We start from the raw sequence: 42451 nt of genomic DNA on the forward strand, positions 1-42451 counted from the left end.
CTCTGGTCGACTATACCCGCTCGATAATCCGGTGAAAAAAATTTCAAAAACTTAAATTGCTTCTGTACGAAACTCCCACTTCTGTTCCAAGCTCCGACACAGCTGTTTCTTAATTCGTTCAGCAAAGGTTTTTTGAATCTGATACAACCACATGGAAAATGCGGCCTGAACCGCAATGTGGATCATCTCGCCACGAGAGCAATGCTTCGTACTTTGAATTCGTCACAAGCAAATTAACATTGACAACCGACATAAGGGTCGATGCAAACATAAACAAGTCTTGCCCCAATCCGTTTTCCGATTGGATGACCTCTGATTCCATTTCCACTTTTACATTGCCAATTTGCTCTTTCAAGCTCATACCTGTTCTCCATAAAGAAAAACTGATATTTCTCTGTCCATGCAAGCTCCCACATCTCCACCGGAAATCCAGAACTTGCTCCATTCGACCACCATCTCAATGGCAGTATCCAGATTCCAATGTGGCTTCCAGCCGAAAGTTGCCTTCAGCTTGGAGCAATCCAGCTTCAGGAAGTTCGCCTCATGCGGGCCCCCATCATAACGGTCAATCCACTTCATTCCATCGCCCCACTTGCTTACAAACAAGTCAACCAACGCACCAGTCTGTAAGCAGTCCACGTCATCAGGACCAACATTGTAGTAACCAGCGAACTTACCATTCTCATATTGCATTTTTGCAATCATTAGATAAGCATACAGTGGCTCCAGAACATGCTGATATGGACGCGTAGAAAATGGATTTCTAACAATAATGTCCTCATGCTTCATAGCTGCACGAATGCAATCGGGAATAATGCGGTCATTTGCGAAATCACCGCCACCAATAACATTACCTGCTCTGGCTGTAGAAATAGCCACATGACCTTCTCCGAAGAAACTGTACTTATAGGAATTTGTAACAAGCTCAGAACAGGACTTAGAATTAGAGTACGGGTCATAACCATCCAGTTCCTCATTCTCACGATAACCCCATGCCCACTCTTTGTTGAGATAGACCTTATCGGTCGTGACATTCAAAAAAGACTTTACGCAGGTGCTATTGCGAACACACTCTAAAATGTTGACCGTACCCATAACATTGGTTTCATATGTATATGCAGGGTCTTTGTAGCTGTCACGCACGATTGGCTGTGCTGCCAAATGCAGGACAATTTCAGGCTGTGCTTCATCAAATGCCTTTTTCAGTGAAGCATAGTCACGGATGTCACCAATGACAGAGTGAATATCAGCCGCAATCCCGGCAATCTCAAACAGAGAAGGTGTAGTCGGCGGATTAAGGGAGTAACCTGTGACTTCTGCACCAGCATTTACCAGAACTTTAGAAAGCCAAGATCCCTTGAAACCTGTATGACCAGTTACGAATACTTTCTTTCCTTTATAAAACCCTAAATCAAAAGCCATCAGTCTTCCCACACTTTCCAAGGTGCTATGCCGGAAGCCCACAGTTCCTCCAGCTTATCCTTCTCTCTCTTGGTATCCATACACTGCCAGAAGCCTTCATGATAGAAACTCTTAAGTTCACCTGCTGACGCAAGTCTTCTCATAGGCAACTGCTCCAACACTGTGCGATCATCTTCCAAATAATCAAAAATTCCTGGATTGCAGACCATGAAACCACCATTAATTAGCGTACCGTCCTCATCGTCTTTCTCTCTGAAAGCAATGATGGTGTTCTGGCTATCAATGTCCAACACACCTTTCTGCTGTGCAATGCTGACGGTTGTGAGAGTCACACATTTACCATGCTTCTGATGGAACTTTGTCAGTTCCACAATGTTCACATTTGCGACTGCATCACCATAGGTGAGATAGAATGGTTCTTCGCAAACATACTTCTGAATCCGCTTTACACGACCACCGGTCATAGTGTTGAGGCCAGTATCCACTACGGTAACCTTCCAATGCTCTGCATGCTTATCGTGGACAATGACTTCATTGTCTTTTGTGAAGTCAAAAGTAATGTCCGAAGTATGAAGGAAATAGTCAGCAAACCATTCCTTAATAACATGCTGCTTATAGCCAGCACAAATGACAAACTCATTGACTCCATAAACAGAATAGCCCTTCATGATATACCAAAGAATTGGCATTTCGCCAATTTCAATCATTGGCTTAGGCTTAAACTGTGACTCCTCAGAAATACGTGTACCGAATCCCCCGGCAAGAATAACAGCTTTCATATGATTCCTCCATCAATCTCAATTTTAATCTCTCTGGAAGATGTCTCTTGTGTACACCTTAATCTTTACATCATCCAAACAAGCATCATAACGGTTTGCAATAATCGCATTGCAACGCTTCTTAAACTCATTCAAGTCATTGACGACTACGCTGCCGAAGAAGGTGGTACCATCTTCCAGAGTTGGCTCGTAGATAATCACAGTCGCGCCTTTAGCTTTGATACGCTTCATAACACCCTGAATGGAGCTCTGGCGGAAGTTATCGGAATTAGACTTCATGGTCAGACGGAAAACACCGATGACCACAGATTTTTCCTTGCTCTGGTCATAGAGGTTATCCTCGTCATATCCATAATACCCAGCCATCTGAAGAACACGATCTGCAATGAAATCTTTTCTCGTTCTGTTGCTCTCCACAATGGCTTCAATAAGATTCTCCGGCACATCAGCGTAATTGGCCATAAGCTGTTTCGTATCTTTCGGCAAACAGTAACCGCCATATCCGAAGGACGGATTGTTGTAGTGACTGCCGATACGAGGATCAAGGCACACCATTGATGATCTGCTGAGAGTTCAAACCTTTCAGTTCGGCATAAGTATCCAGCTCATTGAAGTAAGAAACACGCAAAGCCAGAAATGTATTAGCAAATAGTTTGACAGCCTCGGCTTCGGTGAAGCCCATGAACAGCGTGTCGATGTTTTCTTTGATGGCACCTTCCTGCAGGAGAGCTGCGAACACATAAGTGGCCTCAACCAGGCGTTCGTCATCCATGTCAGTACCGACGATAATACGAGAAGGATACAGGTTGTCATACAGAGCCTTGCTCTCACGGAGAAATTCCGGGCTAAAGATAATATTCTTGCTACCAGCCTTCTCACGAATAGAAGCGGTGAAGCCAACCGGAATCGTGGACTTGATAACCATAATTGCATCCGGGTTATATCTCATAACTAGCTTGATAACAGCTTCGACCGCAGAGGTATCAAAATGCTGCGTGGTGCTATCGTAATTTGTGGGGGCTGCTATGACTACAAAGTCCGCAGAACTATACGCCTCTTTTGCATATAATGTTGCGGTCAAATTCAATTCCTTTGTTGCCAAGTATTCTTCAATCTCCTTATCAACGATAGGAGATTTTCTTTCGTTGATGAGGTTTACCTTTTCTTCAAAAATATCAACGGCCCAAACCTCATTGTGCTGTGCCAATAAAACCGAAATTGACAATCCAACATAGCCAGTACCGGCAACTGCAATTTTCAGATTCCCTTTTTTCATTCTGAAGCTCCTCATACTCTCTATAATCATTAGCAACGTTTGATTTTTGACATTTTCAATTTTTCCTATCTCAAAACACACAAACAGCGGGTAGATTTACATCCATCCGCTGCGGCATACCCGTCCTCCTATAGTCGACCAAATGCCCATATTTACGGGCTTCTTGCCTCTTTTTCGGGTAAGAAAATATGAACTTCAGTTACGAGCCTTATCGTCACTCATAAATTTGTTCTTATTATGCCGCATTCATTTACTCTTTCTTCTTAGGTCCATTTTTTTATACCAATTCTGTAATTCTTGGCTATCTTCTGCAAACTTAGATTTTTTAGTTTCATCCCCATAGGCAATGAAAATGGCTCTAGAATTATATATATGTTTCATTTTGGAGTTCTCCTTACTGCTTTGCTCATATTCGAAAGCGATTTAACGGTCGTAATTGCATTTCAAAAAAAATTGGAGTAAGCTGTGAGGATTAAAAAATTTCAACTATCTTATTACAAGCTCAGGCTCTTAACTCGCACCCTTCTTCAACAACACCACTGGCACTGTCTTCGCTAAAATCCCCAAATCCATCCACAACGACCACCGCTCCACATACTCGGCATCCATTTCCATCCACTCTTCAAAGTCCACTTCATTCCTGCCGCTAATCTGCCATATACACGTAATCCCCGGCTTCACCGCCAACCGCTTCCGGTGTTTAGGATCATACAGGTTTACCTCACTCGGCAATGGCGGGCGTGGCCCGACTAAACTCATCGACCCTAGAAATACATTCCATAACTGCGGCAACTCATCCAAACTAGTTTTACGTAGAAATCTCCCGACCGACGTCACCCGCGGATCATTGGTAATCTTAAACACTGGCCCACTCATCTCATTAAGATGAGCTAACTTGGACTTAAGTTCTTCCGCATCCACAACCATCGATCTGAATTTATACATCTTAAAAATTCGTCCATTGACTCCAACCCGTTCTTGTCCAAATAAAACCGGACCCTCAGACGATACCTTTATTGCAATCGTAATCAATAATAGAATTGGACTGATAACGATAAGACCTATACCCGTTACAACAACATCCATGACTCTCTTAGCTATTTCATGCCCAGGCAGCCTAGGATGGCCATCATAGGCAACCATCGGTAACCCACCAAAATCAATTGGTCTGCTCCGAGCTACTTTAGCTACTGTCTCATCAAGCAAAATTGTTACTGTTTTCCCCATGACGTCCAGTAACTCCAAGCAGTCCTTCACCCGTTCATCTGACAAGGGTGCCGTGATAACCGTAAGATCTACTATTTTCATACCCATAACGGTTTGGAGATTGGAATAATCACCTAAGTATTGGATCTCCAAACCATTGCGTTCAGGGGCTAGGTAGCCGACCACTTTGTAACCCAATTGAGGATTTTTATTCACTTTATCTAAATAAGAGTGAGCAGCTTGACCGCTACCAAGGATTAGCACATAACGTGTATTTCTTCCTATCGAACGGTATGCTTGCAACAAGAATCGAACGATTAAATGTACACCTAACGTGAGGCACAGCGCTACAGCCTCAAAGTAAAATACAAACCGGTTATGTATTAGTGTAGGTTTGTACAACGTAACGGTCGTAATCGTTATGGCGAAGGTAGCTACATGCGCTTTAATGAGCTGTTTGATTTCCAGACCAACGGACATAAACCGCCTGGACTGGTAAACCTGATTAACGTTAGAGCTAATCATCCAACATAAGATATAAACTAAAAATATAATAAAGTGTTGTTCCCAAGCACTTCCAGCCAATGCATGCTTATATCGATAAAGCTCCACAGTAAAGAAAAATCCTAAACCAAGGACAATTAAATCGACTATCTGTGAAATGTCGTCTAAAATAGCCCCGTATTCTCTTAACACGCTTTTCCTCCTCCCCTTGGAGATGAACCTTCTTCTCTCTAATTAACCCACAGTTCTATTTACGATCTAATGTCACCTAGGTGAAAAAAAGAACAATTATAAATCCGAATTCCTACATAGCACTAACGAAGGTTCTAAACTTTTCATGTCACATTAGAATTACACGATAAACCCATATTTTTCTGAAGGATAGGTGGATGTGACCCCCACAAGAGCCAAGTCCGCCTTCGTATTAATAAGTACGTATTCTAACTCTTTAAGCCGCTGGAAGAACCGCTCGTCGACAAAGGAATCAACCGGGAGAACGACAACCGCTTCATTAGGGTCAACACGTTCAACCTAAGATAATAGGCAGCAAACGGCCACAGCCGTTTCCCCGACCCACCGGAAAGTAAGATTAGTCTTATTGGCAAGTCCCCTTCTTTTCTATAGCAAAATCCTATTAAGTTTGTCCTAGGATCGTAGACCTAACTGCATTAGATCTACGATCCTAGGACAAATGTCCTTAACGTATTCTAAATTCGGCATAAAACCAGAAAAACCTTTTTTGAACTTACATATTTTTCTAGACAATTAGTGCCTGAAATAGATGTAATGTTTGATTAACCGACAAATTAACTTCTAAACCTTGCCCAGAATCCTTTTCTCTTCCTTTTCTCCTTAGTCTTCATTAAAACCAGTTCTTTCTGGGAATACTCTCCCCCACTCTGCACAGCATCCCCATCGAGAACCCTTTGCGGGTTCGTCACCGTCAGATCCCGGAACTTACCCTCACCAACGATCTCCTGCACGCTCTGGAGTGCCTCCCGATTACTTCCTTCCCTGCGAGATACCCGATGGGCATCCGATCCGACAAAGTGAATTAAATCACTTCGGAGCAAGGTTTCTGCCAGCTCCTTAGACTTAGGTCCATATTTGCCACTTAGACTCATATAGTCTAACTGAAAGAGAACTCCCTTTTTGGCCCATTCGAGGAGACGTTCCGGCTCATCGATGAGCCCTTTATACCGTTCCGGATGAGCCAGAATCGGAGTCACCCTCTCAACCTGGAGCTCGAAAAAGACTTGATCGGTATAGTGCGGTATTTCGAACAGTGGGAGCTCTAGGAGCAAATACTTTCCGGTGTTTCCTAGCGTCATTAATTTCTCCGCGCGTACCCATTTTGCCATGTCTGGGAAGATATAGTTCTCCGCACCTGGCAAGATTTCTACGGGAATTCCCTCTTCGGCTACTGCTTGGCGCACTAGCTCAGTCGCAGCCAGAATTTCTGCAGGGCTCAAATAACTGGCCCCTTCCAGGACGTGCGGGGTGGCGATCAACGTCTTAAATCCTGCTTCGTGCAACTGGCGCACGATTCCCAGCGTTTCATCTATATTTTTTGAACCATCATCCACTCCTGGCAAAATGTGGCTATGAGTATCAATCATGTAAACTCTCCTAAACTTCACTATACCTCTAATTTTGAGTTATTTAACAGATTATCTAAACTAACCTAACATAGTTCTGTTATACTATAGGTTCGTCATCCATCGATATTTTCCTCCCTAAAGCCTCTTGTAAAAGTTTACACCCTGCAAGTTTTAAGTTTTCTTTGTTATCTCCTCAAAGAATGCTACAATTTAATTTAAGTACACGCTTGAAACTGTCAAGAGAGGAGTTAACGATGTTTAAACTTAAGCTACGACACATCCTAACAGCCCTGGGCGTTATAGTAGTAGTGATCGGCGGTTATGTGGGGTGGCAAGTATATCAAGGGCAGCAGATGGCTAATCAGTATGCGTCAGATGCTCAACAATCAGCCCAAACGCCCGGTTCTCAGGGGACCACATCGGGCACATCACCCGATTCGACATCCCCATCGTCCTCTATTCCCAACTCAACTGATCCTACCTCCACCTCTTCTGCCCAGACTCCTTCCTCCTCTAGTTCCTCAGGGAATTCAAGCACTCCTTCATCCCCCTCGGCAACATCGTCTTCCGGAGATTACAAACACTTAATGTCCCAACCTTATCAGCAAACCATGCAGACCATGAAGAATGTAAAAGCAAATACCCTCGCCTTACAAGGCAATAAGCTCTCACTTGCTGCGTATCGGGCCAGCATTCTTCAGTCTCAAGCAACCTTTACCACTGCAGAAGAGTTTGTGAAAGCAAATCCTCCGACAGAAGAAAAGCTAAACCCCTCCTACCAGAAGTTTTTGGCAGGAATCAGCTTAGCTAAAGAGTCTATGGATGTCGTCTTAAAGGGGATTTCTTCTTTCAGCCCCTCAAAACTCTATGCCGCTCGTGAGATGGGTAAACAGGCTCAACAACAAGTGATCGATGGATACTCCCATTTTTAAGCAAAAACCGAACTATTATACTTCACTCTCTCCCTTTTTTCATCCTTTTCTTTCCAATCCCACTTTGAGGTTAAAAAAGCGGCCCTTTCCGATTTGGAAGAGGGCTGCTTTTACATTAGCGTCCTTTCTGGCGCTTAGGCTTCTTCTTAGCATCATCTGAACCGTGATAGTAGTAGTAATAGTAGTATTCGCTGGTTTTCATGTCTACTTTATTGAGAACTGCACCCAGGATCTTGGCGCCTACTTTATCCAGTTGTTCTTTGGCTCTTTGCGCAAAGTCCTTGTTTACTTCACCTGCAGCTAAGACCAAAATGACTCCATCGACTTCCTGGGCTATAATCGCGGCATCCGTCACCGCAATAATGGGAGGGGTATCGATGAGGACCATGTCAAATTGCAGACTGAATTCCTCGATCAAACGCTTCATCCGTTTGGAGCCGACAAGCTCGGCAGGGTTTGGGGGGATGGGGCCGCCCGTGATAACCATTACGCCGGGCACAGCTGTTTCCTGGATGTATTGGCGATAGTCTTGATCCTGAACTAAGGCCACGGATAACCCTTGCCCATTATCCAGGCCAAATAGTTTATGCTGAGTCGGATTGCGCAGGTCAGCATCGACGACAAGCACAGACTTCCCCGCTTGAGCCATGCTAACTGCCAGATTGGCGACGGTGGAGGATTTGCCTTCCCGAGGGCCGGAACTGGTGATCATAATTTTCTTAGTTTCCGAGTCGACACTCGTAAACTGAACATTTGTCCTGAGCGTCCGGTACGCCTCTGAGATTGGAGATTTTGATTGCTCTAGGGTGATTAATGAATATGCCAATAAAATCTACTCCTCTTACCCTTGTTTGCCTATTTGATAGTTCGGAATAACGCCCAGTACGGGAATTCCTAATAGCTTCTCGACATCCTCTGAGGTCTTGACGGTATTATCCAAGTACTCCAGCAAGAAGGCCAAGCCAACCGCAGCCATCAAGCCCACAACAAAAGCAATCAGTATGTTCAGGGTTTTATTAGGCTTAACAGGCTTATCCGGGGTCACTGCAGTGTCCACGATACTAACACTGTCCACCTTTTTAATTTCAATGACGGCTTTAGAAAACTCTTGCGCCATGGTGTTGGCAATCGAAGCGGCTAGCTTAGGGTCTGTATTGCTAACCTGAATTTCTAAGATTTCTGTAGTCTTCACAGGATTTATGGAAATCAGTTTATCAAGTTCTTCAACTGTGAGCGACAGGTTTAAGTCATTAAGCACACTTTGCTCCACGGTACGGCTTTGAGCAATCGTAGCATAGGTTTTAGCAAGTTGTTGGTTGGCGAGCAGCACACTATTATCCAGCATTTGGTTTGCCGCTTGACCCTCCTCGGCAGCTTTTTTCCCGACAATCAGCGTTGTAGAGGCTTGATAAACCGGCTTAATGATATAAAAACTAATAATTCCGCTGGTCAGTGCTGCGATCAGGGGGAGCACTACCACGATCATCCAACGTTTTCGCAGCATATCCCAATACTGCCGTAATTCGATTTCCTCTTCCATTTTGACCTCCCAAATAGTTCTGCGAAACTTGTTCGACTTTACTTAATTCGCCTAAAATCTCTTATTTCCTTCAGATCCGCAAACTAAATGTTGCAAAACTTGCTGTTGCAATGAAAAGGCCGTATCGAGAATACGGCCGTAGATTGATTACTGCTTAAACGTTCCTTATTTTAAGATCAAATTGACCTTTAAGGTCCCAACGGATTTCCCATCAATCAAAAGCTTGCCCTGTAGGGTTTTAGTCGTACCGTAAGCAAATCTTAAATCACCCATATCTACCGTGGTTGAAATGCTGTTACCAAGATCCCCGATCGTGATGACTTGTTCTTGACCCGCTGTTAAGGAGATATTCTGGGCATTACCGAGAACCGTAATTTGCAGGATACAATCCTGATCTGCCGTCACGGCAAACCCAAGAACGTTAACCTTCTCATCGAGTCCGGAGAGATTAATTTCTGCACCATTCTTATAGGGTCCCAAAGAATTGGCCGGATCTGTGATCACCCGCAGATTGCTGAGGGTTACTGAGGTCGGCACAGTGGGCGTTGTGGGCGTGGTGGGTGTTGTCGGGTCCTCAACGGGCGAAGTGCCTGTTGACCCACCTGAGGTAGAGGCAATCGGGCTACTGACCGGAATAGCCTTTGCTCCACTTCCGGTGATTACGACTTTATTGCCTCTGTTATCAAAATTTGATACTTTTGCTCCTAGATCAATCAAAAGAGCGGCTTTTACGTTAGTTATTAGATTTTTAAGGACAGCCGTGGAACTTAGATGAAGCTGAGCTTCTTCATTATCGATTACAACCGGCTGAGTGAAGGTCCCTCTCAACTCGATTAGCGGGCTATTGCCAGGTGTACTCATGATGGTTACTCCACCCACGGAACCACCTATTACGTCAAGAATTACCGAAGAGCGTACCAGCGTATTGGCGATTGCCGTAGTCCCTGTCGACTCAACCCGAACTTCACTGCTGCTGTCCACCTTGAGAACATCCGCTGTTGTGTTCTTTAAGTGAATACTGTCTTTCCCTCCGGAGAGAATCACAATATTAGCAGCGGTCACACCGTCTAATGTTGCCGAACCAGTGTCGCCGGGATCTACAAAGACCGTCCCCTTGACGTTCAGCTTACTCAAGGTGATGTTATCGCCCTTTACAAAGACACTGTAGTCGGCTTTAGCGTTTGTCAGGGTTACGTTATTACCTGTAATCTGGACGTTATCCGTTAGCTCGACGGGTGTAGTGGCGTCCGTTGATCCTACGGTGGTGTTATCGGTTCCATAAGCAACAACAGAGTTCAAGGCATTCAGGGCTGCGGAAGGGACTACAGCCTCGCCACCTAAAGCAACTATGTCAGCCGTTGGCATTGACAATTTCACAAAGTCCTTCGTGGCCTGCTCCAATTGTTGATTGACAAGCACAACAGGTGCTCCGTTTGCTGCGGCCAGAGGTACGCCAGCCAATGCATCGACCAAGGTTTCCCCATTGGCCACATACACCTTATCCGTCTTATATTCTTGCGCCAAGCCCTTCAGGATTTGGACGTTGGTGTCATACTTCGTCAGGCCTGAGTATCGGCTGACTGTACCAGGCAATTGGGCTTTAACGGCATCGGAGACGACTGCTGTTCCACCAACCACATAGGAATCGGTCACCTTAGCTTGGACGCTGGCCAGATAAGCTTTAACGGAAGCAGGAAGCTGGCCCTGAGGCGTTGTTAAGATTGGTATTCCCTGTGCTGCGGCAATCGGCGCTATGGACAGGGCATCTGCCGGACTTAACCAACCGGCAGCTAAGATAACTCGCGAAATCGTGGCGCCTTGCTTGGTTAACTCGTGAGCAATATTCACAGAGGTCTCATATTGATCATAACCACCAAGTTGAACCGGCGTAATTCCCAGTGCTTTGATTTCGTCAATAGCCGAGGGCTTAATCACCGCCGTACCGCTGGTTATGTAGACCGTTTTAGGTTTAAGACGTTGTAATTCAGCTTTGGCGTAGGAATTCAGATGCTCCCCACCATCCGTTAAGAGAATAGGAGCCTTTAATTTGGCGGCTAATGGGCCTGCTGCCAAGGCATCCACAAGGGAATAGTTCATTCCGGCTGAGAGCACGACATTATCCGTTGTCCCAGTCCATCCTTTTTGCGCCATCAGGGCAGCTGTGGCATACTGGTCAACTCCACCGACCCGAGTAAAGGTATTCGGAACACTTGTTGGAGCGGCGTTCACCACTATAGGGGTCAGAGTTGAAGACAACACAACAAGTGCTGCCATAAAACCATTTAGCAGCTTTTGTTTTGCTTTTTTGCGCATGATTCGTCCTCCTAATTTTACTTTGACCTTAGGGTTTTGGTTGTTGTCGTATTCATCGTAATCATTTCTACATAGTTCTATTTATTCCTGCAAGATATTCATATACTTATGCTCTTCTACTCAATTTAAAAGTATAACTAAGCGACTGGTTACTAAACTGCAGGAATTAAAGATGGAAATGGACCAGCCTTTCCAAGCTGGCCCAAATAGATTTTCAAACCTATTCGCTAATTATGAAGGTGTACGTACTTGTTTGTGAATCAGCATCAGTTAAGGTAACGGTTGCCGTCACATCGCCACTAGGTTCGCACAGGTTTCTAAGGATTTGGAAGAGCGCATCCTTTTTGTCCGCTCCATATACTAAGGCATCTAACAGTTCGGGGCGTGAAATAATACTTGAAGCGTTAATGACATCCATTGTACCGAAGATATTCTGGTAAATCTGGTCTTTCTGAGCTTCATCCGCTGACTTGATCGCGTTAAAGAGATCCGTAAAGTTGATAGTTTCAAACATAGTTGCTCTAGTCTCAGGAGTTAGATCATTCATCATTGCTGCGAAAAGAGCTGTATAATCCATATTGGTAAAGAGGAAGTCTTTTTGATCGACTGTAAGCGCAAGATCGTTGAATAACTTTGTTATGTCAGTGTCCTGATTGATATAGAAATCATAGATCACCACTTTTTGAGCGGCGCTTAACGATGGGATCGCTTCTACTACATTTTTCATGATACCTTCTACGTCAGACCTAAAGACCGTATTATTTGAGTTTAGGGATACACTGATAACATTCATCATGTTGTTAAAAATCTTTTCTTTCAAATCGGGACTTGCATTCCTAATTGCCGCATAGAAGTCTTCAAAGCCGATTTGCGCGAATACAGCATTTTGCGTTGTTGAATCTGTTTGCTGGACGAGTTCTAAGACTTTGGCAAAGTCAACCGTGTTTAAGACTGCTGCTTTATCCACTGCATCTAAATCTTTAATTGCGTTAAAGATTGCGGTCATATTGGCCTGAGATAAATCAAGATCTCCGTTAGTAGCTATGGGGGTGTTTAAGATGCTATTTGAGCCTGCTTTTAGGTTAAAGTCTCCGATCGTCCCTGAATTACCGATGCTAAAGGATAATTTGGCGTCTTTAGAGACTGTAATCGCGGAATCTTTTTTCAGATCGGCAAAGGAGAATGATAAGGTATTGCTGGTTATTGCTGCACCAAATGTGGTAGCCGTAATTTGAGGTGCGTTCAAGTCTATTACTGCCGGAGCCACGATTACGGTTCTGGTTACTTCAGCAGCCGCATTGCCTGCTGCATCACTTACGTTGTAATGGACTAGATAAGTTCCGGCTACAAACGTATTGATTGACCCAACTGAACTACCATCTTTTGTATAGGAAACGGTTACTGTCAATCCAGTGTCTTTGTTGTCGGTTACTGTTGCTCCAGCATCGATGTAGGTAGCCCCGTTTGCTACGTTGACAGTAGCAGCTCCATTTAAGGTGATCACTGGCGCTGTTTTATCACGATTGGTGCTGCCGCCACCGCCTCCTCCACCGCCGCCGCCGCCACTGCTAGGATTACTAGGTTCGCTTGGTTGAGTAGGAACTTTATCGGCTACCCCTGAACGTACAGCTTCAGGAACAACTGCGATCCCCCCTAAAGCGGTGATAATACTGCCAATGGAAAGCCTACCAGCCACATAGGTCGTAGCCTCATTAGCTGTTCCGTTGGTGAGAACGATACCGGCATTGTACAGTGCAGCAAGTGGCGCTCCGGCCAAGGCATCAATAGCTGTTTGGCCGTTTGCTAGGAAGATATGATCATACTTCAGAATGCTTTCAAATGCTTTAAGTACGGCAAGATTCGTATCATAAGCTGTGTTACCGAACAGGCGTGTTGCATTAGGAAACTGAGCTTTAACTCTCTCACTGATGACCCCTGTGCCGCCAATCACGTGTGATGCCGTTACACCACGGTTTGCGGCTAAGAATGCTATTACGCTTTCCGGAATTTTATCTTTGTCGGTTAAGAGAATGGGCTCTGTCTGAGCGGCTGCTATTGGGGCAATCGAGAGCGCATCTTGATTTAGCCACCCATAGGCAACAGCGACTTTGTTAACATTAGCACCGAGGGCAACCATTTGCTTAGCGATATTCACTGCTGTTTCAAAACGGTCTGAACCACCCAATGGAACAATCTTAATGCCCATACTAGTCAGCTGATCAAGAACAGCTTGACTAATGACCGCAGTTCCACTAGTTACATAAACTGTCTTAACCTCTAGTTTAACGAGTTCTGCTTTGGTATCTGGATTTAGTACGTTCCCAGCTTCTTGCAGAAGAATAGGCGCTTTAAGGAACGAAGCAAGTGGACCAGCGGTCAGCGCATCCACCATGCCATAGGAAGTTGATGATGAAAGTATTGCGGTACCAGTCCAGCCTGTATGATCGGCGATTTGTACCGCCGTCTGTGCCGCGACAGTTCCCCCTAAGCGAGTTGGGATGGCATTCTCTGCAAGGGCATTGAATGGAATCATCGAAAGCATTCCTGCGATAGCTAAGGAAGCTAACACCTTTTTGGATTTTTTCATGTATTGAATTCCTCCTCTCAAAGTTAGGTTCTAATCGGTAATAAATAGGTTATCTTGCCCCCACCCAGGACGTTATCGGTCGTCCTTCACCCCCTTAAAATGAGCTATAATATATGAATATCTTTAAGAATCTGAAATGTACTATTTCTTAAGGAACCCTAGAACTCTTCTAAGAAGTAGGTAGTGGAACCGAATGGGTAGCATTCCCTGTTTTACAATTGATTCTGTATAAAATCAAATATTCCTGCTTACTTTGACCTTTTATATAGAAATAAATCAATTTTGTGGAAGATACCTTGCAGCTGAAAGGGCTCAATCTCCAGCTTAAACTGTATGACCACGGCAACGGGCAGAAATAAACAATCCCCTAAAACCTTCATGTTGAAAGCTTTAGGGGATTGTTGGGTTTCTGTTGAGTTATATCTTCCTAGACTCTTCCGCTTCCATCACAGGTCGGACAGGGCAAGGTATAACGCACCGCCAACGTCTGACCAACTTTTTTCCGGGTCATCTCTACCAACCCCAGTTGGGTCAGACCTAACACCTGAGATTTCGTCTTATCCCGAGCGCAGGACTTCTCCAGTACTTCAATCACCTTCTGCTGATCTTCTCTAGCCGCCATATCGATAAAGTCAATAATAATAATCCCGCCCAGATTTCTCAGACGCAGCTGGCGGGCAATCTCACTGGCAGCCTCTAAGTTTGTATGCAGCACTGTTTCCTCCAGAGAACGTTGCCCCACATATTTTCCGGTATTCACATCAATTACGCTTAAAGCTTCCGTCTGCTGAATGATTAGATAACCTCCGCTTTTTAACCAAACCTTAGGGCGCAAGGTTTTCCGAATTTCATCATCGACACCATACTTGGCAAAAAGATCCTCTCCCGTGACCACAAGAATGTGTTTTGCCGCCGGATGTTCAATCTCCCGCAAGGCCTTGCGCAAGGTTTGAGCCACTTCATCCTGATCAACAATGATTCTCCCCACGTCTTGATCCATCCAATCGCGCACCAGCCGGGAAATCAAATCCACATCCTTATGTACAAGCCCCGGCATAGAAACATGCGGAATCCTCGGTTGCAAAGCTCGCCAAATTTCCACGAGCTGAGCAATATCTTCCGCAATCTCTTCACCGGCAATTCCCTCAGCCAGAGTGCGAATAATAACCCCCATACCCTCCGGCTTCGCGTTATCCGCCAAATCTCGCAAACGAGCCCGTTCATCATTATCTTGAATCTTCCGAGACACCCCAATATAACTCACCTGAGGAAGCAGCACAACATAGCGCCCAGGCAACGTCAAATTGACACTAATCCGGGCCCCCTTCGAGCCCACCGGTTCCTTAATAATCTGAACCAACAGTTCTTGACGAGGTTTAAGAATGTGCTCAATCCGAACATGAGCCGCCGGATCAACCTTCTCATCCTCCTCAAAACGCGACAGCACAGCATCACTAACATAGAGAAACGCATTCTTATCCAGCCCGATATCAACAAACGCCGCCTGCATACCCGGCAAAACATTCTCCACCCGACCCCGATAAATATTCCCCACCAAATGAGTCGAATCGCCCTCTTCCTCGAACACATCCATTAAATTGCCTTGCTCAAAAACAGCCGCCCGTAACCTCTTGGCCTGACTCTGCAAAACAATCTCTTTCAAACCCGACCCCGCACTTTCATTTTTCAAACGAACACACCTCCCTCTAGAACTTTATTAGATGAAATACTAGCCTTACAACACGTCCCCCTCGTCGCACAAATCTGCGAAGCAGAGGTGCGACGCGCCGCAAGAAAGGAATACAAAAACAGACGTTCTTAACTTGTAATCCAACCCAAACCGTCCCAAGCCCACCAGCGCACCCCCGCACCGATACAGAGGTGCCGCATGCTTGAAAAGCATGTCCACGGCGTTGCGTCAAGCCACCCTAATAGAACCCCTAGAGCCCAAACCTGCGTCCGTTCCAAGCCTCTCATTAAACAAACCCCAAACCGTTCCAAGCCTAACGGCGCCGCTCAGTTTCGAAGCGGAGAGGTGCGATTTTTGCTTAGAGAGCACTTTAGCGGAATTGCGTCAATGAGCGCAGTCGATAAGGCGTTAAGAAACTCAACGGTTCACATGCAGAACAACCCAGAGGTTTTGAGTTTTAGCCTTAGCGACAAGCGAATAGCAATGCAGCGGTGCGAACGTGCAAAAACGCACCTCGGAGCCCCCGAAAGCTCAGCAAGCCCGTCTCTACTCAGCCAACTGCTCAAACGGCGAGCTATTCTCCCCCTGATAACTCACATGAACGCCCGTCCGCTTAACATGCAAAGCCTCCAAATCCAACGGCAAATTCTCCAGCTCGCGTAGGCTCGCCAGTACTTCCTCCGGCCGGACACTCCCCGCGTTACCCATCTCGACCTCCAGATCAAAGATAATCTCGTCCCCATGGATTTCGCCTTCCAATCGCTTAACCCAAGGTCGAATGTCCTTATCTGTTGGCCCTTTTTTCGAATAACGCGAATAGTTCACATGTTCCCTGGCCAGCCAAGCTCCAACCGCTTCTTGCAAACGTTCCGGTAGAATCGGCAAAGCCATAAGAACGCGCATCTTATAACTGGCTGCATTAAGCACTGCCATCAAGGGTTTAGCACCCTGAGTCAAGACACGACCTTGCAAGAGCCGAATACCAGGTGGCAACTGCTCCTGAATACGTGCTAATACTTCCCCCAAGTCCATATCACGTTGGATATCAATGTCCACGTACTCTCGTTCTCCTTCTGTTCCAACCGCCAAGGCGAAACCGAAGGAAATTTTAGGACGTGGGTTAAAGCCCTCCGTATAAGACATATTGATCCCCGCCCGACGAATCGCACGCTCAAACACCCGTGTCAAGTCCAGGTGTGCGATATATCTTGCATCTTCAACTTTGGTATAGGCGATTCTTAGCCGCATGGCACTCACCCTTTCAACTCAATCTGAACCCCTCTGCCGGGGCAAATTCCGCACCCAGTACATACATCATACCGACAATCGATAGTCTTCGCTTCCTGAAGTGCTCGATGGTGCTCTTGCACCAAGAACTGTTTTGTCACCCCACTCTCTAAATGCTCCCAAGGTAAAATATCATCATAGTCCATCGCTCGATTAGCATAAAAATGAGGGTCCATTCCTAACTCTTTAAAGGCCTCCATCCACACATCTTCCCGGAATTGTTCTGACCAGCCATCAAAACGTGCTCCATGACGGTAAGCCCATTCCAAAAGCGGAGCTAAACGCCGATCTCCTTTGGCAAAGACTGCCTCCAGATAACTTGTCTTTACATCATGATAATTATATTTTAAACGGCGATCTCGCAATTTCTCTCTGAGGTATCTCTGCTTTAACTCGACCGATGCTTTAGATTCCTGGGGTTCCCATTGGAAGGGAGTGTGAGCTTTAGGAACAAAGATACTCGTAGAGATTGTCACCGTAATATTGCGACGTCCCAGCTTTGTCCCCAGATTGGCGACCTTTTTAGCCAGATCGACAATCCCATCAATGTCTTCCTGGGTCTCTGTCGGTAATCCTACCATGAAATACAATTTAATGGTGGACCAGCCTTTTTTGAAGGCAGCCTCAGCGGCATTTAACAGATTCTCTTCCGAGACCCCTTTGTTAATAACATCCCGTAAGCGTTGTGTGCCTGCTTCCGGGGCAAAGGTTAAGCCGGATTTGCGCGTCTTCTGAACAGTCTCCGCTAAGTCAACGTCGAAAGAGTCCACACGCAGTGAGGGAAGTGAAACGCCGACCCTTGCGGGCCCATGTTGCTCAAGGATGGCCTGAATGACCGGTTGGATGCAGGTGTAATCCCCACTGGAAAGCGAAGTGAGCGCAATCTCGTCATATCCCGTTGAACGCACCAATTCTTCGGTTTGCTTCAGCAGCGTTTCTACAGAACGTTCTCGAACCGGTCGATAAATCATGCCGGCCTGACAAAAACGGCACCCTCGGGAACAACCGCGCATGACTTCGAGCATCATCCGATCATGCACAATTTCCATGTACGGGACAACCGGATTGGTGGGGAAAAACGCTTGGTCCAAATTTGGCACGATGGCCTTTTCCACAGCGGCTGGAACACCCGCTTCAGCCTCAATCTTCTCGATTCGCCCGTCGGCTTTATAGGTTACATGGTAGAAATCCGGCACATAAACCCCTTGCACTTGGGCAACCTTGACTAAAAACTCTTTCCGAGGCAGAGGGTTCTTCTTTTGCTCAGCGATAAGGCGAAGCACTTCGGGCAACTGCTCTTCACTCTCCCCCAGGAGGAAGAAGTCGATAAACCCAACGAGGGGTTCCGGATTAAAGGCACAAGGGCCTCCGGCAATAATCCAAGGATCGTCAGCCCCACGTTCTTCCGTACGCAGCGGAATTCCTGCTAAATCGAGCATACTGAGAATATTGGTATAACTCATCTCATACTGCAGGGTAAATCCGACCACATCAAACTCTTGAAGCGGTTGAAACGATTCCAGAGCATAGAGGGGAATATTCCTTTCCCGCATCATCTCTTCCATATCCACCCAAGGAGTAAACGCTCTTTCACAAAGGAATTCCGGGTACGAATTGACCAAGTGGTAGAGAATCCTTGTTCCTAAGTGAGACATTCCAACTTCATACACATCCGGGAAAGCAAAGGCCATGTGGACCTCTGTTTGCTCCCAGTCTTTGCGAATCGCATTCCATTCTGATCCTAAATAGCGGCTGGGTTTCAAGACCTTGGGTAAGAACCGTTCGACCTGCCGGCGTACTTCCGCCGCAGTAAATTTACTCATGCTGTCAACGAGGCCTCCTTGTACTACATTGTGATCTTATATTATATCATAAATTCCCTAATTTTACATGTTTCATCTTCAGTCTTTACTTATTCCTCCGGCCCGCGCTATTATGACTTCAAAACTTAGAGTTTCCCCACCGGAAAACGGATTCCCTCCCGCATCATTCCTTCCACCACATCTGTTTCGGTCAGTATCTTACCCAGCCCCATTTCTTCATTCGTCAGGGAGACCATAGCGTAGCGATCAGGGGTAAATTCCTCAACAATTCGTACCAAGGGTGTACTGCGGTGAACGGTTAGCCATTTGCTCCGCATCAGCCCTCTTTTTACCAATTCCTCTTTCTTACGTGTCAATTGCCTGAGAAATGTAATATGAGCAGCTGAAATTTCTTTACTACCAGCAAACCAGAAGAATCCCCCTAAAATCATGAAGGTCAGCGATCCTTCGGTAAATTTTCCTTGGCTCCATAGGATTATCCCGTAAAGGGCAAAAAGAACGCCCAGCCATTGACCAGACTTGGCCAAAAATTTCGTAGTCCGGACGAATCCGAACGCTTCTGCGCAAAATGCTCGCAGGACACGTCCACCATCCAGCGGCAAAACAGGGATTAAATTAAAAGCTGCCAGCCAAAAGTTATACCGTACAAAATCATTAGCCAGCTCTCCCGTCCACAGCCCATTCCACCTTAACACCTGAGCCCCAAATAGGAGCGCCACGTTAAAGGCTGGACCGGCTAAAGCCATCACACTTTCCTCAAGTTTTCTACCCTCAAAGAGGTCATCGCAATATGCCGCGCCACCAATGGGAAACAGTTCTAAGCCAACGACTTTAAAGCCATAGGCTCTAGCGGTCAAGAGATGCGCCAATTCATGCCCGAGCACCAAGCTAAAGACGAGAAGAGCCTGGGCTACTAAACCCAGGACTCCATAAACTACCAAAACCAACAGAAATGAGGGATGGATCCGAAGGCTCATCCCATTAATTTTTGCGAGCTCCATTTTTCCTCCTCCTTAATCGTGGTTCGATGTTCGATATTCGTGGTTCGAGCTTTGAATTCGATTCTATGAATCGAAGAACGGAATTAATCTTTAAGCTTTAATATACTGGGCGAACTTTGTTCGTTTCGATTCGAACCACGATCCACTGTTTTGATGTTCGTAGTTCGATATTCGTGGTTCGATTTGTGAATTCGATTCTGCGAATCGAAGACGGAATTAATCTTTAGGCTTTAATTTACTGGGCGAACTTTGTTCGCTTCGATTCGAACCACGAACATCGAACCACGATCTACGACTTCGGTGGGATGAGATAAGGTATCGGGTTGACCGCTTGGTTATTTTTTCTTAGCTCAAAATGCAACCAGGGTTTTTTCAGAGGTGCGGAAAGTCCAACCGCTCCAAGAACATCCCCTTTCTCGACCCGCTGGCCTTTCCGGACAGCAATGTCACCCAGGTTCCCCAGAACAGTGGTCCAGCCATCGCCAAAGTCCACTTTCACAATCTTTCCGAGTTGAGAATCTTCTCCCACTAAGGTTACAACCCCAGCTGCGGGCGAAACCACCGGGGTCCCCAAAGTACTGGCCACATCAATTCCGTTATGAACTGAACCCAAGGCATTGCTCCCCCCGTCTCCGACCTCTCCGAACCCGGCAACAACGGCTCCCGAAAGCGGAGCCAAAAACTGACCTTTCATCTTCGCATCGACGGCCACACCCTTATTGCTAACACCTCCAAGTGACAAGGCATCTTTGGCCATCCCATTCAAAGCCCCGTAAAAGTTACCAGAATCCATCGCACTCCGATAGAGTGAATGAACCGTAAGCGAAACTCCATCTGAACTATTGGCACTAAAGAAAACTAAGAGAAATAGCACAGCCGCTATCAATGTTCGCTTCTGAGTCCCGTTCCAATGTTGTAATAAGTTCCCCCAACCCGACTTGACTGGATTTCGATAACGCCCAGGTTGACGATGATAGGGTGGTGCCGATTTGCCCCGCCCCTGTTCTTTCCCCACTTCATGGATCGCTCGTTCCCATTCCCAGTCATCCCAACGTTCAAAAGGATTCATCCTTCTCAACCCCTTTATCGATGTTCGTGGTTCGAGGTTCGTGGTTCGATTTGTGAATTCGATTCTGCGAATCGAAAGATGGAATTCATCTTTAATGCTTTAAAATCTTCCGCGAACTTTGTTCGCTTCGATTCGTACCACGAACATCGAACCACGATCCTCGATTAGCTCGTACATCCCTTAATAGTCTATGAGAGGGCAAAAAAAATAGAACTGCTGTGCAGCTCTACTCGTGGTTCGATATTCGATATTCGTGGTTCGAACTTTGCATTCGATTCTACGAATCGAAGAACGGAATTAATCTTTAAGGCTTTAATATTCCGCGAACTTTGTTCGCTTCGATTCGTACCTCGAACATCGAACCACGAACCTCGATCAGAACCTCGCTCAGAGCCTCGATCAGAACATGAGTCTCTGGCGTCTCAAATTAACACTTAGCAGTAATCCGACCGCTGCCATGTTCGACCACATGGCACTTCCTCCGTAGCTGATCAGCGGCAGAGGGATACCGGTCACAGGCATAATCCCAGAGGTCATGCCAACGTTAACCAGAATGTGAAAGGTAAACATGGAAATCACGCCCGTGGCGATTAGCATTCCGAACGTATCCCGCGCTTTTAGGGCGATACTGATACTTCGTAGAATAAAGATCAAAAAGAGGAAAAGCAGAGTGATTGTTCCTATAAAACCGAACTCTTCTCCCACCACAGAAAAAATAAAGTCGGTGTGATGCTCCGGTAGGAAGTTCAACTGGCCCTGGGTTCCCTTTTGGTACCCTTTTCCCCATAGCCCTCCGGACCCGATGGCCCAGAGCGATTGAAGAATATGCCATCCGTCTCCAGACTTATCCGCAGCAGGATTTATGAAAATGGTTAGGCGCCTTAACTGATAATCTTCCAAAGGTATAGGCAATCCCTGAAGCCAATGGAGCCAGCCAGGTAAGTTCGTGGCGAAATGAAGCCACAGCCATACCGCTATGATGCAAACCCCACCCAGTAACAAACCTCCGAATTTCCAGGGATTTGCACCGGCCACAAACATCATACCAATAAATATAGCCGCAAAAACCAGGGTAGTCCCTAAGTCCGGTTGCTTAAAGATCAAAAGCATGGGGAATATCACAAACAAAAACGGCACTACGAAATCCTTATAATTATTGAGCTTTCCTTTTCGATCGGCTAAAAAATCAGCAAGGGTAATAATAATGAAGATTTTGGCAAATTCCGAGGGTTGAATACTAAAGCTCGATGTGATCGGAATCCAACGCGTTGCTCCTTTAGCCGTGGAACCAAATATAATTACCGCCAAAAGCAAGACTATATTAAGGCCATAAATCCACCACCGCAAACGTCGCCATTTTTGATAATCGATGACAGCGAGGAGTGCTGTGATGAAAATCCCGCTAATAATCCAATAGGATTGGACCTTAACATAATGCAGGGGATCTGCTTTATCTACATTGATCGAAGCCGTGCTTAAAATGAAGAGACTGGCTATTAATAATAAAATCGTAAATAAGATGAATAAGGAGTCTAAATTTTTTAATGTTCGTCTATCCACGTGATAATTTCTCCTCTGACTATTAAGCGAATTCTTGCCCATTATAACACATAATGTAACACCAAGCACGGACAAAGGCAACGAGACTTGCAACGAGAAATGGTTCTTAGTTGCCGTGAGGCCTATGAGCATTTATCAAACGCTTTCGCTAATGATAACATTCGCGACGTTAGTCGTTTTGATACTTAAGACAAGGCAAAAGTAGCCCACCCGTCAAGAAAGGCTACCTTTGCTTTTCCCCTATGAGTCGCCCATTTCTGCGACCAAGTTGTACAGCCAGGATGTTAGCCGCATCCTGGTTTTATTTTAGGCAAATTCTTATGTATTAATTATATATCCTTTTAAGAAATTGGCAGGTACAGGATGGATCGCAACAAATGTTAAAAAAAGCCCGGTGGTAAAAACCACCGGCTTTATAAGCTTAATTACCCAAGCGTAAACCCGGGACACTATGCATCGTGCCCCAACTATATCGCTCCCTATGCTTTGGCCGCATAGTCTCTCTTCATTTTTACGACTGGAATGTTAGCAACTAAAGCCACCTCGTCATCATCTTGAAGCAGATTAAACTCAAGGGCGGCTTCATCGATCTCCATGTAATTCGATATAACTTTGACTAGATCTTCCCTTAATCTGTTTAGCATGGCAGGCGAAATGCTGGCACGATCATGAACCAGAACAAGTCGTAGACGTTCTTTAGCCACCGTCTTGCTCGAGGCACTTTCCTTGCCAAGCATTCGGCTGATAAATTCTAACAAGGACGATTCCTCCTCTCAGTTCCGACCGGTCAACGTAGACCCACCAGTTTCTTAAGTCTACCCATAATTCCTAAGGGCACATCTAGATTCATCAGGGCTACTTCTTCCCCTTTAATTCGTCTGGTAATCCGGCGGTAAGCTTCTCCTGCTTTTGACCCTTGATCCAAAACAGCGGGTTCGCCACGGTTCGTAGAAATCACGATGCTCTCGTCTTCCGGAACGACACCGATAAGTTCGATCGCCAAAATATCCAGAATATCTGAGATATCCATCATATCCCCACGTTTAACCATTTCCGGACGAAGCCGGTTAATGATTAATTTCGGATTCCTCAGCTCCGCGGCTTCCAAGAGGCCAATAATACGGTCTGCGTCACGTACGGCACTGACTTCCGGTGTGCAAACGACAATCGCTCGGTCCGCACCGGCAATGGCATTGCGAAAGCCTTGTTCAATTCCTGCGGGACAATCAATGATTGCAAAATCGAATTCTTCCTTGAGTTCCTTGGCTAAGGTTTCCATCTGCTCGGGACTTACGGATGATTTATCCTTAGTTTGGGCAGCTGGAAGCAAAAAAAGATTTGTAAAGCGTTTATCTTTAATGAGCGCTTGTTTTAGGCGACAATTTCCACTGGTCACATCCACTAAATCGTAAACAATGCGATTTTCCAGTCCCATCACCACATCAAGGTTACGCAAACCGATATCCGTATCAACCAGGACGACCTTATGCCCTTCGGCAGCCAGTCCTGTGCCAATATTGGCGGATGTTGTCGTCTTGCCTACGCCCCCTTTACCAGAAGTCACAACGATTATTTCACCCATATATAGACCTGCCTTTCCACATAGACTTTTATCGAAGTTCGATGTTCGATGCTCGAAGCGAAGCGAACAATGTTCGCAGAAGATTTTAAGCCTTCAAGATGAATTCCGTTCTTCGATTCGCAGAATCGAATTCTAAGTTCGAACCACGAACCCCGAACATCGCGTTAGCGGGCCTTGCCACGCCAACCATTCATACCCGCCGCTTCTACAATCAATTGGTCGTCTTTGATTCTGGCGATTTCCGGACCTCGTCCGCTGGTTTCTTCATCCGGTGCTCTGGTCACCAAATCTGCAATCCTCAATTGAGTAGGGGCTAAATGATAAGCGCTCACTGAGGCCTTGCGTTCACCCGTCGCTCCCGCGTGGGCAACCCCTCGCAGGGAACCCAAAACGACAATGTTGCCGGTTGCGATAATTTCCGCCCCGGGATTAACGTCACCGAGAACAACAACATGACCCTCAAATTGAACACTCTTCCCAGAACGAAGTGTGCGTTCCACAAAGAGACAGCTTCCTTCCACCATCCCTTCATACCCAAGGCGCGTTTCTCTATCCTCTGTTGCCGAGGACTTTGCTTGGCCCGGTACATACACTTCTTCCTTAGTCAACCATCCAGCGAGTTCCAACTGGTGTTGTTCTAGGACTGTGGCTAGCATAACGTGTTGGTCCTTAGTATATTCCTTGCTTCCAGCATAACACCGGATGCTCGCGCCTTGCAGGAGTTGAACAGAATTCTTTAAGAGTTTATCGAGTTCATTCATCAGCAATCCAAAGTCCGCAGCCGGATCAAAGTATAGGACTAATCCTTCGCGGGTTCCCTTAAGTGCCACATGTTCAGTCCGTGTCAACCTGCACAATCCCCCATCGCTTGTCTTATTCAAATGCTCCCTATAAATTCTACAAGCCTGTCCCAATTCCCTTTTTACAATTTAAAAAAACGAGGACAAATTTCCTCGTTTTTTAGCCCCCATTCGTGGACTTCCAACCAAAATACTTCATAAAGGCCGCCTTAGCGACGTAACCTGCTGTTTCCCCACCGTGACTGCCATATTCTACAACCCCAGCGAAGGCAATTTGGGGATGATCATAAGGAGCAAAGGCCACAAACATCCCATTAAAGACATTTTCTAAGTTTGTATTAACGTTTCCTGTTTGAGCCGTTCCGGTCTTAGCCCCGCCGGAAAATTCCGGCAGATCTGCGAAGATAAATTGAGCAGTTCCAGCGTTCGCCCCGCTGCCCGACACTACAGCGCGCATCCCTTGTTTTGTACTATCCAGATCTTGAGGAGAGATGGATACCACATTTAGAACCTTAGGTTTGTTTTCTAAAACCGGTTTCTTAGTAATCGGATCTAAGAGTTTATCAACGATATACGGTTGAAAGTGTTTCCCACCGTTTACGATGGTTGCAACGTAATTGGCTAATTGCAAAGGTGTATAGGTATTATATCCTTGCCCAATGGCATTATTGTAACTATCATAGACCTTCCAATCAACTTTGTCACTGACCGCTTGCTCGTACTCTACATTAACTTGATTAATTTCTGAGTTTTTCGCCGCCTGCAGCTGCTGCTTTGTTGTAGCATCCGGGGCATTGGCCAATTTAGAAGCGTATTTGGTCTCAATCGCAGCCAACTGATTATCGCGTTTCCTCTCCACAGTAGGACCAAAATACGATTTTTTCCATTCTTCTGAAGGTGCAATTCCTTTGGCTTCACCAGGCAGATCAATGCCACTGGTTACACCTAACCCAAATTCATTAGCCACCTGTTTAATAGCTTCCGGGTTGGCATCAAAAACGCGGCGTCCTATCACCTCAAAGTAAATGTCCGAAGATTTGGCGAGACCTCTTGCCAGATTGACCCAGCCGAAATAATTTCCTCCCCACTCTGGAAAACCTCCTTTTTGAGAGTTGGCACTTCCCAAAGAGGACATTCGGTCATCAATCTGTTCATTCGGAGTTGTGAGATTGAGTTTCAAGGCGGCCATACCTGTTATCATCTTAAAGACCGATCCCGGAGGATACGTACCGGACAACGCCCGATTAAGGGAAGCAGCCGGCGCTACGGTATTGGTAAAATACTTGTCCGAAGCAGCCTGAGAAATAGTCCCGATTAAATCGTTAGGATCCATAGCAGGCCGAGAAGCCATGGCCAAAATCTTGCCTGTATTAACATCGATCACGACCGCCGCACCAGCATGAGCCTTCGGATTCGTCTTTTGAATATCAGCTATACGCTGATCAAGACTATCCTCCACAGCCTTTTGTAAGTCAGCATCAATCGTCAATTGGACTGTTTTTCCCGCTTCCGGTGGATTGAGTATTTTTTTAGAAACAGGACGGGCACTATTGTCGACTTCAACTTGTTGAACACCCTCCACACCCCGCAACCAAAAATCATAAGATCTCTCAACCCCATCCTTACCGATCAAATCCCCTTGTTCGTATTCAAATCCTGCTTTTTGCGCATCAGCATTCTGATTAAACTGAGCAATCTCCTTTTCCCCTATCTCCCGAACATATCCAAGGATTTGACCTGCCAGGTTATGTTGAGGATAGTAACGCACCGGAACCGCTTCGACACTTACACCAGGAAGTTCATCTTGGTGTTCAGCTATAATTGCTTGCAGCTTTTGAGGCACATGCTCTAAAATCGTAACCGGGCGATAGCGCTCCCATTGATGATTCTGAATATTAACCAAGATATCTTCCGAAATCGAATCAGCTGTCTGATTAGGATTAGGCCAATCATTTTCCTGTTTAATAAAACCAGCCAAACGACGAACAACATCTTTCCAATCACTGTTTTTCGATTGCTGCAAATCCAACCAGTCTAAGTTAAGAACAAACTCGGGAACACTCGTCACTAAAATTTTACCATTCTTATCAACGATATCTCCCCTAGTCGAAGGAACCTTCACAAGCTGCATAACATTCCCCTCTGCCTTAGCAGCATAATAGGTACCTTGCGCAATCTGTAAATGCCAAAGATTAAAGCTCAGAATCGAAAAAACGACAACCACTACGATACTTAAACCCCAAAGACGATGAACATAAGGTTTTCGTTCCTTTTCATCCATTCAAAAAACTCCTCTTCGAAACATTTTATCTCTTTAAACCATTTGAATCAGCCTAACCCTAGAGGAAGTATTTTGCAGAAGCACTTCATCAGGATTACATCAATGAGCCCAAACAATCTACGTTAATCATGCATCCAAAATCGCCTTTGCGTCAAAGACGCAAACAGCTCCAAAGCACCCTACGTCGTCCCAGCCCCGTCGACCCCAGCCCAGAGGAAGTTTCTCAGCTTAGGGAGCGCTTTAATGGAATTAGCGTCAATGAGCGCAGACGATAAGGCGTTAAGAAACTCAACGGGACTTGTCGTCCACATGCAAGTGCAAGTGCAAGAACCGTCCCCACTTCTTGCATCCCACTCGCATCCAAAATCGCCTTTGCGTCAAAGACGCAAACAGCCCCAAAACACCCTACGTCGTCCCAGCCCCCGTCGACCCCAGCCCAGAGGAAGTTTCTTAGCTTAGGGAGCGCTTTAGTGGAATTTGCGTCAATGAGCGCAGACGATAAGGCGTTAAGAAACTCAACGGTTAACATGCAGAAAGCCCAGAGGTTTTGAGTTTTTGCAAGTGCAAGTGCAAGAACCGTCCCCACTTCTTGCATCCCACTTGCATCCCACTTGCATCCCACTTGCATCCCACTTGCATCCCACTTGCATCCAAAATCGCCTTTGCGTCAAAGACGCAAACAGCCCCAAGCACCCTACGTCGTCCCAGCCCCCGTCGCCCCAACCCCCGTCGACCCCAGCCTAGAGGAAGTTTCTTAGCTTAGGGAGCGCTTTAGTGGAATTTGCGTCAATGAGCGCAGACGATAAGGCGTTAAGAAACTCAACGGTTAACATGCAGAAAGCCCAGAGGTTTTGAGTTTTAGCCTTAACGGCAAGCGAATAGCAAATGCAACGTGCGCGACCGTGCTAAGACACTTCCTCCCTCCCCCCTATCGCTCATACCGCGGCCGATACCGCAACCAGCCATGCAGAAAAGACCGGTGAATCAACGGATAAGTTACCGGCACCAGGATCGCATTGTAAAGGGCAACCCCAATCACCAACTCTCCGATATCCCCTAAAGACCAGTGAAGCCCCGCTCCCAGACTCAAAAAAGCGACGACCGCTTGCCCGACCATGGTCACGATAAAAACCATAAAGGTTGTCAGCAGAAAGTTCTCCCGATACCAGCGCTCCGCAAGCCAATAACTCAAAAAGGCGACTACAGCAAGCGTGACCGTATACATACCAATGTACCGCCCCAAATATAAGTCTTCTAATAAGCCCGCACCCAATCCCCATAACACGCCCGAAGGCCAGCGATGATGCATAGCTATATAGATTGTTAAGAGCATAAGCAAATCCGGTTTAATCCCTGACCATGACCAAAAATGAAAGGCAGTTCCCGGTAAAATAAGGCTCAGGAGAAACATCACCGCGATCAATACATAACGCATTATTTTCCCCCCGGTGTTTTAACGATATAAGCCTCTTCTAAGGAATCAAAGTCAACCAGCGGCTCAATATAAGCGGTTTTGAGCAAACCAGAAGGGTCGAGCTGAATACTCTTTACTTTCCCAATCGGGACATCTTTGGGATAAACCCCGCCAATCCCTGATGTAAACACTAAGTCTCCGGCATTGACATTATCCTCGCGGAGAAAAAGCATTTGCAAATTCCCTGCCGGAGTCAGGCGGGAACCGCGCTTATAAGTACCTTGCACAATGCCAAAGGTCCCTTCACCGGTACTGCCACGCACCAAGGCACTTACTTGCCCTTCCCCGTCGAGGATCATCAATACTTCAGAGGTTGTCGAGGAAACAGAAACTATTTTCCCCACCAGCCCTAAAGCCCCGATGACCGGGTCATTCGCTGTAACCCCATCGGCGCTTCCACGGTTTAAAGTCAAGGTCTGATACCAGGTGTTTGGATTGCGATTAATAACACTGGCTCCAATCTTGGAAAATTTATCCAGAGACGGACTGCGAAACTGGCCCTTATCAAGCTCTGTATAACGCATACCTGCCAAGACCTGTTCTTTGAGCTTGAGATTATCTCCTGTTAATTGCGCTACTTGCTTGCGTAGGGTTTCGTTTTCAGTTTCGACTTCTCGGAAGTCCCACAATGCTTTCGTATTATCCCGAATACCAGTCCCTAACTCAAGCATAGTCGCTTCGATCGGGCTTAAAACACGCTGCAAAACTCCCCCAACCGGATTGGGAAAATTGCTGCCCAGCCCCGTTAGTCGAATTATGATCAGTACGCCCAACAACAGAAAGAAAACGAGAACCGCAATTCCCGTTACATTAACTCTTTTCCCCACCATAATTCCTCCCCGCTGTTTTTAACTCTTTTGCGAGGCGGCAATTTTACGCAGGATATCTGCGTCTTCCAGGACATGCCCAGTCCCATTGACAACACAGGATAGTGGGTCCTCCGCCATGTGCACCGCTATACCTGTTTCATCCGAAATGAGCCTGTCCAGATTGCGGAGTAAAGAACCCCCACCGGCCATCATAATACCGCGATCCATGATGTCCGAAGACAATTCTGGGGGAGTTTTTTCCAGACAGGATTTCACTGCATCAACAATGGCCATGACTGGCTCTTGCAGAGCCTCTTGAATTTCTTCAGAAGTCACTTCCACAGTTTTAGGGAGTCCCGTTAATAAATCCCGTCCGCGCACTGTGTACATGCCGGGTTCTGCCTTGTAGGCAAACCCGATTTCAAACTTCAATGATTCCGCTGTACGATAACCGACCATTAGATTATAACGTCTTTTAATATGGGCAACGATAGCATCATCCATTTCATCGCCTGCCACACGGATAGAACGACTTGTAACAATTCCCCCCAAGGAAATAACCGCTACTTCTGTGGTACCTCCCCCGATGTCTACGATCATATTCCCCGTTGGCTCACTAACCGGAAGACCGGCACCGATAGCTGCGGCCATGGGCTCTTCCAAAATAATCGGGTCTTTCGCACCTGCTGCAATAGCTGCTTCTTTGACCGCACGTTCCTCAACCGGAGTTACACCGGAAGGCACACAAATAACCACACGTGGACGGATAAAAGGGTGCTCGGTCCCTAGTGCTCGACTAATAAAATATTTCAGCATTTTTTGCGTTACATTAAAATCAGAAATAACCCCATCTTTTAAGGGCCGAATTGCTACGATATTACTCGGAGTCCGACCGATCATCTCCTTGGCTTTGTCACCAACAGCCAGAGGGGTCTTTGTCGATATATCCATCGCTACTACGGAAGGTTCCCGTACAACAATTCCTTTTCCCTTCACATGAACCAACGTATTTGCAGTTCCCAAATCAATTCCTAAGTCCCTGCTAAAAAAATTAAACATTGTTTGCTATAACTCCTTCCAGTCACGCTTTACACTTTATAGGATAAGTATACCCGATCACTCTGTAATCTACCTAATTCCAAAACGCGAGATTTTGAGAATTCAACCGCAGCAACAAAGTTTGTACACTATTTTAAAAGCCCAAAGTCATCAACCTTATACTTTAATTTCGTCCTTCGATTCGCAGAATCGAATTCAAAGTTCGATCATCGAATATCGAATATCGAACTTCGCTACAAGATTCCCCGTTCTTTTACTACAAGATTCCACGTTCCTTTAAACTGATAAATCGATTATCGCCAATAATCACGTGGTCAAGTACTTCAATCCCGAGAATCTTCCCCCCCTCAGCCAAACGACGGGTTACTTCGATATCTTCCTGGCTGGGAGTTGGATCGCCGCTGGGGTGATTGTGCAATAATATAATGGCGTTAGAGTTGCGCCGAATTGCTTCTTTAAAACACTCTCGTGGGTGAACTAACGAGGAATTGAGTGAACCAATCGAGACGGAACTGATCCCCAGAACATGATTCTTGGTTGATAAAGAGACAACCCTGAAATGCTCACGATCAAGGAAACGCATCTCTTCCATAACTATGTGCGCCACATCTTGCGGAGAATTGACCACAGGTCGGGACATTGGATCAACAGAAACTGAACGACGCCCCAGTTCCAAAGCAGCTTTCACTTCCGCTGATTTCGCTTTGCCTATGCCATGTATTTGAGCTAAATCATGGACCGTCAGCTTTCCTAACCCGGAAAGCCCACCGACCTCCACTAAAATGCGTTCTGCTAACGTTAAAACGTTTTCTCCCTTGGTACCGGTACGCAGTAAAATCGCCAGAATTTCGCAGTTTGATAAGGTTTCAGGGCCTAATTGGTAAAGCCGCTCACGTGGTAGAAGTTCCTCCGGTAAATCCTTTAAACGCCGATAATCCATCCTCCACCTCGCGTGAAGCGATATCTGTCTGCTCAATCCCCCACGCCCTTAGATGTTCCAAGAGATATTCCATCGGTAAGCCAATCACATTTGTCAATGATCCCTCAAACGACGCGACAAATTTCCTTGCTTCCCCCTGAATACCGTAGGCTCCAGCCTTGTCCATCGGTTCCCCACTGCTTACGTATTCCTTGATTTCCTGCCTAGAAAGCTGCCGAAAACGCACGACGGTTTGCACCACGTCCGCTTCCAATCTTCCGGATCCGGAAATCAAAGCCACGCCGGTCAGAACAACATGTGTCCTGTCACTGAGCCTGAGCAGCATTTTTTCCGCTTCCGCGGGTGTTGACGGTTTCCCTAAAATGCAGTCATCAAGGACCACCATCGTGTCCGCCCCTAACACAACATCCTGAGTGTGCCCTCCCAGATCTAACCAATGAGCTAAACCCGCTTGCGCTTTACGTATAGCCAAATGTCTAACCCCAATCTCAGGGGTCATCCCTTCCGGCAATACTTCTGAAACCGAAGCCTTGATCGTTTCAAAGGCATAACCTCGCTCACAAAGCAGCATTGCCCTTCGTGGAGACGAGGAAGCAAGTACAAGCATATTACCACTTCCTTGACAATAAATATCCTCCAAATGCCCCTAAAATTGTCGCGATGGTAATACTCAAGCGAAAACCAAAGGAAAGGGAGAAAAAAAAGAAATCCAAGTAAGTATGGGAGGGTACATCGATGACGGCTGGGCGCAAAAACGGCGCGAAAATTCCATATTTCTCCAAACCAAATCCGACTAAAGTCCCCATGGCAGCACCGATCAGAATGAGTAACACGGTTCTTCCTGACCCTGAGGAATTTCGCCCAACCACCATTGTTTTTTCCCCTTCCATCTATAGTAATCCATCCAAAGCCTAACTCTCCTAATTATGCATCGTATAATTCTAGCATAGCATCTTCCCCTTTACTAAGCAAGTTCTTGAGGACTTGTGTGACACAGCGCTCAGTGCTTACGACGCAGAGCAAACTAACCGTTCAAGCTCCCGGCTTTGGGGAGCGGGGTTCATCCTTCGGCGATAGTATTCTTTTAAAGAACCGCCGACGGCGATAATCTCCACTGGAGACTATCGTGCCAAAAGCGCCATCCTTGGCGCATTGGCGGCAGTGCACATCCCTGTGCACTGCGAACCGTCCAGCGAGCCAGCGGTGGAACTCGCAGACGCGTGCAGAACGAAGACACCGTCTTCGCACGGGTTAACACAGCAGATAAGCGCTCCTCCCCAGAGCAAATCCCGAGTAACTCTTTATGCAAAGAACTACTCCATTTGGCAATACAAATGAACTATCCGCCGTTTTCCCTACTTCCTGATATTTTAAAAAAGGGGCTGATGCTTACGAACTTTCTCAGTTCGTTTTGCAACAGCCTCTTAATAGTTCTTTATTCTTAGTCCGAAAGTATTATCCCTTTTGGCTGAAACACATCCTAGTGTCTTGCGGTCCCTCTCCAAATCGTCCAAATGAGCGCATCGAGCAAAGCCTGGGCACTAGCCTTAAGAATATTCTTGGACACCCCGATTGTCCCCCAGACTTCTTGATCCAGACGAGTATCGATGATAACCCGCACAATGGCTTCTGTGCCACGCGAACCGTCGAGAACCCTCACCTTATAATCCACAAGTTCACTCTCCCCTAAAATCGGGAAGAAACTTACGAGGGCCTGTCGCAATGCCGTATCCAAAGCATTCACGGGACCATTTCCTTCAGAAGCGATTTGTACTGATTCTTCACCGACTTTGACTTTGACCACCGCGACAGAATCAAGTTCTCCTCGTAAGGGGTCACTCCAAACATGATAATCCAGTACTTCAAACGGTGGAGCTGGGAACTTGCCAAGTATCCGCAGGAGTAATAGATCAAGACTTCCTTCAGCTGCTTCGAATTGAAACCCGGTATGTTCTAACTCTTTGATCTCGATCATGGCCTTTTCAACCCGAGGGTCATCTTTACTCATAGCTGGTTCAAAACGCTGCAAACGTTCCAAGATATTGGCTTTCCCGGCCTGATCTGAGATTAGAATACGACGCTCATTTCCCACCCCGGCAGGGTCCATATGCTCAAAGGAACGTTGATTTTTAAGGATCGCATCCACGTGCATACCCGCTTTATGAGCAAAGGCACTGCGGCCCACATACGGCTGACGATCATCAAAAGGCGCGTTGGTAAGCTCGGCAACGAAACGTGAAAAGGGAGTGATCTTTAGCAAAGCCGAATCAGAAACGACCGAGTATCCCCCTTTGATTTGTAATAACGGAATGAGCGTACTTAAATTAGCATTACCACAGCGTTCCCCGAACCCATTCCACGTTCCCTGAATTTGAGTTACCCCAGCCTCCACAGCTACGTAGGAATTAGCAACGGCCAGACCACCATCATTGTGGACATGGATCCCAAGTTCTTGAGGCGAAAATGCCTGCATAACAGCCCGAACACCTTCAGTTATTTCTCCGGGCAAACATCCTCCATTTGTATCACATAAAATTGCCATCGCCGCTCCGGCTTCGAGCGCAGCGGCGATGCACTTCAAGGCATAGTCCGGATTTTCTTTATATCCATCAAAAAAATGTTCGCCATCAAAGAAAACCTCACGTCCTTGGGAAACCAAAAAAGCAACGGACTCTCGGATCAAACGCAGGTTTTCCTCATGAGTTGTCCGCAAGACATCACGAACATGCAGATCCCATGATTTCCCAAAAATTGTAATTGTTTTAGCTTTGGAAGCGAGAAGATTCAGCAAAATATTACTCTTCTCTGGAGACTCATTTACCTTGCAGGTACTCCCAAACGCTGCAATACGTGCCTGTGACAGATGCAACTCGTGCACGAGCTGGAAAAGTTCTTCATCCCGTGGATTTGCACCCGGCCAACCCGCTTCCACATAGAGACTCCCCATTTCTTCAATCCGCTTCACGTAACTCAACTTATCCCGCGTAGAAAAATGAATCCCCTCACCCTGAGCCCCATCTCGCAACGTCGTATCGTACACTGTAATTTTCTTTTTCTCCTGATGTTGATTCATACTTTTCCTCCTCTTGTTTTCGCACATCTAAAGAAAACTTATACTTTCTGACAGTACTAAAAAGCCCCGCGCCGAGTTCCAAAGAACTTGCCACGGGGCTTTTCTCCCACACGGTGTAGTCGGCACCATCCAACCAGTATCGCTCGGACCAGACCCTTGCGGCGGAACCCTAGATACACTTCTTCATGGTGCTATTATACGACAGGAACCTATTAATACACAACAGTTCAATCACAGAATATTGAATCAAGTAAAAGAGCGTTTCCTTTCACAAAGCAGCTGTAAGGCAAACAAGCATCATCCCCGCCTCGTTCCCAACCCCACGGTGCAGTACCGAAGCAGAGGGGTGAATTGCTTAGTGAACATGTTCGCGGCGTTGCGTCAAGTGCAACTTAGACTGCAAAACGATAAGCAAGCCATGGGTTCACATGCAGAAAGCCCAGAGGTTTGGCGGCTTGTTTTGCAGTTAAGTAAACAGCAACAGAGCGCATGTGAACGGGCAATTCGCACATCTGCTCGACCCAAGCCGTCCTAAAACCACTGCGCACCCACATTAAATGTCAATACCTCAAGATTCACTACCAGGTCAACATTGCGCAACTCAATCTCAGGCGGAACGTTGAGTACCACTGGGGCAAAATTCAAAATAGCTTGTACACCCGCTTGGATCAATTGATCAGCGATTTCCTGCGCCACAGCCGCCGGCACAGCGACAATGCCGATCTGCGTGCGATTTTGTTTCACCACTTCCGCCAATCGATCGATAGGCAGAACCTCCACATTACCGATCATTGTACCCACCTTGCTGGGATCTGAATCAAAAATACTCGTAATGATAAAACCCCGTTCACTAAACCCTTTATAGGAACTCAAAGCCAACCCTAAGTTCCCCACGCCTACCAGGGTCACACTCCAATCAACGCTTAAACCAAGAATCCTTAGAATATGTTGACGGAGATCTTTAACGTTATACCCAACACCTCTTGTCCCAAACTCCCCAAAGTAGGCCAGATCCTTCCGAACTTGTGCGGGACTAACGCCGACTCCATCAGCAATATCTCCCGAGGAGGTGGTTATAATTCCTTTTCGATCAACTTCAGTCAAATGACGTGAATAAACTGATAGTCGAATAATTGTCGCCTCTGGAATTTTTAGCGTTTTCAAATGGTTCCCTCATTTCTCACTATAATTTGTCAAATATAGATAGTTAATTATATCACTATCCAGGAAAAACACAATTTGCGTATTTAATCCTGTTAAGTATGTTAACAACATTCTAATCCTTAAAACCGTTCCTTCTACCTCTCTATTCAAGCGCCTTTGCGTCAAAACGCAAACAGCTCCACAACTCACGTCATCCTAACCACGTCAACCTAACCACGTCAACCCACAAGCCAGAGGAATCTCCCCTCATTTCGCAGGCGTCTTTGCGTCCAAGACGCAAACAGCTCCACAACGCTCACGTCGTCCTAACCCCGTCAACCCACAAGCCTGAAGGCATCTGCTTAACTTAGAGAGCACTTCAGTAGAATTGCGTCAATGAGCGCAGTCGATAAGACGTTAACACATGCAACGTGACTTGTCCAAAACTCAAACAGGACGTTCGAGGTTAGAGCATCGCCCGAAGACACTGTCTTCGCACGAATTAGCCTTCCTTGCAGGATGACTAGCTGCCGTGATGGACCATGGACTGATGGACTGATGCAGCGGTGCCAAGCATGCCAAGCATTCCAAGCATGCCACCAAGAACCGCCCCCACTTGCATCCAAAATCGCCTTTGCGTCAAAGACGCAAACAGCCCCAAAACACCCTACGTCGTCCCAACCCCGTCGACCCCAGCTCAGAGAAAGTTTCTTAGCTTAGGGGGAGCGCTTTAGTGCAAGTGCAAGTGCAAGAACCGTCCCCCACTTGCATCAAATCGCCTTTGCGTCAAAGACGCAAACAGCCCCAAAAACACCCTACGTCGTCCCAACCTCGTCGTCCCAACCCCGTCGTCCCAACCCCCGTCGACCCACAAGCCTGGAGGAAGTTTCTTAGCTTAGGGAGCGCTTTAGTGGAATTTGCGTCAATGAGCGCAGACGATAAGGCGTTAAGAAACTCAACGGTTAACATGCAGAAAGCCCAGAGGTTTTGAGTTTTAGCCTTATCGGCAAGCGAATAGCAAATGCAACGTGCGCGACCGGGCTAAGACACTTTCTCCCTCTATTATTTACCAGAAAACTTATTAATAACCCTCTGAGATTCAAAATATAGCGACAATCCCAAAGCGTTTTGATCTTCACGATTGATTTTTGCCCGAATTTGATTATACATTTGATGGAGCGCTTCCAATTCTTTAGGTGGATGCTCCCCTGCTAAGGAATTCCAAGCCTGCTCTTCCTTAGCCAGAACCTCAGCCGTCATCCCCTTTTGGAGTATCGTATTGACGTTTGTCAACAGTTCGGCTGTAAGTTGTGAACCATTTCCGGCGACACGGAATGACCGTTCCGGAAGCTCGATTTGTTTCGCAATGGTTTGGATTCCTTTTTCGGCAAGGAATTGGCGCATCCCTTTAAGCTCATTGGCTGAATGACCCAAGCCTATACCAACTATCCAGGGATTAGCGTTTAACACTTCGGCATCAAGGGCTAACACCTGAAGTCTTTCTCTCGTCAACTGCGCATTCGTTTCGTTTTGAAAAACGCCAACCTGACAGGTCCAAAACATCGCTTTTGGAAGGACTAGTACTGTGCCATCGAGGGTATTGGAAACTTGTTGGCTTTTTTGTGATTCGGCCTTTACACGACTGGATTGCCCTACGAGTTCCAAATAAACCTTACCAATCCCCAACGTCAGTAAACCCAAGGCCATCATCCCCAAGATTAAGATAATGACGATTCGAATTCGCTCTAACCCTAGCCTTCTCCCTTGCATGCTTCCATTCCCCTTCCGTGTTGCTTGGACAGTCCTTTTATCGGATGATATGTGTTTGATAAAGGAAATAGACTTTATTAAACAAAAATAAGAAAAGCGCCCGGTGTCGTTAAAAAACCGTAGCGCTTTTATACATGATATTTAAAAAAATCTCGATAAGATCGTATAAAAGAGGGCAGCAAGAAGAGATGTTGAGGGAATTGTTACCAACCAAGCGACAAGCATCTGTTGGGCTACACCCCAACGCACAGCGGAAACTCGTTTGGCACTCCCAACCCCCATGATCGAACCTGAAACGACATGGGTGGTGGAAACAGGCAGATGCAAACCAGGAAATACGGTCGCTGACCAAATGACTATCGAGGAACTTAAATCTGCAGCAAACCCATTGATGGGCTCTAGCTTAAAGATCTTGCCTCCCATGGTATGAATAATCTTCCAACCACCTGCCGCCGTTCCTAAAGACATGGCTAAGGCACAAGCAAATTTCACCCAAAGTGGCGGGGCCAAAACTGTTTGGGATTGCAACCCAGCCGCGATCAGGGCCATGGTGATAATTCCCATCGATTTCTGAGCATCATTGGACCCATGGTTAAAGGCCAGCAAGCCTGCAGAAAAGATTTGCATTTTCTTAAATCCGTGATTGACACGGGACGGTGCAGCATGAGCAAAAACAAGGGCCAAGATCTTCATAATCGCAAAACCAAGAATCATACCGACAATTGGGGAAAAAACCAGGGCAGCTAAGATTTTCCCTAAACCTTGCCACTGCAAAACGCTAAATCCCACCCTAGCAACGGCGGCTCCGCTCATTCCGCCAACAATGGCGTGCGAAGAACTGCTGGGAATTCCCATATACCAAGTAACGAGGTTCCAAGCGATTGCGCTGAGCAAAGCGGCAATTACGACTTCTTGGGTCACAAATTTAGGCGAAATGATATCCTTGGCAATCGTTTGGGCAACTCCCGTACTATAAAGAGCTCCAATAAGATTAAAGGTCGAGGCGAGAACCACAGCCCGTTTTGGTGTTAACGCGCGAGTCGAAACACTGGTGGCAATGGCATTTGCTGTATCATGAAATCCATTGATGTAGTCGAAAGCAAGGGCTAAAAACACGACAACGACTAACATCATACCTAGATTAGTCATACTTTAAGACCACACTTTTAAGAAGATCGGCAATGGATTCACAATGATCTAACGTCGCTTCAATATGCTCCAGGATCTCTTTCCATTTAATAACCTCAATCGGGTCTTTCTCATGTTCGAACAGACGAGCTACTTCCTGCCTGTAAAGCTTGTCCCCAGCGCATTCCAGATGGTAGATTTCTTCGGCAGCGGCCTGGATCTTGGTCTTTTTATAGTGAATGTTTCCCAAGCAAGAGAATGCTGTCTGAATTTGCTCTGCTGCCAACCCCACCAAATGGACAAGTTCTTGGGCTCCCAGTGAGGGTTTGCCCGTACGATAAAGATGCATACGTTCTACAGTGCCTTCGGCATAATCAACGATATCATCCAGAACTTGGGCTAGTTTGTAGATATCTTCACGATCCAACGGAGTAATAAACGTGGAATTCAGCCGTTCTAAGATTTGAGTGGTTACATTGTCTGCTTCATGTTCGAAGCGCTGCATTTGAGCTGCGTCTTCTGCGGAAACGAAATCTTGTTGCATAATTCCTTGGAGCCTTTTAAGTGATTTAGTGATGATTTCAGTGCTTTGGCCAAAGAGTTGATAAAATTTATCTTCTTTTGGTGACAAACTGAACATAAAAAATAACCCCCAACCTAAATATTTTCTCAGAACCCCATCGGAAATAGCCTCAAACGGACAATATTCGTAATTTTTCAACAAAACTCTACGTACATTGAGTAAGGCGGCTTCATTCCACGGAGTATTATATCAAATCAAAGTGGGTTTGTGTAAATTGTATGTTAAGTTTTTTACCATCATTCTCTTTGGCCCCCATTTTCTTAATGTTTTAATTTCTCGATTAAAGCTTGGCGAGCATCGGCCAGCATGTAAATCGAACCTGTTACACATAGCATATCGTTCCCCTCAAGCCGGCTGAGTGCAAAGATAACCGCTTCCTTAGGATTTTCAATGCAGGTTACCGGTCGACCATGTTCTTCAGCCAAACTTCCCAAAGCCTCCCAGTCACCCGCACGTGGTGAATCAGGGCGCGTGATGATGATTTCGTCCGCCAAAGGCACAAGCATAGTGACCACTTTTTCCCGTTCTTTGTCCGCCAGCATACCCAAACAAAGGATGAGGCGGTCCCGGCTATAGAGGTGGATAGCCTGGGCTAAGGCCTGGGCTCCGTCCACATTGTGCGCCCCATCCAAGAGAACTTTAGGTTTTAGGGAAAGCAGTTCTAAGCGTCCCGGCCACACGACCTCGCTCAAGCCAGTATAAATGGCCTCGCGAGTGATATTTACGCCATAGTCATTTTTGAGCACTTCACAGACGGTCACCGCTGTGGCGGCATTGCGAAGCTGGTGCAACCCTATCAAGCTCAGGCGCAGTTTCGAGTAAACCCCATGCAGCCCTGCCAGGTCAAATTCCTGTTCCAGCTCTCCACTCCACTTGCTTTCCCACCGGACATCTTCTCCCACCAACCAAAGCGGAACACCTACGGCCTTAGCTTGTTCACGCAACACCTGAATCACTTCCGGATTTTCGGAAGCCGTCACGACAACCGAGTTCGGTTTAATGATTCCAGCCTTTACTTTGGCAATGGAAACCACATCCGAACCCAAATAATCCATGTGATCCATGCCCACATTGGTTATGACCGAGATGAGAGGGGAAACCACATTCGTCGAATCGATTGCCCCACCTAAGCCAACTTCAATTACAGCAAAATCTACCTTTTCCTCTGCGAAATAGAGAAAGGCCAGCGCGGTACTTACCTCAAACTCGGTTGGATGCTCGAACCCTTTGGCAACCATGTCCTCCAAAAGCGGGACCACGCGTTTAATCAACTGAACAACCCGTTCCTTGGGAACCATTAATCCATTGATTACCATGCGCTCCCGCCAATCATGCATATGAGGTGAAGTAAAAACCCCAACTCTGTGCCCTGACTTTTTCAAAATACGGGCGATCATGACCGTTGTCGAACCCTTGCCGTTCGTACCCCCTACATGGATTACGCGCAGAGCCTTTTCTGGGTTCCCCAACCGCTTAAGAAGTTCCTCAATACGTCCCAAACCGAAATTAATACCAAATGTTGTCATGTTGACGAGGTATTGTAAGCTTTCTTGATATTCCTTTTCGAGATCTTTTTCGGACATACCCGCTTTCCCCTCCTCTTTCAGTTTTCCACACGAAATTGCCGCTCCACTCAAGCATGTCACTAACACAGACAGCATCGCCAAGAATGGAGATCTCGAACATCGCGCCTCACTTTACGCGTTTTGCTTTAGCTCTTTTAGTCGTTCCTCTAAGGCAACTTTACGAGCCAGCACCGCATCAAGTTTTTCCCGTTCTTTGGCTACAACAGCCGCCGGTGCTTTACCTGTGAATCCTGGATTATTAAGTTTCACCTCCAAAGTCTGTTGATCCTGGATGGCAACAGAAATCTCCTTTTCCACACGGGCTACTTCTTTATCTAGATCCATCAACCCTTTTAAAGGCAGATAAATTTCGACTCCCTCCAAAACTGCACTAGCTGCTTGAGGAGGTTTCTCGGCCAGCGCTGCAAACAGCTCGACACTCGCCCCTCCGGCCAATTTCAGAATATCTGCTTTGCCATTTTCGAGCACTTCGCGTTGAGTCGCCTCCGGGGCCAGCAGGATGATCTCTACTTTTTGGCCTGGTGCCACCTTCATCTCCGCCCGAATGTTGCGGATCGCTTTAATCGATTCCATGAGGAGGGTCATATTTTTATCAGCCAGCGCATCCTGATAGGTTGGTACTTCTGGCCACGCCTGCAGCATAATAGTTTCGCCCTGTACAGGCAGGTTTTGCCATATCTCTTCGGTCAGGAAAGGCATATAGGGATGTAAAAGCCGCAGAGTTCCTTCGAGAACTTCAAACAAGATCGATTGAGCCGTATGCCTCGCTAACCCATCTTCTTTGTTATAGAGGCGGGGCTTGGTGAGCTCAATATACCAGTCACAGAATTCATTCCAAATAAACTCATAAAGTAATCGGCCCGCTTCACCTAGATCAAAGTTTTCGAGAGCTTCGGTGACGTTCTCCACAGTCGCTGCATAACGAGAAAGAATCCAACGATCAGCCAGGGTCAGTTCCCCACGCGGCCCTTCTGCATAGTCTTCTAAATTCATCAGCACATAACGAGAGGCATTCCAAATCTTGTTCGAGAAATTGCGGGTTGCTTCTAAACGTTCCGGATGGAAACGCAGGTCATTGCCCGGCGTATTGCCGGTGATCAACATAAACCGTAAGGTATCTGCCCCATACTGCTCGATGACTTCAATCGGATCGACGCCGTTGCCCAGGGATTTGCTCATCTTCCGCCCCTTGGCATCGAGCACCAGTCCGTGAATCATGACTTTAGCAAAGGGCGCTTCGCCCATGAACTGCATTGACATAAAAATCATACGCGCAACCCAGAAGAAGATAATGTCCCGGCCCGTGACCAACACAGACGTCGGATAAAACTGGTCCAGTTCGGGCGTTTTTTCCGGCCAACCCAAGGTAGAAAATGGCCAAAGACCCGAGGAGAACCACGTATCTAAGACGTCCGGATCTTGCTTCAAGTGCTTAGCTCCGCAGCTTGGACAGCTTACCGGATCGTCCTGCGTGCAGATTTCCTTGCCGCAATCTTCACAATACCAAACTGGGATGCGGTGTCCCCACCACAGCTGCCGAGAAATACACCAATCCCGGATGTTTTCCATCCAACCTAAATAAATCTTATCAAATCGATCGGGTACGAACTCCAAACGCCCATCGCGCACGACC

At 46.5% G+C, this 42451-nt stretch carries 41 protein-coding genes and 1 pseudogene; 4 read left to right on the forward strand and 38 right to left on the reverse strand.

What is annotated here, in order from left to right:
- Nucleotides 1-118: 118 nt before the first annotated feature.
- The 7 genes and pseudogenes from DSBG_RS14165 to DSBG_RS14190 all read right to left on the reverse strand — a co-directional run bounded on the left by DSBG_RS14165 (nucleotide 119) and on the right by DSBG_RS14190 (nucleotide 6806).
- Nucleotides 119-361, reverse strand: a complete 243-nt coding sequence (locus DSBG_RS14165) for a hypothetical protein (protein ID WP_068964964.1) — start codon at nucleotides 359-361, stop codon at nucleotides 119-121.
- Nucleotides 358-1422: a CDP-glucose 4,6-dehydratase gene (gene rfbG / locus DSBG_RS14170; RefSeq protein WP_068964965.1), complete on the reverse strand. Its 1065-nt coding sequence runs from the start codon at nucleotides 1420-1422 to the stop codon at nucleotides 358-360. Before rfbG ends, DSBG_RS14165 begins: the two co-directional genes overlap by 4 nt.
- Nucleotides 1422-2201, reverse strand: a complete 780-nt coding sequence (gene rfbF / locus DSBG_RS14175; protein WP_068964966.1) for a glucose-1-phosphate cytidylyltransferase — start codon at nucleotides 2199-2201, stop codon at nucleotides 1422-1424. The genes rfbG and rfbF overlap by 1 nt, the downstream gene beginning before the upstream one ends.
- 24 nt (nucleotides 2202-2225) lie before the next feature.
- Nucleotides 2226-3462 (reverse strand): annotated as a pseudogene (locus tag DSBG_RS14180) (nucleotide sugar dehydrogenase).
- A gap of 261 nt (nucleotides 3463-3723) precedes the next feature.
- Nucleotides 3724-3858 carry a glycosyltransferase family 1 protein gene (locus tag DSBG_RS24070; protein WP_141694326.1) on the reverse strand — a complete coding sequence of 45 codons (135 nt, stop codon included), beginning with the start codon at nucleotides 3856-3858 and terminating at the stop codon, nucleotides 3724-3726.
- Nucleotides 3859-3987: 129 nt separating this feature from the next.
- Nucleotides 3988-5379, reverse strand: a complete 1392-nt coding sequence (locus DSBG_RS14185) for a sugar transferase (RefSeq protein WP_068964967.1) — start codon at nucleotides 5377-5379, stop codon at nucleotides 3988-3990.
- A gap of 614 nt (nucleotides 5380-5993) precedes the next feature.
- On the reverse strand, nucleotides 5994-6806 hold the full coding sequence (locus DSBG_RS14190) for a tyrosine-protein phosphatase (RefSeq protein ID WP_068964968.1): 813 nt from the start codon (nucleotides 6804-6806) through the stop codon (nucleotides 5994-5996).
- Nucleotides 6807-7042: 236 nt separating this feature from the next.
- On the opposite strand from DSBG_RS14190, the gene DSBG_RS22555 reads away from it, so the two are divergent.
- Nucleotides 7043-7720 carry a hypothetical protein gene (locus DSBG_RS22555; RefSeq protein WP_141694327.1) on the forward strand — a complete coding sequence of 226 codons (678 nt, stop codon included), beginning with the start codon at nucleotides 7043-7045 and terminating at the stop codon, nucleotides 7718-7720.
- Nucleotides 7721-7835: 115 nt separating this feature from the next.
- Here DSBG_RS22555 and DSBG_RS14200 read toward each other — a convergent pair whose 3' ends face one another.
- From DSBG_RS14200 to rodA, 11 genes are all read right to left on the reverse strand, one after another.
- Nucleotides 7836-8546 carry a CpsD/CapB family tyrosine-protein kinase gene (locus DSBG_RS14200; RefSeq protein ID WP_068964970.1) on the reverse strand — a complete coding sequence of 237 codons (711 nt, stop codon included), beginning with the start codon at nucleotides 8544-8546 and terminating at the stop codon, nucleotides 7836-7838.
- A gap of 15 nt (nucleotides 8547-8561) precedes the next feature.
- Nucleotides 8562-9260 carry a YveK family protein gene (locus tag DSBG_RS14205; protein WP_068964971.1) on the reverse strand — a complete coding sequence of 233 codons (699 nt, stop codon included), beginning with the start codon at nucleotides 9258-9260 and terminating at the stop codon, nucleotides 8562-8564.
- Nucleotides 9261-9425: 165 nt separating this feature from the next.
- On the reverse strand, nucleotides 9426-11573 hold the full coding sequence (locus DSBG_RS14210; protein WP_068964972.1) for a cell wall-binding repeat-containing protein: 2148 nt from the start codon (nucleotides 11571-11573) through the stop codon (nucleotides 9426-9428).
- Between the two features lie 220 nt (nucleotides 11574-11793).
- The gene (locus DSBG_RS21910; RefSeq protein WP_083236882.1) at nucleotides 11794-14160 is read right to left on the reverse strand and encodes a cell wall-binding repeat-containing protein; all 2367 of its coding nucleotides are present in this window, start codon (nucleotides 14158-14160) and stop codon (nucleotides 11794-11796) included.
- A gap of 427 nt (nucleotides 14161-14587) precedes the next feature.
- Nucleotides 14588-15823 (reverse strand): Rne/Rng family ribonuclease, encoded by a 1236-nt coding sequence (locus tag DSBG_RS14220; RefSeq protein WP_068964994.1) that lies wholly within the window; start codon nucleotides 15821-15823, stop codon nucleotides 14588-14590.
- Between the two features lie 155 nt (nucleotides 15824-15978).
- Nucleotides 15979-16137 carry a hypothetical protein gene (locus tag DSBG_RS23150; RefSeq protein WP_176716279.1) on the reverse strand — a complete coding sequence of 53 codons (159 nt, stop codon included), beginning with the start codon at nucleotides 16135-16137 and terminating at the stop codon, nucleotides 15979-15981.
- Nucleotides 16138-16396: 259 nt separating this feature from the next.
- Entirely contained in the window at nucleotides 16397-17107 is a 711-nt protein-coding gene (locus DSBG_RS14225; RefSeq protein ID WP_141694328.1) for a TIGR03936 family radical SAM-associated protein, read from the reverse strand.
- Nucleotides 17104-18960 carry a TIGR03960 family B12-binding radical SAM protein gene (locus DSBG_RS14230; RefSeq protein ID WP_068964974.1) on the reverse strand — a complete coding sequence of 619 codons (1857 nt, stop codon included), beginning with the start codon at nucleotides 18958-18960 and terminating at the stop codon, nucleotides 17104-17106. The genes DSBG_RS14225 and DSBG_RS14230 overlap by 4 nt, the downstream gene beginning before the upstream one ends.
- A gap of 125 nt (nucleotides 18961-19085) precedes the next feature.
- Nucleotides 19086-19961: a M50 family metallopeptidase gene (locus tag DSBG_RS14235; protein WP_068964975.1), complete on the reverse strand. Its 876-nt coding sequence runs from the start codon at nucleotides 19959-19961 to the stop codon at nucleotides 19086-19088.
- A 289-nt stretch (nucleotides 19962-20250) separates the two neighbouring features.
- Nucleotides 20251-21030: a murein hydrolase activator EnvC family protein gene (locus tag DSBG_RS14240; RefSeq protein ID WP_068964976.1), complete on the reverse strand. Its 780-nt coding sequence runs from the start codon at nucleotides 21028-21030 to the stop codon at nucleotides 20251-20253.
- Between the two features lie 399 nt (nucleotides 21031-21429).
- On the reverse strand, nucleotides 21430-22632 hold the full coding sequence (gene rodA / locus DSBG_RS14245; RefSeq protein ID WP_068964977.1) for a rod shape-determining protein RodA: 1203 nt from the start codon (nucleotides 22630-22632) through the stop codon (nucleotides 21430-21432).
- An 82-nt stretch (nucleotides 22633-22714) separates the two neighbouring features.
- Between rodA and DSBG_RS24345 the strand changes: the two genes are divergently transcribed.
- The gene (locus tag DSBG_RS24345; protein WP_491005751.1) at nucleotides 22715-22795 is read left to right on the forward strand and encodes a putative holin-like toxin; all 81 of its coding nucleotides are present in this window, start codon (nucleotides 22715-22717) and stop codon (nucleotides 22793-22795) included.
- Nucleotides 22796-23069: 274 nt separating this feature from the next.
- Here the strand turns inward: DSBG_RS24345 and minE are convergent, their stop codons facing one another.
- The 13 genes from minE to cimA all read right to left on the reverse strand — a co-directional run bounded on the left by minE (nucleotide 23070) and on the right by cimA (nucleotide 34608).
- Entirely contained in the window at nucleotides 23070-23348 is a 279-nt protein-coding gene (minE, locus tag DSBG_RS14250; RefSeq protein WP_068964978.1) for a cell division topological specificity factor MinE, read from the reverse strand.
- A 29-nt stretch (nucleotides 23349-23377) separates the two neighbouring features.
- Nucleotides 23378-24172, reverse strand: a complete 795-nt coding sequence (minD, locus tag DSBG_RS14255; RefSeq protein WP_068964979.1) for a septum site-determining protein MinD — start codon at nucleotides 24170-24172, stop codon at nucleotides 23378-23380.
- Nucleotides 24173-24336: 164 nt separating this feature from the next.
- A complete protein-coding gene (gene minC, locus DSBG_RS14260) occupies nucleotides 24337-25020 on the reverse strand; it encodes a septum site-determining protein MinC (protein ID WP_068964980.1) in 684 nt (227 codons plus the stop codon).
- A gap of 112 nt (nucleotides 25021-25132) precedes the next feature.
- Nucleotides 25133-27253, reverse strand: coding sequence for a penicillin-binding protein 2 (gene mrdA, locus DSBG_RS14265; protein ID WP_068964981.1), 2121 nt, complete (start codon nucleotides 27251-27253; stop codon nucleotides 25133-25135).
- A gap of 223 nt (nucleotides 27254-27476) precedes the next feature.
- Entirely contained in the window at nucleotides 27477-27881 is a 405-nt protein-coding gene (locus tag DSBG_RS14270; RefSeq protein ID WP_068964982.1) for a hypothetical protein, read from the reverse strand.
- A gap of 300 nt (nucleotides 27882-28181) precedes the next feature.
- The gene (gene mreD / locus DSBG_RS14275) at nucleotides 28182-28688 is read right to left on the reverse strand and encodes a rod shape-determining protein MreD (protein WP_068964983.1); all 507 of its coding nucleotides are present in this window, start codon (nucleotides 28686-28688) and stop codon (nucleotides 28182-28184) included.
- A complete protein-coding gene (gene mreC / locus DSBG_RS14280; RefSeq protein WP_083236884.1) occupies nucleotides 28688-29557 on the reverse strand; it encodes a rod shape-determining protein MreC in 870 nt (289 codons plus the stop codon). Before mreC ends, mreD begins: the two co-directional genes overlap by 1 nt.
- Before the next feature lie 18 nt (nucleotides 29558-29575).
- The gene (locus tag DSBG_RS14285; protein ID WP_068964985.1) at nucleotides 29576-30595 is read right to left on the reverse strand and encodes a rod shape-determining protein; all 1020 of its coding nucleotides are present in this window, start codon (nucleotides 30593-30595) and stop codon (nucleotides 29576-29578) included.
- Nucleotides 30596-30851: 256 nt separating this feature from the next.
- Nucleotides 30852-31535, reverse strand: coding sequence for a RadC family protein (gene radC / locus DSBG_RS14290; protein ID WP_068964986.1), 684 nt, complete (start codon nucleotides 31533-31535; stop codon nucleotides 30852-30854).
- Nucleotides 31486-32142: a Maf family protein gene (locus DSBG_RS14295; protein WP_068964987.1), complete on the reverse strand. Its 657-nt coding sequence runs from the start codon at nucleotides 32140-32142 to the stop codon at nucleotides 31486-31488. The genes radC and DSBG_RS14295 overlap by 50 nt, the downstream gene beginning before the upstream one ends.
- 1 nt (nucleotide 32143) lies before the next feature.
- Nucleotides 32144-32407, reverse strand: coding sequence for a DUF4321 domain-containing protein (locus DSBG_RS14300; RefSeq protein ID WP_068964995.1), 264 nt, complete (start codon nucleotides 32405-32407; stop codon nucleotides 32144-32146).
- 212 nt (nucleotides 32408-32619) lie between these two features.
- Nucleotides 32620-32772 carry a hypothetical protein gene (locus DSBG_RS23155; RefSeq protein ID WP_176716280.1) on the reverse strand — a complete coding sequence of 51 codons (153 nt, stop codon included), beginning with the start codon at nucleotides 32770-32772 and terminating at the stop codon, nucleotides 32620-32622.
- A 243-nt stretch (nucleotides 32773-33015) separates the two neighbouring features.
- Complete coding sequence (gene cimA, locus DSBG_RS14305; RefSeq protein WP_068964988.1) at nucleotides 33016-34608, reverse strand: citramalate synthase; 1593 nt, start codon at nucleotides 34606-34608, stop codon at nucleotides 33016-33018.
- A gap of 358 nt (nucleotides 34609-34966) precedes the next feature.
- Between cimA and DSBG_RS23160 the strand changes: the two genes are divergently transcribed.
- A complete protein-coding gene (locus tag DSBG_RS23160) occupies nucleotides 34967-35143 on the forward strand; it encodes a hypothetical protein (RefSeq protein ID WP_176716281.1) in 177 nt (58 codons plus the stop codon).
- Here DSBG_RS23160 and DSBG_RS14310 read toward each other — a convergent pair.
- A complete protein-coding gene (locus DSBG_RS14310; protein WP_009620707.1) occupies nucleotides 35140-35772 on the reverse strand; it encodes a redox-sensing transcriptional repressor Rex in 633 nt (210 codons plus the stop codon). The genes DSBG_RS23160 and DSBG_RS14310 overlap by 4 nt on opposite strands.
- 341 nt (nucleotides 35773-36113) lie before the next feature.
- Nucleotides 36114-36377, reverse strand: coding sequence for a hypothetical protein (locus tag DSBG_RS22560; RefSeq protein WP_141694329.1), 264 nt, complete (start codon nucleotides 36375-36377; stop codon nucleotides 36114-36116).
- Between the two features lie 107 nt (nucleotides 36378-36484).
- Here DSBG_RS22560 and DSBG_RS14315 point away from each other — a divergent pair, with 107 nt between their 5' ends.
- Complete coding sequence (locus DSBG_RS14315; protein WP_068964989.1) at nucleotides 36485-36742, forward strand: hypothetical protein; 258 nt, start codon at nucleotides 36485-36487, stop codon at nucleotides 36740-36742.
- A gap of 71 nt (nucleotides 36743-36813) precedes the next feature.
- Here DSBG_RS14315 and DSBG_RS14320 read toward each other — a convergent pair whose 3' ends face one another.
- From DSBG_RS14320 to DSBG_RS14340, 5 genes are all read right to left on the reverse strand, one after another.
- Nucleotides 36814-37521, reverse strand: coding sequence for an SPOR domain-containing protein (locus DSBG_RS14320; RefSeq protein ID WP_068964990.1), 708 nt, complete (start codon nucleotides 37519-37521; stop codon nucleotides 36814-36816).
- A gap of 141 nt (nucleotides 37522-37662) precedes the next feature.
- Nucleotides 37663-38670 carry an inorganic phosphate transporter gene (locus tag DSBG_RS14325; protein ID WP_068964991.1) on the reverse strand — a complete coding sequence of 336 codons (1008 nt, stop codon included), beginning with the start codon at nucleotides 38668-38670 and terminating at the stop codon, nucleotides 37663-37665.
- Complete coding sequence (locus DSBG_RS14330) at nucleotides 38663-39289, reverse strand: DUF47 domain-containing protein (RefSeq protein WP_068964992.1); 627 nt, start codon at nucleotides 39287-39289, stop codon at nucleotides 38663-38665. Before DSBG_RS14330 ends, DSBG_RS14325 begins: the two co-directional genes overlap by 8 nt.
- Nucleotides 39290-39492: 203 nt before the next feature.
- The gene (locus DSBG_RS14335; RefSeq protein WP_068964993.1) at nucleotides 39493-40815 is read right to left on the reverse strand and encodes a bifunctional folylpolyglutamate synthase/dihydrofolate synthase; all 1323 of its coding nucleotides are present in this window, start codon (nucleotides 40813-40815) and stop codon (nucleotides 39493-39495) included.
- Between the two features lie 114 nt (nucleotides 40816-40929).
- Nucleotides 40930-42451, reverse strand: a 1522-nt coding sequence (locus DSBG_RS14340) for a class I tRNA ligase family protein (RefSeq protein ID WP_141694330.1), incomplete at its 5' end; no start/stop codon positions are given.

The sequence above is a fragment of the Desulfosporosinus cupriresistens genome, assembly GCF_001707885.1.
In the GTDB taxonomy this organism is placed as follows: Bacteria; Bacillota; Desulfitobacteriia; order Desulfitobacteriales; family Desulfitobacteriaceae; genus Desulfosporosinus.

Bases quoted from the DNA above. Each gene is read 5' to 3' on its own strand.
- minD (WP_068964979.1), bottom strand. From the start codon at position 24,172: ATGGGTGAAATAATCGTTGTGACTTCTGGTAAAGGGGGCGTAGGCAAG.
- DSBG_RS14165 (WP_068964964.1), bottom strand. From the start codon at position 361: ATGAGCTTGAAAGAGCAAATTGGCAATGTAAAAGTGGAAATGGAATCA.
- DSBG_RS14285 (WP_068964985.1), bottom strand. From the start codon at position 30,595: ATGTTTAATTTTTTTAGCAGGGACTTAGGAATTGATTTGGGAACTGCA.
- cimA (WP_068964988.1), bottom strand. From the start codon at position 34,608: ATGAATCAACATCAGGAGAAAAAGAAAATTACAGTGTACGATACGACG.
- rfbG (WP_068964965.1), bottom strand. From the start codon at position 1,422: ATGGCTTTTGATTTAGGGTTTTATAAAGGAAAGAAAGTATTCGTAACT.
- DSBG_RS21910 (WP_083236882.1), bottom strand. From the start codon at position 14,160: ATGAAAAAATCCAAAAAGGTGTTAGCTTCCTTAGCTATCGCAGGAATG.
- DSBG_RS22555 (WP_141694327.1), top strand. From the start codon at position 7,043: ATGTTTAAACTTAAGCTACGACACATCCTAACAGCCCTGGGCGTTATA.
- rfbF (WP_068964966.1), bottom strand. From the start codon at position 2,201: ATGAAAGCTGTTATTCTTGCCGGGGGATTCGGTACACGTATTTCTGAG.
- mrdA (WP_068964981.1), bottom strand. From the start codon at position 27,253: ATGGATGAAAAGGAACGAAAACCTTATGTTCATCGTCTTTGGGGTTTA.
- DSBG_RS14210 (WP_068964972.1), bottom strand. From the start codon at position 11,573: ATGCGCAAAAAAGCAAAACAAAAGCTGCTAAATGGTTTTATGGCAGCA.
- DSBG_RS14240 (WP_068964976.1), bottom strand. From the start codon at position 21,030: ATGAATCCTTTTGAACGTTGGGATGACTGGGAATGGGAACGAGCGATC.
- mreC (WP_083236884.1), bottom strand. From the start codon at position 29,557: ATGGTGGGGAAAAGAGTTAATGTAACGGGAATTGCGGTTCTCGTTTTC.
- rodA (WP_068964977.1), bottom strand. From the start codon at position 22,632: ATGGGCAAGAATTCGCTTAATAGTCAGAGGAGAAATTATCACGTGGAT.
- DSBG_RS14235 (WP_068964975.1), bottom strand. From the start codon at position 19,961: ATGGAGCTCGCAAAAATTAATGGGATGAGCCTTCGGATCCATCCCTCA.
- DSBG_RS14335 (WP_068964993.1), bottom strand. From the start codon at position 40,815: ATGTCCGAAAAAGATCTCGAAAAGGAATATCAAGAAAGCTTACAATAC.
- DSBG_RS14190 (WP_068964968.1), bottom strand. From the start codon at position 6,806: ATGATTGATACTCATAGCCACATTTTGCCAGGAGTGGATGATGGTTCA.
- DSBG_RS14300 (WP_068964995.1), bottom strand. From the start codon at position 32,407: ATGGTGGTTGGGCGAAATTCCTCAGGGTCAGGAAGAACCGTGTTACTC.
- radC (WP_068964986.1), bottom strand. From the start codon at position 31,535: ATGGATTATCGGCGTTTAAAGGATTTACCGGAGGAACTTCTACCACGT.
- DSBG_RS14205 (WP_068964971.1), bottom strand. From the start codon at position 9,260: ATGGAAGAGGAAATCGAATTACGGCAGTATTGGGATATGCTGCGAAAA.
- DSBG_RS14325 (WP_068964991.1), bottom strand. From the start codon at position 38,670: ATGACTAATCTAGGTATGATGTTAGTCGTTGTCGTGTTTTTAGCCCTT.
- DSBG_RS23150 (WP_176716279.1), bottom strand. From the start codon at position 16,137: ATGAGAGGCTTGGAACGGACGCAGGTTTGGGCTCTAGGGGTTCTATTA.
- DSBG_RS14270 (WP_068964982.1), bottom strand. From the start codon at position 27,881: ATGCAAGTGGGATGCAAGTGGGATGCAAGTGGGATGCAAGAAGTGGGG.
- DSBG_RS14320 (WP_068964990.1), bottom strand. From the start codon at position 37,521: ATGCAAGGGAGAAGGCTAGGGTTAGAGCGAATTCGAATCGTCATTATC.
- DSBG_RS14330 (WP_068964992.1), bottom strand. From the start codon at position 39,289: ATGTTCAGTTTGTCACCAAAAGAAGATAAATTTTATCAACTCTTTGGC.
- DSBG_RS24070 (WP_141694326.1), bottom strand. From the start codon at position 3,858: ATGAAACATATATATAATTCTAGAGCCATTTTCATTGCCTATGGGGAT.
- DSBG_RS14230 (WP_068964974.1), bottom strand. From the start codon at position 18,960: ATGAGTAAATTTACTGCGGCGGAAGTACGCCGGCAGGTCGAACGGTTC.
- mreD (WP_068964983.1), bottom strand. From the start codon at position 28,688: ATGCGTTATGTATTGATCGCGGTGATGTTTCTCCTGAGCCTTATTTTA.
- DSBG_RS14295 (WP_068964987.1), bottom strand. From the start codon at position 32,142: ATGCTTGTACTTGCTTCCTCGTCTCCACGAAGGGCAATGCTGCTTTGT.
- DSBG_RS24345 (WP_491005751.1), top strand. From the start codon at position 22,715: ATGAGCATTTATCAAACGCTTTCGCTAATGATAACATTCGCGACGTTA.